The sequence below is a fragment of the Nonomuraea sp. IBHARD001 genome (assembly GCF_056106265.1).
On record NZ_JBWBBW010000002.1, the window covers coordinates 6,882,886 to 6,939,094 of the forward strand.

Consider the following 56,209-nt stretch of genomic DNA (forward strand, 5'->3'; position numbering starts at 1 on the left):
CGACATCAGCGCGGCCGAACCGCCGAGGAAGAGCGGCAGCAGCAGCATCGCCACCAGCCCCATGTCGTGATGGAAGGGCAGCCAGCTGCAGAACCGCGCGCCCTCGCGCAGGTCCAGCAGCTCGGTGCCGACCCTGAGGTTGTCCACCAGGTTGTGGTGGCCGACCATCACGCCCTTCGCGTCGCTGGTCGAGCCCGAGGTGTACTGCAGGAACGCCAGCGAGCCCGGCTCGGGGACGAAGGCGCGCGGCAGCGGCCCGCCGTACTGCGGGGCGAGGATCTCCAGGCCGGGCGAGCCGTCGGCGAGTCCTTCGGCGACCACCTCGACGAGTGAGGCGGAGGTGAGCACCAGGGCGGGCTCGGCGTCGGCGGCCACCGCGCGGACGCGTTCGCGGTGCTGCGGCGAGGCGTCGGGCACGGGCGCGGGCACGGCCACGACCCCGGCGGCCAGGCAACCGAGGAAGACCTCGACGAACTCCAGGCCCGAGGGGAAGCACAGCAGCACCCGCGCGCCCGGCTCGACGCGCCCGGCCAGCCAGCCACCGACCCGGCGCGCCGCCAGGTCGAGCTCGCGATAGGTGAGCGCACGCTCGCCCTCCCTGCCGCGGAACAGGACCGCGCAGGCGTCGGGGCGTTCGCCCGCATGACGGCTCAGAGTGGTCATGAAGGACGTGCTCATGAAGTCCATGGGGTGGTTCACCTGCTCCCTTCAGCCGCAGCCACCGGCGTGGTCTTCCGGTCGGTATCGGTACGGCGCCGGCACGGCCGCCGAGTCGGCGAAGGCCTCCAGCCGGTCCAGGCCCCAGAAGCGCTCACGCCGGTTGACGAAGAACGGCACGCCGAACACGCCGTCCCGATCGGCCGAGCGCAGCGCGTCGATGCCGCGCTCGCGCAGCTTCGGGTCGTCGGGCGCCGCGGCCAGCGCGGCCTCGTCGAGCCCGAGCGAACGGCCGAGCTCGGCCACCACACGCGGGTCGCAGATGTCTGCGCCCCGCTGCCAGCGCAGGTCGGAGGCGCCCCTGACGAACTCCTGGCCGACGCCGTTGTCGGCGGCGACCAGGTAGGCCAGATGCGGCACCTCCCAGCGGGGTTCGCGGTCCAGCGGCCAGCGCGGCTCCAGGCCACGCGCCCTGGCCAGCCGCCGCACGTCCTGAAGGATGTACAGGTGCTTGGCCTTGGACATGGCCGTGTAGCCGAAACGGCCTCCGGCCTCCTCCAGGGCGCGAAGGGTGGCCTCCTCCGGATCCCAGTACGGCACCCACTCCACCGCGTCCGCCAGGGCGGGATGCACATTCGCCAGGTCGTGCAGGGCCAGCCAGGAGTAGGGGCTGCGCAGGTTGAAGTAGAACCTCACAGCGCCATCCCTCCGTCGATGCGCAGGACCTGGCCGGTGATGTAGGCGGCGCGCTCGGAGGCGAGGAAGGCGACCAGCTCGGCGACCTCGTGCGCGGCGCCGAAGCGGCCGAGCGAGATGCGCTTGCGCATCTGGTCGCCGATCTTGCCGGTCAGGCCCGCGGTCATGTCGGTCTCGATGAAGCCGGGCGCGACCACGTTCGCGGTGATGCCGTAGCGCCCGACCTCCTTGGCCAGCGCCTGCGTGTAGCCGATGATCCCGGCCTTGGAGGCGGAGTAGTTGGTCTGCCCGGCGTTGCCCGCCACACCCGCGACCGACGACAGCGTGACGACACGACCGGCGCCGCGTTTGATCATGGCGAAGACGACCGCGCGCACGACGTTGTGGGTGCCGCCCAGATTGACGTCGAGCACCTGGTCCCAGTCGTCGTCCGACAGCAGGGCCAGCGGCCTGTCCCGGGTGATCCCGGCGGAGGTGACCACCGTGTGCACCGGGCCGAGCTCGCTCTCCACGTCGGCCGCGAAGGCACGCACCTGGGCGCGGTCGGTGACGTCCACCTTCCTGATCATGGAGCGCACGCCGTGCTCGGCGATCTCCTTGGCCGCGGCCTCGGCGGCCTCGGTGTTGGACTGGTAGCACAGGGCCACGTCGAGGCCGTCGCGGGCCAGGGCGCGGGCGACCTCGCGCCCGATGCCCCGGGAGCCGCCGGTGACCAGGGCGACCGTCATGTCAGCACTCCGATCGGGCGTGTGGTGGCGACGAGTGTGCCCATCTCCTGGACGAGTTCCGAGCCGACCAGCGACTCGCCCTCCATGACGGCGTTCTCGCCGACCTGGCGGACCAGCCTGACCCGGTGCTCGATGACCTGGCCGGGCAGCACGGGACGGTGGAAGCGCACGTTGCGCATGCCGCCGCCCAGCACCACGTCGCCGGTCAGCACGTCGGGGTTGGGCCTGTCCCACAACGCCAGCAGGACCGCGGCCTGCGCCCACGACTCCAGCAGCAGCGAGCGGGGGTAGTGGTAGGCCTCGGGGCCCTCCTGCTCGCCGATGCGCGCGTAGCAGGGCTCGCTGCCCGTCACCGCCTTCAGTGCGACCAGGCTCTCGCCCGGACTGACCGTGAGGACCCCGTCGAGCAGGAGGATCGGGTGGCGGTGCGGGATGATCTTCTTGATGCTCTCGATACCGATCATGTCGACTTCCGGTAGCTCATCTGGACCCGGGCGGCCTCGCCGCGTTCGGTGCTCACCACGGCGGAGTAGGCGTCCCCTTCGGCGACCCGTACGGTCAGGGTGTCGCCGGGAAGCACCGGCCGCAGGAAGCGGGCGCTGACGATCCCGGTCAGGACCAGGTCCGAGGCGTGCGCCGCCCGGATCGCCTGGTCGGCCAGGTCCAGCACGCCCACGCCGGGGAAGACGGGGAAGCCCGGGTAGTGCCCGCCGAGCACCGGCTCCGCCGGGTCGACGTGCACACGGCCGTCGCTGAAGGTGTTCAGCGCGAGGAGGGCGCTCACTGGCCGGCCTTGCCTTCGAGCAGGCCGCACAGCAGCTGGTAGGTGCTGTTGAGCGAGGTGATCCCGGTGAGATCGGTGTCGTCGATCTTGATCTGGTAGCGCTTCTCCAGGGTCACCGCGATCTCCAGCGCCATCAGCGAGTCGACGTCCAGGTCCTTGACGAAGTGCGCGTCGTCGGTGACCTCGGCGACGTCGACGTCCAGCGTCGTCGCGACCACCATCCGCAGATCGTCCTTGTCCAGCAGGGAGACGGTCATCTCGTGTTCCTTTCGCTCGTGCGCAACGTGTCGACGATGTCGAGCCGGTAGGTGCCGGCCCGGAAGCCGGGGTCGGCCAGCAGGGTCCGGTGGAAGTCGGCATTGGTCACGACGCCCTCGCAGCGGAACTCCCGCAACGCCCGTTCCATCCGCCGCAGGGCGACGTCCCGGGTGGGTCCGGTCGCGATGATCTTCGCGAGCAGCGAGTCGTAGAACGGCGGCACCTGGTAGCCCTCGTACAGGTGGGAGTCCACGCGGATCCCCGGGCCTCCCGGCAGCCGCAGCCCGTGCACCCGCCCGGTGCAGCCCGCCCAGTCGCGTGTCGCGTCCTCGGCGTTGATCCTGACCTCGACGGCATGCCGGTCCGGGTCGGGGGCGGACTGTCCGAAGGGGAGCTGCTCGCCCCCGGCGATCCTGATCATCCACTCGACCAGGTCGATCCCGGTGCGTTCCTCGGTGACCGGGTGCTCCACCTGAAGGCGGGTGTTCATCTCCAGGAAGTACGGCTCGCCGTCGTCGGACACCAGGAACTCCATGGTCCCGGCGCTGACGTACCCCACCGACGTCGCGCCCCGCACCGCGGCCTCGCGCAGCCCGGCCCTGAGCTCGTCGGGCAGCGAGGGCGCGGGCGACTCCTCGGCCAGCTTCTGGTGCCTGCGCTGCACGGTGCAGTCGCGCTCGCCCAGGTCGACGACGTTGCCGAAGGAGTCGGCCAGGATCTGCACCTCGATGTGCCTGCCGCGCGGCACGTACCTCTCCAGGTACATGCGGTCGTCGCGGAACAGCGTGCGCGCGGCCGCCCTGGTCTCCTCCCAGGTCCTGGCCAGCTCGCCGGGGTCGTGGACGACCGCCATGCCACGGCCGCCGCCTCCCGCGACGGCCTTGAGGATCAGCGGGTAGCCGATGCGCCCGGCCGTCTCGCGCGCCTCGTGCACACTGTCGACGGGCCCGTCGGAGCCGGGCAGCACGGGCACGCCGCAGGCGCGCATCGCGGCCCTGGCGTCCAGCTTGTTGCCCATGAGCGCGATGAGCTTGGGCGTGGGCCCGACGAACGTCACCCCGACCTCGGCACACGCCGTGGCGAACAGCGGCTCCTCCGACAGGAACCCGTACCCGGGATGCACCGCGTCCGCCTCGCCCAACGCACAGGCGTACAGCAGGGACGGGATGTCGTTGTAGCTGCGCCGCGCGGGCGAGGGCCCGATGTGCACCGCCCGGTCGGCCAGCTGTACGGCCAGGCTGTCGCGATCGGCCGACGAGTAGGCGGCGACGCTCTCGATGCCGAGCTCGTGGCAGGTGCGGATGATACGGACCGCGATCTCGCCGCGGTTGGCTACCAGCAGACGCTTCATCTCAGCCCACCGCCCCCAGCTCCATGAGCGGCTGCTCGAACTCCACGACGTCGCCGTCCGCGACATTGATCCTCAGGACCAGCCCGGCCCGCTCGGCCAGGACCGGGTTCATCGTCTTCATCGCCTCGACGATCGCCACCTGCTCACCCGCCTCGACGTGCTGCCCGACCGCGACGAACGGCGGCTGGTCGGGGGCGGGCCGCTGGTAGAAGACGCCCATCAGCGGCGCGGTCACGGCCGCGACCGGCGCGGGAGCCACCTCGGGTACGGCTGCCGCCACCGTGACGGCGGCGGGCCCGGCGGCGACGGGCAGGGGGGCGCGCTCGACCTCGATCGTGAGGCCGTCGCCGCTCACCACCAGGCGTCGCACGTCGCTGCCGCGTACCAGGTCGAGGATCAGGCTCGTGGCCTCGACGGTTCTGCTGAGATCAGTCATCCTCGTCTCCCTCCGTGCTCCACATGCCGTAGGAGCGCAGCCGGTCGTGGCGCCTGGCCACCAGGTCCTCCAGCGGCACCTGGAGCAGCTCGCGCAGATGCCCGGCCAGGGTGTGGCCCAGGTCCTGCTCGGGGACCACCTCGTCGACCAGGTTCATCGCGTGCAGGTCGGCGCCCCGCAGCTTCAGCGCCGCGGCCATCTCGGGTGCGCGCGCCGCGGTGCCGTACAGGATCGACGCCGCGCCCTCGGGGCTGATCACGGAGAAGACGGCGTGCTCCTGGATGAGCAGGCGGTCGCCTACGGCCAGGGCCAGCGCGCCTCCGCTGCCGCCCTCGCCGGTGATCACCGACAGCACGGGCGTGCGCACCCCGGCGGCCAGCAGGAGGCACTCGGCGATGGCGCCGCTCTGGTTGCCTTCCTCGGCCGCGAGTCCCGGATAGGCGCCGGGCGTGTCGATCAGCGTGACCACGGGCAGCCGGTGGCGCTCGGCGAGCCGGAACAGGCGCATGGCCTTGCGGTAGCCGCTGGGGTGCGGCATGCCGAAGTTGCGGGCCACGTTCTGCGCCGTGTCGGCGCCCTTGTGATGGGCGATGACCATGACGGGCATGCCCGCGAGCCTGGCCGGGCCGCCGAGCACGGCCGGGTCGTCACCGCTCTGGCGGTCGCCGTGCAGTTCGACGAAGCCGGTGAACATCTCCGCCACCCGGCGTTCGGCGTTCGGCCTGCCCTGCGCCCTGGCCAGCTTGACCGCCTCCCAGGCGTCCGGGCCGGAGGCGGCGTCGCCCGGCGACGGCTCGGGCAGGTCCTCGGTCATGGGGCCGCCCGCCAGCAGGCCGAGCAGTCTGTCCAGCAGGCCGCGCAGCTCCTGACGGCGTTCGACGCGATCGACGTGGCCGTGCTTGAGCAGGAACTCGGCCGTCTGGAAGTCCGGGGGCAGCTCCTGCCTGATCGTCTGCCGGATCACGCGTGGTCCGGCGAATCCCGCCCTGGCCCCCTCCTCGGCGATGATCACATCGCCCAGGCTGGCGAACGAGGCGGCCACACCGCCGTACACCGGGTCGGCCAGCACGCTGACGAACGGCACACCGGCCTGTCTGAGCGCGCGCACCGCGTCCGCGGTCTTGGCCATCTGCAGCAGCGACAGCACGCCCTCCTGCATCCGCGCGCCGCCCGACGCGCAGACCACCACCAGCGGCGCCCGCTCCCGCAGGGCGTCCTCGGCGATCCTGGTCACCTTCTCGCCGACGACCGAGCCCATGCTGCCGCCGAAGAAGGCGAACTCCATCACGGCCAGCAGCACCGGGCGCCCGCCCAGCGTGGCCCGCCCGGTGACGACGGCGTCGTTCAGCCCGGTCTTGCGCCTGGCCCGGGCCAGGCGCTCGCGGTAGGTGAGGCGGTCGGCGAAATCCAGCGGGTCGAGCGGGCTCAGGCTCCTGTGGCGTTCGACGAAGCTGCCCGGGTCGGCCAGCATGGCGATGCGCTCGACGGCGCGCAGCGGGAAGTGCCTGCCGCAGTTCGGGCACGTGTGCTCGTGCCTGGCCAGCGCCTCCCGATGCAGCAGGGCCGCACATCCCGGGCAGCGGCTCCAGGTGTCGGCGGGCAGCGCGTCGATCCGCTCCAGCACGCTCATGGCCGGCGCTCCAGCCGCAGGGCCGTACATCCGACGACGCCGTCGCGGTCGAGCGAGGTCACCAGGGCCACCGTGCCCGGTGAACCGCCCGTCAGGGCCGCCGCGATCTGGAAGGCCGCGCCCGCCGCCGCCGTGTCGCCGAGCGCGTCGCGGCAGGTGCGCCTGACCGCGTGCCCGCCCAGGACGTCGGTGAGCGCCGCGTCCTCGGCGCCGGTCCCCGACGACACGACCAGGCCGACGTCCTCGCCGCGCAGCCCGAGATGGACCAGCAGCCCCCGCGCGCACGCCGCCAAGGTGGCACGGGCCTCGATCGCACGCTCGCAGGCCATGAAGCGCGAGCCGAGCACGGTGGCCAGCGGCCGCCTGTCTGCGTCGAGCGCGGCGGCCCTCGGCTCCACCAGGAAGATCGCACAGCCTTCGCCCGGCGGGACCTCGCGCTCGCCCGCGTGCCAGGTGAGCCAGCCGCGCTGCTCGGAGTACTCCTCGACCGCGCCGCACAGGATGGTCTCGCACCGGCCCCGGCGCAGCAGCCTGGTGGCGTAGTTGAGGGCGAGCAGCCCGGTCGCGGCTCCCCCGGCCACGGTGGCGTTGGGGCCCTTCAGGCCGTACCAGATCGCACTCTGGCCCGCCGCCCTGTTCATCACCGTGTTGGGGAAGCGCGCGGGGTCGACGTGGTACGGCTTGTCGCCTGTCAGGGACTCCTTGGTGAAGTCCATGATGCTCTGGATGCTGCCCGAGCCGGTGCCCAGGACCAGGCCGACCTGGTGGGCCGGCTCCCTCACGTGCTCCTTGAGCAGCATGCCGACGCTCGCCACGGCGATCGCGGTGGCCCGATCCATCGCCCGGGTGCCCTTGGGGCCGAGCGCCGCGCGGATGTCGAAGTCCGGGATCAGGCAGGCCTTGTCGTAGGGCCCGTGCGGGGTGGCCGACAGCGCCGGGGCGCCCGCCCGGAGCCCGGCGGCGAACGCCTCGACGCCGAATCCGAACGGCGACAGCACCGAGCATCCAGAGATGACCAGTTCATCCATCACGTTCCGTCCCTCTGTGAGGTGCCCATGAGTCGCCCGCGGTCAGCAGTTCGCCGCCGTCGACTCCGATCGTGTTGCCGGTGATCCACGAGGAGGTGGTCGAGGACAGCAGGACCACGGCCTCCGCGACGTCGCGCGGTGTGGTGAGCCGGTGGTGCGGGTTGCCGTGCGTGTTGTCGCCGCTGAAGTCGCGGTGCTCGGGAATGCGCAGCAGGGCCGGGGTGAGCGTGACGCCCGCGCGCAGCGCGTTCACCGCGACCCCGCCTGGGGCCAGCTCGCAGGCCAGCTGGCGTACGTGCGACTCCAGCGCCACCTTCGCCGCCGAGACGGCGCCGTAGCTGGGCAGGTGCCGTACGGCTCCGGCGCTGGTCATCGCGAAGACCTTGGCGCCCGGCCGCAGCAGGTTCGCCTGGCACAGGTCCTGCACCCAGTACAGGAGGCTGTGTGCCATGACGTCCACGGTCATCTCCAGCTGGCGCTGGGTGAGCCTGCGGCCGTCCTCCCGCTCGGGCAGGTAGCGCACCAGCGAGCCGAAGGCCAGCGAGTGCAGCAGGATCCGCACGCCCTCGCCGCCGGTCAGCTCGTCGATCGCGCCGACGACCTCGTCCCGGCCGGCCTTGCGTGCGGCGTTGACGTTGTGGAAGCTGGCCTGCACCCCGCAGGCGGTGATCTCCTCGACGAGTTCGGCGACCGAATCGGCCGATGACGCGGTGTCGAAGTGCACGCCCACGACGTTCATGCCCTGCTCGGCCATGGCCAGGGCGCACGCGCGGCCGATGCCGCTCGACGCGCCGAGCACCAGGCCCCAGGTCTTGTCCAGTGAGATCAGCATGGTGAAACCCCCGGAAGGAAGGCGCCGTAGCCGTAGTGGCCTCCGGCCGTCGCGGTGATCACGAGTGCGCTCTCCCGCGTGGTCCGCAGGAGGCGGGAGAGCAGGGTCATGGCGGCCAGGCACCCTCCGGCGCCCGGCGGCGAGGCCACCAGCGGGACGCCGCCGCCCGCGGTGACGGCGGCCTGGGTGACCGCCTCGGACACGGGCGAGTCGTCGACGAGGGTGTAGATCACGCTGGGTGCGGTCCGCCGGACGACCTCTTCGGCCTCGGCGAGCAGATACCGCCGTCCCGCCTCCGACGAGACCAGCGCGGGCGGCGCGTATGCCGTGCGCGCCAGCACACCCGGGCGATCCCCCGCGCCCGGCTCCATGACCATCGCCACCGCGCCCGTCTCCTCCATGGCCGCCACGACCAGCACGTCGGCACGGCCGCTCGCCAGGGCCCTGCCGCCGAGCTCGATCGCCTCCAGGCCGGCGACGCCCGGCGAGGTGCAGGTCAGGCTGAACGCCTTGAGCTGGTGCTCGCTCGTCATGCGGGCGCTCAGCGCGTTGATGGCGAAGTAGGGCGCCGTGGCCGGGCTGAGGTCCTCGGGCCTGGTGACGGCCATGGCCTGGGTGAAGTACCCGCGAACGGCGGTGTTGGACCCGACCGCCGTGCCCCTGCGTTCGGCGGGCACGTGCTCCAGGCTTCCGCCTCCGGCCACCGCGCGCCTGGCGGCGGCCAGCAGGTACTGCGAGGCCGGAAGAAGGTACTTGTAGCCCCTGCCGCCCAGGTCCCGCGCGACGTCGAGCGGCGCGCCGATCTCGCCGACCCCGGTGACCGCGATCATGCCGCCTCCAGCACGAAGGAGGTGTTGGTGCCCCCGAAGGCGTAGGCGTTGACCAGCACCCGCGGGGCGTGCAGCGGGACGGGCGCGCCGACGGGCAGGTAGACCTCGCACTGCGGGTCCTGCTCGCCGATCGGCACGTTGGCCGGCACGGTGCCCGAGCGCAGGATGAGGCAGGCCATGACGGCGCCGAGCGCGGCCGAGGCTCCCCCGGTGTGCCCGAGCAGGGCCTTGGCACTGTAGAGCGGCACCCGCGAGGCGCCTGGACCGAGGACGGAGCGCAGGGCCCGGCTCTCGGCCAGGTCGTTGAGCACGGTGCCGGTGCCGTGCGGTATCACGCAGCCGGGTTCGCCGCCGCCCAGCGCCTCGCGCATGCTGCGGGCGATCTGCTCGCCGTTCGGTTCGGGTGCGGTGAGGTGGTGGGCGTCGCAGCTCCAGCCGCTTCCGGTCAGCCTGGCGTAGCCGTTCACGCCACGGGAGCGGGCGTGCTCGGCGCTCTCCAGCACCACGATCCCGGCCCCTTCGGCGAGTACGGTGCCCTGGCGGTCGCGGTCGAACGGGCGGCACCCGCCCGGGTCCACCGCGCCGAGCCGGTCGAAGCAGGCCCAGCCGACCCGCGAGTACGCGTCGGCGCCACCGGCGATCACCACATCGGCCCGGCCGTCCGTGATGAGGTCTGCGGCCAGGCCCAGGGCGAATCCACCGGCCGCGCAGGCGTTGCTGACACTGATGTTCGGGCCGAACACGCCCAGCAGCTCCCCCACGGCCGACGCCACCTGGAAGGCGGGCGTCCCGTCCCGGTCGGCCTCGCCCAGGCACGAGCCGACGACCACACCGACGCGCAGGCCACGCACCTGCTCGATCCCGGCGTCCCTGAGCGCCTCGCCCACGGCGGAGACGGTCAGCGCCACCGCGCCGCGCGCCACGCCCGGCACCCGGTGGATCAGCGGGTGCCGCATGATGGCCGGGGTGTCGCGCAGCCGCTGGGGCTCGGGCGGCGTCGCGGCGGCCATGGCGGCGAGCAGGGCGGCGGCGCCGTACCCCTGGCAGGTCACCGCGCCGACCCCGGTGACCAGGACGTCGGCGCCTGTCATGACGGGCGGCCGGAGAGGGCGTCGTACAGCCGGTCGTCGAGGTCGACCAGGCTCCACTCCGACCGGTTGGTCAGCTGGGCGTAGCCGTGGGTGATGCGCCCGGTCGCGGTGTGGACGAGCAGGCCGTCGCGCAGGACGTAACAGTCCATCCTGCTGGTGTACGTCAGGCGTTTGAAGACCTCTTCGACGGTGAGGACGGTGTAGAGCTCCTCCTCCATGCCGACCTCGTCCAGCATGGTGATGCGCGAGTGCGGCACGGCCGGGATGAACCGCTGCTCGTCCAGCAGGCGCTTGACCGACACACCTCGGTCGGCCAGGAAGAGGTCGACCACCTCCTCCATCAGGCGCAGGTACCCCGACATCTGCAGCCGCTCGGTGAAGTGGCAGTAGAAGTACGGGATGCGGTGCTTCCAGACGAAGGCGTTGCGCCCGGCGGTGAGGTGCTCCTGCACCGTGACGCCTTCGGGCAGCCGCTCGCCCGCGCCGCCGTCGCCCAGGCGCTTGACGACATGGGGCCGCAGCGCGGCGGGCACGTCCTCGACGTCCTCGTCCCAGGCGTCGAGCCGCAGCGCCACCTTGACCTTCGCGCCGATCGCCTTGCGCGTGTCACCCTCGGCCGTGATCTTGACGGTGAACGACATGCCGTCGGCCTTCACCTCGGCGACGGCCACGTCGTCCACGCGCAGGGCGCGCAGGATCCTGGTGTCGATGTCCACCACGTCCACGCACAGGCCGTGGTCGTGGTAGAGGTCGGTGACCCGCAGCCCCTCGCCGCGCAGGTGCTCCAGGACGGCCTCTTCCACGAGGTAGTTCAGGTGTTTGAAGCCGATCCAGGTGCCGACGTTGGCGCCTTCGTAGCGTTGCCTGAGCCGTGCGGTGTTCACGTGATCTCCCGGGGGTGTGCGGTGACGAAGTCGCCGACCAGGTCGGCGAAGGCATGGGCTTGCTCGATCATCGGCAGGTGTCCGGACGGCAGGACCGCGAAGCGCGCACCCGGCAGGGCGTCGGCCAGCGCCCGCCCGTCCCTCGGCGGCGCCGCCGGGTCGTCCCGCCCGCTGATCACCAGGCAGGTGGCCGTGACCGCCGAGGTGTCCACCAGGGGCGAGCGCAGGTAGGCGTCGAAGAACCGCATCCAGCCGTAGGGGCCGAGCCGTTCCCTCAGCTTGGAGGCCATGTCGTGCCGGGTGTCCGGGTGCAGCCTGTCGCCCGAGCTCACCCGCAGGCCGTGGTCGAGGATCGCATGGAACCCGGCCAGATAGCTCTCGATGCTCGCCCAGTCGAACTCGGCCGGGTCCGAACGGTAGAACGGCGAGACCAGGACGGCCCGACCGACCTTCGTCCCTCTGGCCAGCGACTCCAGCAGCAGATTGGCCGCGAAGGAGTGGGCGATGGCGACATCCGCCCCGTCGACGGCGTCGTCCACCCACCGCCCCGCGTCCGGCAGGCGACTCCACTCGCCCGTCCCGGTCGCCGACCACGGCAGATCGGCCTGCCACAGCTCCAGCCGAGATCCGGCCAGGGCGGCGAAGGCGTCCCAGGTCGAAGGACCCGCGCCGAGCCCGTGCAGCAGCGCCACACGGATCGTCGCCTCCTCCGTCGCCGGTCGCCGCGGCGCTCTCATGGCCTGGCTCCGGCTGCGGCGGCGCCGCTCGTGCTGGACGTGGCCGGGGGCCTGGTGAGGACCGCCGCGGTGCCGCTCGTGCTCGACACGGCCGAAGGCCCGGCAGGCCCGGTCAGGACGGCCGCGGCGGCCGCGTCGGTGCCTCGGGTGCTGACCAGGACGGTTCCGCCGTCCCTTTGCGCCAGCCATGACGCGCCCGCCACGCACTGCACGACGCCCAGCGCGCCGGAGGCCGGGCCGAGCAGGGCGGTCAGGTCGTGCTCGCGCGTGCCCGCCGCCAGGTCGTCCGCGTCCCTCAGCGTCGAGTCCGGTACGCACCACAGGTCGGCCCGGCCGTGCAGGACCTCGCCGACGGCCTGGGCGTGGGTCCCGCGTCTGGCCTGGCCCGCCAACCTGGCCATCGGCTCGGCGCCTCGGTCGTCGGCCGTCTCGCGCGACTCCAGCACCAGGGCGGCGGCGCCGTCGAAGGTCGGTCCGACGAGCTCGGCGACGACCGGGTTGGCCGGTTCCACCCCGATCACCAGCATGTGGCGTACGCGCCCGGCCCCGACCATGACGCCCGCCCAGGACAGCGCGTCCAGGCCGGAGGTCGCGCCGTTGCACAAGGTCAGGTTGACCCCGCGCAGGCCGAACGAGATCGCCACCCACGACGCCGTGACATTGCTGGCCGTACCGGGGAGTGCCATGGGGCTGGTGGCCGTGTAACCGTGTGCCGCGATGGCCGACACCGTGTCGCATACCGTGTCGAGGTTGCCGTAGTTGGAGCTGACGACCACGCCGATGCTCTCGCCCGGAACGGTGAGGCCGGGGTCGAGCAGCAGCCCGGCGTCGCTCAGCGCGGCACGCGCCGCGCACAGGGCCAGCTTGGTGGCCCTGTCCTTGTAGCGGAGCCCGCGCCCGGTGAGCTCGGCCGTGGGGTCGGCCCCGCCTTCGGGTACGGCGTGCCGCAGCAGATCGGCCGGACGGGTCATGCCTCTGATGGCCGTGCCCACACCTGTGATCACGGCGTCCGTGGCCGACACGGGCTCTGTGGCCGGCACGGCGGCTGTGGTCAGCATGGCCCCTCCACGACGGCGACGGCGTTCAGCCCGCCGAACCCGAAGGCGTTGATCTGCGCCAGCCGCATGCCGGCCTCGACGGCCTGGTCGCGTACCAGCCGGACGCCCGCCATCTCGTCCATGACCTCCCGGATGCCGACGACCGGCGGCACCACGCCCGCGCGCATCGCCTCCACCGCCACCAGCAGGCTGTGCAGCCCGGAGGCGCCCGCGGTGTGCCCGGTCATCGACTTGATCGCGGTCATCAGCGGCGACGCCTCGACCTGGCCGAACACCTCCGCGACGCTTCTGGCCTCGGCCTCGTCGTTGAGCAGCGTGCCGGTGCCGTGCAGCATCACCAGGTCGATCTCGGCGGGCGTCAGACCGGCACGCGCGTGCGCCTGCCGCATGGCGATCACGATGCTCTTGGCGTCGGGCGCGGAGGGGTGGTGGGCGTCGCAGTTGACCGCGACCGAGCGCACCCGGCCGTGTGCCGCGGTCGCCGAGCGCCGCAGTACGATCGCCGCCGCGCCCTCGCCCTGCAGCATGCCCCTGCGTGCCTTGTCGAAGGGCCGCAGCGCGTCCGGGGCCTCCGGGTAGCAGCGGTCGAGCAGGCCGTAGGTGCTTTCCGAGATGTTGTCGACCCCGGCCACGACCACCGTGTCGGTCGTCCCCGCCTCGATCAGGTCGCTGCCCAGCGCGAGCGCGTAGAGCGAGGCCGCGCAGGCGTTGGCGACCGTGTAGGTCCGCGTCGCGCCGAACCTCCGCAGCAGGGCGGGCCCGAAGTGCAGCTCCTCCAGGTCGAACGCGACACCGTCACGCCAGCGCAGCTCGACCGAGCGCAGCTCGCGCAGCGTCGTGCCGATCAGGATGGGCACGTCCCGCAGGTCGTCGAGCCCGGCGTCGGCCGCCGCGACCTCGACGACGTGCTCCAGCCATCCGGTCGATCGCCGCAGGACGTCCCCGCCCGGCTCGGGCCTGTCGTCGATCTCGAAGGCGAACCGCGTGCGGTACTTGGTGAGGTCGAACCCCTTCGGGCTGCCGATCGCACTGCGGCCCGCGCACAGCGCCTGGAAGATCTCCTCGACGGAGGACCCGGCGGCGGCCACGGCTCCGGCGCCGCAGATGGCGAGGCCGGACATCAGTTCGCCTCGTACTTGCCGAGGATGAGGACCGCGTTGTTGCCGCCGAAGGCCAGGGCGTTGTTCTGGACCACACGCAGGTCGGCGATCCGCTCGTGGTTCGGCACGCAGTCGACGGCGCAGTCCGGATCGGTGCGGACGTGGTTGATCGTCGGCGGGATGAACCCCTCGGTGATCGCCAGGGCGCAGGCCGCCGCGGCGAGCGCGCTGGCCGCGCCCATCGAGTGCCCGAGCATCGACTTCAGCGAGACCGTTGGCGGCGGGCCTTCGCCGAACACCTGGTGGATGGCCTGCGCCTCGGTGACGTCGTTGGCCTTGGTGCCGGTGCCGTGCGCGGAGATGAAGTCCACGTCCTCCGGCTTGATGCCCGCGTCCTCGTGGGCCAGCCGGATGCAGGAGGCGATGCTGTCACGCTCGGGGGCGACCGGGTGGTGCGCGTCGCAGTTGAGCCCGAAGCCCAGCACCTCCGCGTAGATCCTCGCGCCACGGGCACGGGCGCTGTCCAGGCTCTCCATGAACAGGATCCCGGCGCCCTCACCGGTGAGGATGCCCTTCCTGTCCTGGTCGAACGGCTGGCAGACGCTGGGCGCGATCGTGCCAAGCCGGTAGAAGCCGGCGAAGGTCTTACGGCACAGCGCGTCGGCGCCGCCGCACAGCGCCACCTCCACGTCGCCGCTGCGCACGGCGTCGAACCCGTAGCCGATGGCGTAGTTGCCCGCCGCGCACGCGGTCGGCAGGGTGACCGCCTCGACGTCGGTCAGTTCCAGCTCCCGCGCGATGCTGGACGACAGCCGTCCCGCGCCGATCCTGGCGGCGAGGCCGGGATCGAGCCGGTCCAGCCCGCGCTCCACCTCCTGGCCGGTCAGGTCGTCGAAGTCGCGGCCCTCGCCGTTGGTGGTCCCGACCGACACCAGCGAACGTCGTGAGCGCAGTTCCCCGAACGGAATACCGGCATCGCGCACGGCCATTCTCGCAGCCGCCGCGGACAACTGACTGGCCCGTCCGAGCTCCGCCGGGTCGAGCCGTTCGATATAGGCTCCCGGATCGAATCCCACGACTTCGCAGGCATTGCCGTATTCAAATCCCGTCGTGTCGAACGCGGTAATCGGTTTGACACCGTTGCGTCCTGTCCTGATACCGGAGAGAAATTCCTGGATCCCGGTCCCGATACTGGAGACCACTCCGATTCCGGTGATGACCACCCTGCGCATCACAACGCCTCCGCGGTAGTCTGCCTAGGCCTCTGCGACGACGGTGTACACACCGTTCAGGCTGGTCATCCTGGACAGCTCGGCCTGGTCGATGGTCACCTTGCAGGTACGCTCGATCGCCGCGAGGATCTCGATGGCGCCGAGCGAGTCGGCTCCGTGGTCCTCGTGGAAGAGGCTGTCGTCGGTGACCTCGTCGGGGTCGATCTCGAGAATCTCGCAGACAATGTGCTTGATCTGGCCGCGCAGCTCGGAATCAAGGGCGACTGGCGCATTGAGCTCGGTCATTCTTCCTCCATGAAGCATCGATGAAGAAAGAATTGTCCGGCTCGCTATATTCCCCCTATACCGCCCGAGCGGTTTCACACACCTCGGGCCGGGGTCTGCGGCCGCAGACGACGAAAGGCACCTGACCGTCTCCGGTCAGATGCCTTTCATGGCTGTCGAGCCGTCGTGGGCGCTACTGGGCTCGAACCAGTGACCCCTGCTTTGTAAGAGCAGTGCTCTACCGCTGAGCTAAGCGCCCGACGGAGATACCTTACGACACCTGTGGGCTCTGCCGCACATCCAGCGACCACGAGGCGCCGATGTCGGGCCGTCCGGCCGCTCGCCAGCCCAGCAGGGCCGCGCCCAGCATGCCGGCCGAGACGCCGAGCGTGGCGGGCAGCAGGGGTGGGGCCTCGCGGAAGGCCAGGCGCTTGCCGAGACGGGTACGGACCGGGTCGAACAGGGCGTGGCCCGCCTCGGCCAGACCGCCACCGAGGACGATCATGGAGGGGTCGAGCAGCAGTGTGTAGGTCGTCAGGGCGAGCGACAGGGCCTCGACGGCCTCGTCCCACACCTCGACGGCGATCGGGTCGTCGGAGGTGACGACCTGCTCGGCGGTGGCGCCCGCGACGCCCGAGCGTGTGCTGTAGCGGCGTCCGATCGAGGCGGCCGAGGCGTAGGTCTCCAGGCAGCCGAGCTGGCCGCACGCGCACTGCTCGCCGTCGGGGAAGACCGGGATGTGGCCGATCTCGCCGCCCCAGCCCTCGGCGCCGCCGTACGGCTCGCCGTGCAGGATCATCGCGCCCGCGATGCCGGTGCCGATCGGCAGGAACAGGAAGTCGGGCACGCCGCGCCCGGCGCCGAGCACGCTTTCGGCCAGGCCGCCGGTGCGTACGTCGTGGCCGAGCATGACGGGGACGTCGAGCGAGGTGAACGCGGCTGCGGGCACGTCACGCCAGCCGATGTTCGCCGAGTAGATCGCGGCCTCGGGCGAGACCAGCCCGGGTACGGCCAGGCCGACCCCGGCGGGAGAGCCGCCGCCCGTCTCGGCGAGGTGGGTGATGAAGGCGCGGATGGTCTCGACGACGGCCTCGGGGCCGTCCTCGCGCGAGGTGGCCCGGCGCTCGGTGTGCAGGACCTCGCCGGTGTCGCCGACCAGGCCGCCCTTCATGGACGTGCCGCCCACGTCGAGGGCTACGACGAACGAACTCATACGGCCATCCCGAGTGGTCGAGCAGCGGGCAGTCAGCTAGGCGAGAATATCGCAGGCCTAAGGCTGAAATAGCCGACAGATGAGCAAAGCTGTGCATCTGGCGGCTATTTCGGGCATGCCGCTGACCAAAGGGTGAGACACCCGCGGTTCAGCGGGAGGTCAGACGGCCGAGCACCCGGCTCAGCGCCGCCTCGACCTCGTCGGCGAGCCCGGGAGGCGCACCCGAGGTGACCAGCCGTCCGCCGGCCTGTCCTTCGGCCTGCGCCTCGGTCTGACCGTCGTCGCCCGCGAGGCGGACCGCGCCGCAGCCGCGGCACTCCACCTCGCCGAGCCTGCGGATGAGCGAGGTCGAGCCGCACGTGCCGCACGCGTCGAGCTCGAGATCGTGTGCGCGCTGGCAGTCCGGGCAGATCAGCACCTGGGCATCGAAGCGGACCCCACGCTTCCACGGGCTCGCGCCTCTGACCGGGTCGGTCTGCCGGGCCCCGCAGCGATAGCAGGGCATGGCCCCTCCGTCGTCATGAAAAGTGATTCAGATGCCGTCGAGCGCCGTGACGTAGTCGGAGATGTCACGCGCCGAGGACATCGGGCTGACCACCGACCAGCGGATCACGCCGTCGCCGTCGATGATGAAGGTCCCCCGGGCCGCGAAGCCCTTCACCTCATCGAAGACACCGTACGCCCGCGCGACCTGTCCGTGTGGCCAGAAGTCGGAGAGCAGAGGGAAAGAAAAGCCCTCCTGATCCGCCCATGCCCGGTGGGAGAAGATGGAATCCACCGACACGGTCAAAACCTGGACATCAGGCCCCGCCTGTGCGACGAAGTCGTCACGCAACGCATGCAGCTCGCCCTGGCACACACCGGTGAAGGCGAGCGGATAGAAGACGAGCACGACACGCCTGCCCCGGAAGCCGGAGAGCCTGACGACGGCGCCGTGCTGATCCTTCAGCGCGAAGTCAGGGGCGATGGTGCCGACCTCGACGGCCTTGGTCACGGGGTCCTCCGGCGATGACGATGAGGCGATGACGATGACAGGCGTCATCATCCTGCCGTACGACCGCGTCAGCCGTACGGCAGGCCCCGATCGTCTACTTCCTGCCCTTGGGACCGACCAGTCTCGTTCCTGACCAGTCCGGCGCTGCGGAGATGCTGCTGGTCTGGGACAGGCCCGCCGTGGTGGCGTCTTCGCCGATGTCGCTCGGCTCCACGTGGCCCTCTCGGCCGGCCTTGGGAGTCAGCAGCCAGATCTGGCCGCCGTCGGCGAGTGCTCGCATCGCGTCGCTGAGTGCGTCGAACAGATCCCCGTCTCCGTCGCGCCACCACATCAGCACGACGTCGACGACGTCGTAGCTGGACTCGTCGAGCAACTCGTTACCGGTGAGACTTTCGATGGAGTCGCGAAGCTCGTCGTCGCTGTCCTCGTCCCAACCGATCTCCTGCACCACCTGACCCGGCTTGAGACCAAGTCGTTCGGCCAGGCCGCGCTCGCCCTGCGCCTGACCCGCGGTCGCGCTCACGTGTATCCCTCCTGCTTCGGATTATTGCTTCGGGACAGTCCACACGCTGTGACCCTTAGTCGTCAACGGTCGCCACGAGGACAGCCGCCGATCCCAAGGAATCAACCGGACAAAAACGACAGGCGAACCCGCCGCTCCCGGTTGTCGACGTTGAGGTCGACGATCGCTATGGACTGCCAGGTGCCCAGCGCGAGACGGCCACCGAGAACGGGGACGCTCGCGTAGGGCGGTATCAGTGCCGGCATCACATGGGAACGGCCGTGGCCGCGTGAGCCGTGCGCGTGCCGCCATCTGTCGTCGGCCGGCAGCAGGTCGCCGAGGGCGGCCAGGAGATCGTCGTCGCTGCCCGAGCCGAGCTCCATCAGCGCCACCCCCGCGGTGGCGTGCGGGACGAAGACGTGCAGCAGCCCGTCGCCGCCCGCCTGTCCGACGAAGCTCTCGCACTCGGCGGTGATGTCGTGCACCCGCTCACGGGAGCCGGTCGCCACCTCGATGACCTGAGATCTCACACCGAAATCCTACGACCCCCGCTGACCTGGGACGACGACCGCGTCCCTCGCGCGCGCGGCGGGCCCGCGCGAGGAAGGGCGGCGTCCTTCCCGTCACCCTTGTCCCACCTGCCGCTCCGCGCCGCGCCTGCGGCTTGTGCCGTCATGCCTACAGCTTCGTACGGCCGTCCTCGCGGGGAAAGCCCGGAGCTGGAATCCCCTTCGGAATTTTGTCCGGTTTGGAGGGACTTTTGACGGGCAGGCAGGGAGTCCGCGCTGGACGACCCGCCCGCGTGGCGCTCGCCGTACCGGGATGGAAAAGTTCGTATCTTTTCCGTACTTGTTAAATGGCCACCCCGATGTAACCTTTGGTGGCGATTCGTCCTACCATCGGTGGTCTAGGCCACCCGTATAGCCCTGCCAGCAGGGATGTCCTGGTTACCGGTCAGTAGAGATGCACTTTCCGGCGCAAGCGACCAGGATGGAAGGCGACCCAGACTCATCGCGACACCAGACCAGACAGACATCAGTCACCCTCGGAAGGCGAGACCCAGTGGCTTCCGGACGCCAGCGTTTCTCGATCATCAGTGACGGCCTACCCAGCCAGCTCCCTGATGTCGATCCCAGCGAGACCAACGAGTGGCTCGAGTCGCTCGACAACGTCGTGAAGACGGAGGGGCGCACCCGCGCCCGCTACTTGATGCTGCGCCTGCTGGAGCGGGCCCGTGAGCACCAGGTCGGCGTGCCCGGCCTGCGCAGCACCGACTACATCAACACGATCGCGCCGGAGCGCGAGCCCTGGTTCCCCGGCGACGAGCACGTCGAGCGGCGCATCCGCGCCTACACCCGCTGGAACGCCGCGGTCATGGTGACCAGGGCCAACGCGCGCACCAACGTCGGCGGCCACATCGCGACCTACGCCTCGGCCGCCTCGCTCTACGAGGTCGGCTTCAACCACTTCTTCCGCGGCAAGGACCACGGCGAGTCGGGCGACCAGGTCTTCTTCCAGGGCCACGCCGCACCCGGCATCTACGCCAGGGCCTTCCTCGAAGGGCGGCTGAACGAGGCTCAGCTCGACGCCTTCCGCCAGGAGCTCTCGCACGGCTTCCACGGGCTGCCCTCCTATCCGCACCCGCGGCTCATGCCGGACTTCTGGGAGTTCCCGACCGTGTCCATGGGCCTCGGCCCGATCGGCGCGATCTACCAGGCGCGGTTCAACCGCTACCTGCTCAACCGCAAGCTGAAGGACACCTCGCGCAGCCACGTGTGGGCCTTCCTCGGCGACGGCGAGATGGACGAGCCCGAGTCGCTCGGCGCCATCGGCCTGGCCTCGCGCGAGGAGCTCGACAACCTCACGTTCGTCATCAACTGCAACCTGCAGCGCCTCGACGGCCCCGTGCGCGGCAACGGCAAGATCATCCAGGAGCTGGAGTCGTACTTCCGCGGCGCCGGATGGAATGTCATCAAGGTCGTGTGGGGCCGCGACTGGGACCCGCTGCTGGCGGCCGACGTCGACGGCGTCCTGGTCAACCGGATGAACACCACTCCGGACGGCCAGTTCCAGACCTACTCCGTCGAGTCGGGCGACTACATCCGCGAGCACTTCTTCGGCGGCGACCCGCGCCTGCGCAAGATGGTCGAGCACCTCACCGACGACGACATCCGCAAGCTGTCGCGCGGCGGCCACGACTACCGCAAGGTCTACGCCGCGTTCAAGGCGGCGCGCGAGCACGTCGGCCAGCCGACGGTCATCCTCGCCCAGACCATCAAGGGCTGGACGCTCGGCAAGGACTTCGAGGCGCGCAACGCCACGCACCAGATGAAGAAGATGTCCAAGGCCGAGCTCAAGGAGTTCCGCGACCGGCTCTACCTGCCGATCCCCGACTCCGCGCTCGAAGGCGACCTCCCGCCGTACTTCCACCCCGGTGAGAACGACGAGGAGATCGCCTACATGAAGGAGCGCCGCGCGGCGCTGGGCGGCGTGCTGCCCAAGCGCGTGGTGCGGGCCAAGGCGCTGAAACTGCCCGGCGACGAGGCCTACAAGCTCCTGGCCAAGGGCTCGGGCAAGCAGACGGTCGCCACCACGATGGCCTTCGTCAGGCTGCTCAAGGACCTGATGCGCGACAAGGAGATCGGTCACAGGTTCGTGCCGATCATCCCGGACGAGGCGCGCACGTTCGGCCTCGACGCGATGTTCCCGACCGCCAAGATCTACTCGCCGCACGGCCAGACCTACGAGGCCGTCGACAGGGACCTGCTGCTGTCGTACAAGGAGTCGACCGAGGGTCAGATCCTGCACGAGGGCATCACCGAGTCGGGTTCGATGGCCTCGACGATCGCGGTCGGCTCGTCCTACGCCACGCACGGCGAGCACATGATCCCGATCTACATCTTCTACTCGATGTTCGGCTGGCAGCGCACGGCCGACCAGATGTGGCAGATGGCCGACCAGATGAGCAGGGGCTTCCTGCTGGGCGCCACCGCGGGCCGCACCACGCTCAACGGCGAGGGCCTGCAGCACGAGGACGGCCACACGCCGCTCATCGCCTCGACCAACCCGGGCGCGGTCTCCTACGACCCGGCCTGGGGTTTCGAGATCGCCCACATCATCAAGGACGGCCTGCGGAGGATGTACGGCGACAAGCCGGAGAACATCTTCTACTACCTCACCGTCTACAACGAGCCCTACCTGCAGCCCGCCGAGCCCGCGGGGCTGGACGTCGCGGGCCTGCTCAAGGGCCTGTACAAGTTCGCCGACTCCCCCCGCCAGGACGGCCCCAAGGCCAACATCCTGGTCTCGGGCGTGGCCGGTCCCTGGGCGGTGGAGGCCCAGCGCCTGCTCGCCGAGGACTGGGGCGTCTCGGCCGACGTGTGGTCGGCGACCTCGTGGTCGGAGCTGCGCCGTGAGGCCCTGGCCTGCGACGAGCACAACCTGCTCAACCCCGACGCCGAGCGGCGCGTGCCCTACGTGACGCAGGCGTTGTCGGGCGCGAGCGGCCCCTTCGTGGGCGTCAGCGACTACATGAAGGCCGTACAGGACCAGATCGCCCAGTGGGTGCCCGGCGACTGGAGCTCGCTCGGCACCGACGGGTTCGGCCTGTCCGACACCCGCTCGGCGCTGCGCAGGCACTTCCACGTCGACGCCGCGTCGATCACGCTGGCCGTGCTCACACAGCTCGTCGGGCGCGGCGAGCTCAAGCCCGAGGTGCTGCGCGAGGCCATCGCCAGGTACCACCTGAAGAACGGCGTCACCGAGGCGGGCGGCGCCGAGAGCAACGACACCCAGTCCATGGGCGTCTGACGCTCACCGACGCACACGCGCCCCCGGAAGAAGAGAAATTTCTTCCGGGGGCGCCGTCATGTTCCGGCTGGAACTCCGTGTGATCTGGTGAGGCGGCGCGTTCAGGAGGGGTGCGCGCCGCCTCCCTTTCCCCTCAGGCGTATCGTGGAGATCATCCCCCACCTGCCTGAGGGGGATCTCCATGCGCCTCGTCCCGTACTCCGCGGCCACGGCCGCCGTGCTCGCCCTGGCGCTCGCCGCCTGCGGGAGCCAAGGCGAGAGCCCGAGCACCGGCGCCGGCACCGCAGCGCTCGTCTGGGGGCCGTGCACGGACATCCTGCGGCCCGACGGGCAGGCGCCCGCCTCGCCCGACGCCACGCAGCGCTGCGCCAGGCTCGCCGTACCCCTCGACTACGCCGACGCGGGCGGCGAGCAGATCGAGATCGCGCTGATCAAGGTGCCCGCGACCGGGCCGGGGGCGCGGATCGGGTCGCTGGTGTTCAACTTCGGCGGGCCCGGGGCCTCGGGCGTGGAGACGTTGTCGCAGGCGGCCAAGGCGTTCGGCACGCTGGGCGCACGCTACGACCTGGTGAGCTTCGACCCGCGCGGCGTCGACCGCAGCTCGGGCGTGGTGTGCGGCGACGGCGCCGCCATGGACGCCTTCACCGCGCTCGACACCCTGCCCGACACCGCCGCGCACCAGGCCGACCTGGACCGGGCGACCAAGGCGTTCACCACGGCCTGCGAGCGCGACTCGGGCCGGATGCTGCCGTATGTCGGCACGGTCAACGCCGCACAGGACATGGACCGCATCCGCGCCGCGGTCGGCGACGCCAAGCTCAACTACTTCGGCATCTCGTACGGCACGCAGCTCGGCGCGGTCTACGCCACCAGGTTCCCTGCGGGCGTCGGGCGCATGGTGCTGGACGCTCCGCTCGACCCGAGCGCCTCGCTCGAACAGCGGACGCTGGTGCAGACGGCCGGGTTCCAGCAGGCGTACGAGAGCTTCCTGGCCGACTGCGTCAAGGCCGGGTGCGAGTTCGGCGCGACCAAGGAGAAGGCCGACCAGGCCGTCGAGCGGCTGCTCACCACGCTGACGGCCAAGCCGCTGCCCGTCGGCGAGCGGCGGCTCACCCAGGGGCTGGCCGCCACCGGCATCTCCAGCGCGCTGTACTCCAAGCTGACGTGGCCGCTGCTGGAGACCGGCGTGGCACAGGCCATCGCCGGGCAGGGCGAGGCGCTGCTGTTCCTCGCCGACACCTACAACGGGCGCAGGCCGGACGGCAGCTACTCCACCCAGATGAGCAGCTTTCCCGCCATCACGTGCGTGGACACGGCCGAACGGCCCGACCGGCAGGAGCTCGACCGGACGAAGGCGGCGGCGATGAAGATCTCGCCGCTGTTCGGCGGGGAGGGCTCGGGCGGCATGTGCGCGGTGTGGCCGGTGCCCGGCAGCGACGAGGCCCGCAAGATCAACGCGGCCGGGTCCGCGCCGATCGTCGTCGTCGGCGGGCGCGGCGACCCCGCCACGCCGTACCAGTGGGCGCCGAAGCTGACCCGGCAGCTCGGGAGCGGGGTGCTGGTGACCTACGAGGGCGAGGGGCACGGCGCCTACCTGTCGGGCAGCAGGTGCGTCATGTCGGCCGTCGACCGCTACCTGCTCGACGGGCAGGTGCCCGAGAACGGCACGACCTGTCCCGCGTCCTAGAGGAGTATCCAGGGCCTCAGCCGCCGAGGGCGCGTCTGGCCTCGGGCGCGTGCTGGAAGTTCGGATTGGCCTTCAGGGCCGCCGCGAAGCTGCGCCTGGCGGCCTTGTCCTCGCCGATCGCGCGTTGCGCGCAGCCCTTGCGATAGGCCAGGAGGGCGTCGCCGCCGCCCAGGCTGCCAGCCTTGGTGAGGTAGGTCAGGGCCTCGCGCTGCCTGCCCGCCTTGTGCAGGGCCCAGCCGAGCGCGCCCGCCACCTCGACGCTGTCGCGCCTGCGCCACTCGCGCTCCAGGTGGGTCACGGCGCGTGCGGGGTCGCCGTGGTCGGCCTCGAACAGGCCCGAGGCGTAGTCGTCGCCGTATCCGCTCAGCAGGCGCCTGGCCAGGTCGAACTGCGTCTTCGCCGCGGTGGTGTCGCCGAGCGCCTGGTGCAGTTCGCCGAGTTCGACGATGAGGCCGGGCTGCGGGGCGCGTTCGACGGCCGCGGTGTAGTCGGCCAGCGCCAGTTCCTCTCTGCCGAGCGCGGCCTCGACCCTGGCCTTGGCCGCGAGGGCGGGCGCGTAGCCCGGCGCGGCGTTCACGGCCTCGTCGTAGGCGTCGAGCGCCTGTTCGGCGTGCCCGCCGTACCAGGCGAGCTCGCCGCGTCTGTACCAGGTGAAGGCCACGTCGGAGGGCAGGACGGCGGCGTCCATGGCCAGGTCGAGCGACTCCTTGGCCCGGTCCGGCTGTCCGGTGAGCTGGAAGTGGTGCGCGGCGCGCAGGAAGGAGGCGACGCCGGGATTGAGGTCGAGCATGCGCTGCAGGGCCACCTTGGCGCCCGCGTAGTCGCCCAGGTTGACGCAGGCGTCGCTCAGCACGCCGTAGGCCGCCGCGTGGCCGGGTGAGAGCTTGATCGCCCGTTCCGCCCAGGTGCGGGCGGCGGCGAACTCGTGCCTTGCGGTGGCCAGGGCACCGCTGGCGACGAGCGCGGCGAGGTTGTCGTCCGGCTTGAGCCTGAGCGAGGTGGTCAGCGCCTTGTCCGCGTCGGCGTGCTGGGCCGGGTCGGCGGTGAGCCTGGCCTGCTCCACCAGCGCGGCGCCGAGCGCGGCCCAGGTCGCCGCGTCCTTCGGCGAGGTACGCAGCCGCTGCCGCGCGGCCTCCGCCGCAGCCGCCGGATCGCCGCTCGCGACCCTGGCCCTGGCCACGGCCGCACGCGAGGGATCGGCCGCGGCCTGCCCGGTGGCGGCGTCCTGGCCCTGTCCCGGCCCGAACAGCACCACGGCTCCCCCGGCCGCGAGCACCGCGGCTCCGATCGACAGCAGGGCACGACGCATGGGTGATCTCTCCTCACATGGGTGACGGTTGTGGTCGCTCTCATGGCGAACGGGGCGGGCGGTTGGCGCGCTCGCCGGGTGCCGGTCGTGGTTGCCCACGGGGAGGGCCGGGTCCCGCCTTCGCGGTGGGACCCGGCCTGGTCGTCAGCGGATGTCGGGATATGCCTCGTACGGGAACGTCGACCTGATCGGCTTGGCCGGGCCGATGATCGGGCTGAACCAGGTCGGCAGCAGTGAGCCGCGCGTCATCGGCTCGCCCATCGCCAGGCGCATGAACGACACCGTGACGTCGTCGGTGAGCCTGCGGCCGTTGGGCCAGCCCTGCGGGTCGCCGCCGATGACGCCGAACCTGTTGGGCTTGGCCGTGACCGGTACGGCCATGTTCAGCCTGGTCATCTCGGCCGGGACGATCTTGCTGGGATCGGCGTCACGGTTGAGCGAGTGCGCGTTGAGATCCATCTTGATCGGCCCGTTGGCCTTGGAGATGCCGGTCAGGAAGACCTGCTCGAAGTCCCTGCGCGGCGGCAGCGGCGGCAGGTGCAGCAGGCCGGGCGCCAGCAGGGCCGAGGCGTAGGGCAGCGTGATACCCGCACGCATGGCCTTGTTCGTCGCGTCGGTCGACGGGTGCGAGCGGTGGTAGAAGTCACGCAGCGGGATCGGGTTGACGCTGTCGCCGAACATCGACAGGCCCTGCCGCGACACCTGCGTGTACTTCGGCTTGCCGCTGCCGTCCAGGTTCAGCGTCCGGCGCGAGGTCGTCGCCCAGATGCCGGTCACCGGGTTGCGGTTGACGTCGCCGTTGATCGCCAGCTCCGACTTCGGCAGCTGGATGGCGATCGTGTGCACGTTGAACGGCAGGAAGAAGTCGAACGGCGGCGCGACCGGGTTGCCGATCCTGGTCAGGCTGATCGACCTGAAGTCGAAGAAGAACGGGTCCTTGACCGGCCCCGAGAACGTCTTGCCGCCGTTGGACAGCGGGACGATCGCCTTCTCGAACTTCTGCTTGTAGTCCAGGCCGAGCGGCCACGGCGAGACCGGCGCGTCGTCCAGCAGGACCTGCGTGGGCTTGCCCGGCCGGATCAGCTCCAGCTTGTAGCTCTGCGGGATGAACGTCCTGGCGCCCTTGCGGCCCGGCGTCTGCTCCACGTTCTGACCGTTGTACGGCAGGTCGCGCGGGTCCTGGCCGGCCCCTTCGGCGGGGTAGGCCGGGTAGCCCTTGCTCGGCGGCGCCTTCGGGTCGCCGCTGCCGTCGCCGTTGCGGTACCACCAGCGGTAGGTGATGTCCTCCTTGGCGTCGCCGTCCTTGTCGATGTGCAGGTCGTAGAAGCCCTGGGTGGCGAACCTGTACCAGGGCAGCGGCACGACCGGCAGCTCGAACGGGATGTAGTTCCAGATGATGGTGACCGTGTCCTGCCGGTCCGGACTGGTGAAGGCGTAGAGGTCGGTGACGTCCATCTGCGGATCGAGGATCTGCAGCGGCGAGTCCACGTGGTTGGACGCGACTCCGACGCCCGTGCCCGGGCCCGCAAGCAGGCCGATGGCCAGGATCGCGGCGCCCGCCCCCAGCACGGCCGTCGGCCGCGCTCGCAACTTACTCATATGTGTCTCCCCTATCGGGGGTATCAGTTGATTACATTGCGTGATTAGATCATGACGTACGACTACTTTCTGTCACCTACCCCCCGGTGAACACATCCCAGGGGGAATCGTTGTGAGTACTTCGTTCGACCGCCGTGACGTGCTCAGGCTGGGTGCGCTCACCGCCGGGGCCGTCGCGCTCGGCGGTACGACGCCCGCGTGGTCGGCATCGGCGGACGAGGCCGACTACGTGATCGTCGGCTCCGGGCCCGGCGGAGCTCCGCTGGCCGCGCGGCTGGCCGAGGCCGGCCATACGGTGATCGTGCTGGAGGCCGGGCCGCCCGCGGGCAACCGCACCTGGTACGACACGCCGGCGCTGAGCAACCTGGCCGCCGGGTCGGACACCGCCGTGCGCTGGGACTTCTATGTCAGGCACTACACCGACCAGGCGCAGAGCGCCTCCGCCACCCAGTGGGTCAAGGACCAGGGCGTGCTGTACCCGCGTGCCTCCACGCTCGGCGGCTGCACGGCGCACAACGCACTGATCACGATGTATCCGGACCCGTCGGACTGGCGCTACATCCAGGAGCTGACCGGGGACGCCTCCTGGTCGCCCGAGGCCATGTGGGGCCACTGGCAGCGCATGCTGAGCTGGCAGCCGGTCGAGTACCCCGCGCTGATCGGCGCCACCGAGATCGACCCGCAGCTCGGCGCGCTGATGCGGGCCGCACGCGCCGAGGCCGCCGTCCTGCCGGGCGGCGACGTCATCACCGACCCGCTCGGCACCAACGACCCGCGCAACGTCGGCGGTCGCCAGGGCTTCATCCGCACGCCGCAGATGAGCAGGGCAGGCAAGAGGTACGGCCCCAAGGACATGCTGCTGGCCGCCTCCAACAGGTACGCCTCCAGGCTGACGATCCTCACCGACATCCTCGCCACCCGCGTCGTGCTCGAACCCGGCCCCGGCGGCACCAAACGCGCCGTCGGCGTCGAGTGCCGCGTCGGACGCCACCTGTACGGCGCCTCGCCGCTGGCCGGGTCCAGCGGCTACCGGCAGCAGGCGCCCAGGGTGATCAGGGCGCGCAAGGAGGTCATCGTGGCCTGCGGCGCGTTCAACAGCCCGCAGCTGCTCATGCTGTCCGGCATCGGGCCGCGCGACCACCTGTCCAGGCTCGGCATTCCCGTCCAGGTCGACCTGCCCGGCGTCGGCGGCAACCTCCAGGACAGGTACGAGGCCGCCGTCGTCACCGACCACAGGCCGTTCACGCTCATCCAGGCGTGTACGTTCGGCAAGGGCTTCGACCCTTGTCTCGGCATCGGCGCCGGGCTGGACCTGACCGGGTTCGGCGGGTTCCATCCGTACTCGTTCAACGGCGTCGTCGGCGGCATCAAGCGCAGGTACGGCGCCGATCCGCGGGCCCAGCTCTACGTCTTCGGGGCGCCGGTCGACTTCCGCGGCTACAAGCCCGGCTTCGGCGAGGCCGGGTACGTGCACAACCGCTTCACCTGGCTCATCCTCAAGGGCTACGCCCAGTCCCGCATGGGCACCGTACGGCTGCGCTCCTCCGATCCGACGCATCCGCCGTTCATCAACTTCCGCAAGTTCGACGACGGCAAGGGCGGCGCCGACGACGTCGCCGCGATGGTCGACTCCGTCGAGATGATCCGCCGCATCAACACCAAGGCCGGGGTGGGCCGCGAGATCTGGCCCGGGCCGCAGCTGTCCAACCGCGACCAGCTGGGCCGCTGGGTCCGCCAGGAGGCCTGGGGCCACCACGCCTCGTGCAGCAACCCGATCGGCCGCGACACCGACCCCATGTCCGTCCTCGACAGCAAGTTCCGCGTCCGAGGCACCACCGGCCTCCGCGTCGTCGACGCCTCCGCGTTCCCGCGCATCCCAGGCCTGTTCATCTGGGCCCCCACGGCGATCATCTCGGAGAAGGCGGCGTACGACATCCTGACGGGGGGCAAGGCTTGACCTGAGGGGCTTGCCTTGGTTGAGGCATAGAGGTGGGGCTGCGCGTCAGCCGAGGCTTTCGTCGGCTGGGGGCCAAGGGGGAAACTTGACCCCCAGCCCCCAGCCTCAGGCCGAGGCCGAGGCCGAACCGCAAGGCTTTCCCAGCCCTGGGACGCCTCTAACCCCATGCCGCGCAAGCGGACAGAACCGGCCCGAGCTCCTGCTCCTGCTCCTGCTCCTGCTCCTGCTCCTGCTCCTGCTCCTGCTCCTGCTCCTGCTCCTGCTCCTGCTCCTGCTCCTGCTCCTGCTCCTGCTCCTGCTCCTGCTCCTGCTCCTGCGTAAGGCTGGGACCAGGGAGCGGCTGGCGCAACAGGTACGGACAAGGAACCGGCGTGGAGGTATGGGGCATGGGCGGCGTGCGGTGTGGCTGCACGTCGCCCATGGCGGGGAGGCCCCTGCGCCCGGGCGCGCCGCCGTTCGGCGGGGGGCGGCGAGCCCGGGATGGGGTGAGGCCGGGCGTGGACCGGCCTCGCGGACGCGTCGCCGCCTGCCCATCGCCGACCGATGGGGAAGGTCATCGGCACGACAGGGGCCACACGGAAAACCGGAGGGAAAGTGACCCGGCACCCGTTCAGGCGGCAAACGCGAGGTCTGAGTTCAGAAGCCTCCTACGACTCAGGGAAGGCAGACAGAGGAGCGAGAAAGGAGCGGGCTTGGGGGCAAGGTCACGTCGTCAGGTCGTGTCAATGCACAAAAGAGGAATGCGCAAGAGGGGTCGTGTCGATTCACAAGGGAGATAGATGCAGGGATCACAAGGGAAATGCAGGAATGTAAGATCCGCTAGAACACGGCTCGCCCGCTGCGCTGCCAGAACACGGCCCACGGGCTAAGCACGAGCACCCACGCGGGACACAAGCCCCCATGTCACTCCCCTACAAACGACGAACCCCGCATGAGGCCCACAAGCCAAGCCTCAACAGCAGCGTGAGCTGAACAACGCATCGCCTGCCAAGCCCCCAGCCCCCCAGACCTGCCAGGGGCCATGGCCGTACGCAATCGCCCCTCCCAAACGTGACCCACGACGCGCACCCCCCGACCAAGCCCCTCCCCCTCAGTCCTTCTGTCGGTAGATCCCGAACGTGTTCCCCGCAGGGTCGCTCAGATAGGCGAAGTCGGGGCCGGAGGGCAGGCCGACGACCTTGGACTGGAGTTTGCCGCCGAGTTCCTCCGTCCTGGCGATGCTCTCCTCGACGTCGGCGACGTGGACGACGAAGATCGCGTGGTTGGGCTTCTCGCCGACCGTGTTGCCGATGCCGCCGACGGGGATCTCGCTGCCCGGGTAGGTGATCAGGCGGTAGTCGTAGGCCGGGTTGGGGTCCTTGGTGTAGGTCCAGCCGAACAGGCCACCGTAGAACTGCTCCGCGGTGTCGGGGGCGTCGGTGGCGACCTCGAACCAGGAGATGGTGTTGAAGGCAGGCGTGGTCATGGTCTCTCTTCCGTCGGACGGCGGACTCTTTCGAACACATCCACGATGACTGACATTGACGACAACCCTATGTCGGTGTTTTCGACTCGCTTTCAGTCCAGATTCGTGCCATGCACGATCATCTCCGGCACATCGGCGACGAAGCCTTCGAGCGGCCGGTCGGGGCAGCGCTCGCCGGTCAGGGTGGCGCCGGCGATGCGGTCGAGCCTGAACACCCGCACGTCGTCGCGCAGGCGACACCAGCCGACGAGGTACCAGAAGCCGCCTCGCCCGCCGAGGAACACGCCGGGCTCCACGTCGCGGGTGCTGAGCGCGCCCTTCCTGTCGACGTAGTCGAGGCGGAGCACCTGGCGGCGCAGCAGCGCGTCCTCGATGGTCTTGGAGATTCCGGCCGAGCCGAGCGCCTGGATGGTCTCCCCGGAGTCGGCGGGCGTCATGAGCTGCACGCGGCGGGCGAGCTCCCTGGCCAGGTCGCCTTCGGGGCCGGGCATGGCGGCCACCACCTTGCGCAGCGCGCTGCGGGCCTGGGCGCCGAAGGGCTGGTCACCGGCCCTGCTCAGGGCCACCGCGATGGCCACGGCCTCGGCGGGGCTGAAGTTGAGCGGCGGCAGCGACATCTTCTTGTCGATCGCGTAGCCGCCTTTGCGGCCGGGTTCGGCGTAGATGGGCACGCCGGACTGCTGCAGGGCGGCGATGTCGCGCTCGATGGTGCGCACGCTCACCTCGAAACGCTCGGCGAGGTCGCGAGCGGACCGGCACCTGGGGGCGATGGCGCGCAGGTCCTCGACGAGCGCGTAGAGCCGATCGGTTCGGTTCACGCCTGCGACGCTACGCCGCCCCACCGACAATTACCGCCACTCCCCGGCCAGGCCCTCCATCCAAGGCCCGAAATAGACGCGCCTCGAAACCTCGAAGCGTAATTCGGCTCTGCCCGAAAAAGCCCGAGCACCATTCCAGACCCCGCAACCACTCGAAATCCCAGAAAACGACTACTCCCCCTTGGTCCACGCCAGCAACCGCTCCAGCGACCACGTGTTGACCACCCGATCCGCCTCGACCCCGCAAAGCGCCGCCCGCTCACACCCGTTCCCCAGCCACTCGAGCTGCCCGGGCGCATGCGCGTCGGAATCGATCGCGAACACGCACCCCGTCTCGTACGCCAGGCGGATCAACCGCTTGGGCGGATCCAGCCGATCCGGCCGTGAGTTGATCTCGACGGCGACGCCGAAACGCCTGCACGCCTCGAAGACCAGGTCGGCCTCGAACGTGGACTCCGGCCGCAGCCCGCCCCGCTTGGTGCCCGCCTTGACGATGCGGCCGGTGCAGTGGCCGAGCACGTCGACGTTCGGGTCGGCGACGGCGGTGACCATGCGCCTGGTCATGTCGTCCGAGTCCATACGGAGTTTGGAGTGCACGCTGGCCACCACGACGTCGAGCTCGGCCAGCAGTTCGGGCTCCTGGTCGAGGCGGCCGTCGGCCAGGATGTCGACCTCGATCCCGGTCAGGATGCGAAAGGGGGCGAGCTCGGCGTTGAGCGCGGCGACCACGTCGAGCTGCGCGCGCAGCCGTTCGGCGGTGAGGCCGCTCGCGATGGTCAGGCGTGGCGAGTGGTCGGTGAGCGCCCAGTACTCGTGGCCGAGCGCCTTGGCCGCCAGCGCCATCTCCTCGATCGGCGAGCCGCCGTCCGACCAGTCGGAGTGGCTGTGCAGGTCGCCCTTGAGCGCGGCGCGCAGTGCGCTCGCGTCGGCGTCCAGGTCGGCGCCCTCGGTGGCCTGCAGCCTGCGCAGGTACGTGGGCACCTGTCCGGCCAGCGCCTCCGACACCGCGAGCGCCGTCACCTTGCCGATCCCGGGCAGCGCCGACAGCCCGCCGGACGCGGCCAGCCGAAGGAGTTCGTCATGCGGGAGGCCCTCGACGACGGCTGCGGCATTGCGGAAGGCTCGTACCCGATAGGTGGGTTCGCCCGCTCGTTCCAGAAGACGAGCGATGTCCCGCAATGCTTGCACCGGCTCCATTCGGGTTACGTACCCAGGGAACGGCTACCCTCGCATACACGTTGTCACGAAAAAGCGTGAATAGATCAACAAAAGGTACGAAGCACCACGTATGGGCGGGAGATCGATGGCAGTCCCAGCCAAGCCGCCGGCCTGGAAGCCGGGCAAACCCGGCAAGAAGCCGGGCAGGTCCATGTCGACGAAGGCGATCACCCTGACCGCCATAGGCGCCGTCGCCGTTCTCGTGGTCGGCGCCGGCCTCATCGACCAGGACGACGAAGAGGTCACGGCCGACTGCGTCGACACCTCCACGCAGGTCGAGGACGGCTCCTTCACCGTCGTCGAGGACAACTACTGCGAGCAGGCGCACTACCGGGGCTCGCTCGGCGCCTTCGCCTGGTACTACGCGGGCACCAGGATCGCCGGACGCGTGCTCAAGGGCACCACCGCACGCCCGGCCGACGCCCACATCGTCTCGCGCACCGGCACGGTCATCCAGCGCGGCGGCTTCGGCGGCCGTGGCGGCAGCAGCGGCGGCTGACCCCCGATGCGACGTGAGCACGGCACCCCTCGCCAGGGGTGGGAACAGATCGTCGAAGGCCACGGCCTCGCCTTCCACCGCGCGGTGCAGACACCGGGCAGTACCCGCCCCTACTGGGACGAGTCCGTCCACTACGTGTTCGACATGGCCGAGATCCTCGCCCTCGAAGAGCAGGTCGAGGAGCTGCACCGGATGTGCCTCGCGGTCGTCGACCACGTCGTGACGCATGACCGCTTCCGCGACTTCGGCCTGCCCGAATGGGCCGCCGCCGAGGTGGCGCACTCCTGGGAGCGCAGGGACCCGCACGTGTACGGCCGCTTCGACCTGCGCTACGACGGCACGGGCCCGGCCAAGCTGCTGGAGTACAACGGCGACACGCCCACCTCGCTCGTCGAGGCCGCGGTCGTGCAGTGGTTCTGGCTGCAGGACGCGCACCCCGGCGACGACCAGTGGAACTCCCTGCACGAACGCCTCATCGACCGCTGGCGCGACCTCGTCCTGCCGACCGGCCCCACGCATTTCGCCTGGACCAACAGGGACGAGACGGGCGAGGAGGCGATGACGCTGGCCTACCTCCAGGAGACGGCGGGCCAGGCCGGGCTCACCACCGTCGCCGTGGCCATGGAGGACATCGGCTGGGACCCGCTCAACCGCCGCTTCGTCGACGTCGAACAGCGCGTGATCCGCTCGGCCTTCAAGCTCTACCCCTGGGAGTGGATGCTCGACGACCGTTTCGGCGCGCAGGCCGTACGGCATGCGGCCTCCACCACGTGGATCGAGCCGCTGTGGAAGACGCTGCTGTCGAACAAGGCGCTGCTGGCGCTGCTGTGGGAGCTGTACCCCGGGCATCCCAATCTGCTGCCCGCCTACCTGGAGGGGCCCGCCGACCTGGCCACCTTCGTCGTCAAGCCGCTGCTCGGGCGTGAGGGCGAGGGCATCAGAGTCGCAACCCACGCAGACTCGGCCGAAACGGGCGTGGTCTACCAGGCGTTCGATCCGCTACCGTCCTTCGACGGCCAGCATCCCGTGCTGGGCGCCTGGATGGTCGCCGACGAGGCGGCGGGACTGGGCATCCGCGAGACGGCAGGCCTGATCACCGACGACACCTCGTCGTTCGTACCGCACCGCATCGAGGAGAACTGACATGCCCCTTGCCGAGCACCTCGGGCGCGGCGCACTCGCCATCGGGGCCTACGCCACCCTCGGCGTGGTCCTGCTGATCGTCGGCTTCTATGTGATCGACCTGGCCATCCCGGGCCGGCTCAGTACGATGATCAAGACCGAGCGCAATCCGAACGCCACCCTGCTCACCTCCTCCGGCCTGGCCGCCGTCGGGCTGATCGTGGCCGCCTCGATCTGGTCGTCGGGAGGCGCCCTGCACGAGGGCCTGCTCACGACCGCGGTGTTCGGCCTGGTCGGCATCGCCGTACAGACGATCGCCATGCTGGCCTTCGACCTGGTCGCCGGGATCTCGGCGCGCGAGCTGGTCAAGGAGGGCGAACTGCGGCCCGGCACCTTGCTGCTGGCCGTCACGCACCTCATGATCGGCCTGATCACGGCGGTCGCCGTCATCTGATCCTGAGCACTGCCCGCGAGCTGGCACCCTAGAGGGCGTGAACGATCGAACGCGCGAGGACACCACCCGCCGGCTGGAACGGGCGATGGGCGCGCTCGGCACGCACGCCATGGCCCGCATGGACGAGCGCCTGCCGTGGTTCAGGGCGCTCAGCGCCGAGGACCGCTCATGGGTCGGGCTGGTGGCCCAGGCCGGGATAGCGGCGTTCATCGAGTGGTTCCAGCATGCCGACGAGGGCAGGCCGACGCCCAGCATCGAGTTCTTCGGCACGGCTCCGCGCGAGCTCAAGCGGCACATCTCGCTGCAGCAGACGGTCGACATCATCCGTGTCATCGTCGAGGTGGTCGAGGCCCAGGTCGACGAGCTCGCCGCACCCGACGGCGGCGACATGCTGCAGCAGGCCATGCTGCGCTACACACGTGACGTGGCCTTCGCCGCCGCCCAGGTCTACGCCCGCGAGGCCGAGGCGCGCGGCGCCTGGGACGCCAGGCTGGAGGCGCTGATCGTCGACGCGCTCGTACGCGGCGAGGTCGACGACGGGCTGCACTCCTGGGCCGCGGCGCTCGGCTGGACCTCCTCCCCCGTCGTCGTGCTGGCGGGCAACGCGCCCGACGACGACCCGCAGGCCGTCATCGACGGCATCAGGGAGAAGAGCCGCAGGTCCAACCTCGACATGCTGGCCGGCATCCAGGCCGACAGGCTGATCGTGATCGTCGGCGGCGCCGACAGCGTCGAGGTGGCGGCCAGGCGCGTGGTGCCGAGGTTCGGCGAGGGGCCCATCGTGGTCGGCCCCGAGGTCGCCGACCTGCACGCCGCAGCCAGCTCGGCCAGGGCGGCGATCGCCGGGCTGCGCGCGGCCGGGGGCTGGCCCGACGCGCCGAGGCCGGTGCACGCCGAGGACCTGCTGGCCGAGCGCGCGCTCGACGGCGACGACGACGCGCGCGGCCAGCTCGTCGAGAACGTCTACCTGCCGCTCGCCGGCACCCCGCTGCTCGACACGCTCTCGACGTACCTGGAGCAGGGCACCTCGCTCGAAGCCACGGCCAGACTGCTGTTCGTGCACCCGAACACGGTCCGCTACCGGCTGAAGAAAATCACCGAGCTGACCGGATACCAGCCGACCGAGGGCAGATCCGCCTTCACCCTCCAGGTCGGCCTGATCCTGGGCAGACTGGCCGAGACCGCTGCCACCTGGCGCGCTTAACGCACCCGACCTGCGCAACCGCTGTATGTTTCCTACAAGGTGCCCTGGACAAAGTTCGTACGGATCCTTATCCGCGTGTCGGACTTCTACAGGGCATGGTGGAGTGCGTGCTCGTACTCGTCGCGCCGGGCCAAGGCGCCCAGGCTCCAGGCTTCCTGACCCCATGGCTCGAACTCCCAGGTCTAGCCGACAGGCTCACCGCATGGTCCGATGTCGTCGGCCTCGATCTGATCGCCTACGGCACCACCGCGGACGCCGACGAGATCCGTGACACCGCCGTCGCACAGCCACTCCTCGTAGCCGCCTCACTGGCCGCGGCCGAGGTCCTGGGCGTCACGCCCGACCTGCTCGCCGGGCACAGCGTGGGCGAGCTCGCCGCCGCCGCACTGGCCGGAGTGATCACTCCCGAGCAGGCGCTCGGCCTGGTGCGCGAGCGCGGCCAGGCGATGGCCAAGGCCGCCTCCGTCACCGAGACCGGCATGACCGCGGTGCTCGGCGGCGACGAGGAGGAGGTGCTGGCCTCGCTGGCCGAGCACGGCCTGACCCCCGCCAACATCAACGGCGCCGGGCAGATCGTCGCGGGTGGCACGCTCGCGCAGCTGGCCGCGTTCAAGGAGGACCCGCCCGCCAAGGCGAGGCTGATCTCGCTCGCGGTCGCCGGAGCCTTCCACACCGTGCACATGGCCCCGGCGGCCGAGCAGTTGCGCGGAGCCGTCGAAGGGCTCACGCCCGCCGACCCCGCGATCAAGCTGCTGTCCAACGCCGACGGGCAGGTCGTCACCACCGGGGCCGAGGTCGTCGAGCGCCTGGTCAACCAGGTGAGCAACCCCGTGCGCTGGGACCGCTGCATGACCACGATGGCCGATCTCGGCGTCACCGCGATGATCGAGCTCGTCCCCGGCGGCACACTGACCGGCCTGGCCAAGCGCGCCCTTCGCGGTGTCAAGACCGTCGCCCTGAAGACCCCCGACCACCTCGACGCCGCCAGGGAGCTGCTGCAGTGATCACGATGACGCAGGGCTCACCCGGCGCGAAGATTCTGGCGTTCGGCCACTACCAGCCGGCCAACATCGTCACCAACGACGACCTGTCGCAGACGATCGAGACCAACGACGAGTGGATCCAGAGCCGCGTCGGCATCAAGGAGCGCAGGGTCGCGCCCGACACCGAGAGCGACATCGACCTGGCCGCCCAGGCCGGAGGCAAGGCGCTGGCCGCGAGCGGCCTCTCGCCCGCCGACATCGACCTGGTCATCGTCGCCACCTGCACGCTGGAGAGCCAGATCCCCAACGCGGCGGCCAGGGTCGCCACCCGTCTCGAGATCAAGTCGCCCGGCGCCTTCGACGTCAACACCGCGTGCTCCGGCTTCTCCTACGCGCTGGCCGTCGCCAACGACGCCGTGCGCGCTGGCAGCGCCAGGCACGTGCTGGTGATCGGCTCGGAGAAGCTCTCGCAGTGGATCGACTGGACCGACAGGGCGACCGCGGTGATCTTCGCCGACGGCGCCGGCGCGGCCGTGGTCGGCCCCTCCGACACTCCCGGCATCGGGCCGGTCGTGTGGGGCAGCGCGGGCGACAAGTCCGACGCCATCATCATCAAGGACCGCGACTCCTTCCTGCACCAGGAGGGCCAGACCGTGTTCCGCTGGGCGACGACCGCGCTTCACCCGGTCGCCAGGCTCGCCTGCGAGCGTGCCGGCGTGCACCCCTCGGAGCTGGCCGCCTTCGTGCCGCACCAGGCCAACCTGCGCATCATCGAGGCCATCGCCCGCAAGCTCGGCGCCGACAACGCCGTCATCGCCAGGGACATCGTGCTGGCGGGCAACACCTCGGCCGCCTCCATCCCGCTGGCCCTCTCGCGCATGATCGAGCGCGGCGAGGTCCGCTCCGGCGGGCTGGCCCTTCTGCTCGGCTTCGGGGCCGGCCTGACCTATGCCGGTCAAGTGGTCGAGATCCCCTAGCCTTCACTCCGCACGTCTTTCCGGCTTGTACGGCCAGGCCGTACAGAACCCAAATGAAATCTAAGGAGAACCACCGACATGGCAGTCACCGAGCAGGAGATCCTCGCGGGCCTCGGCGAGATCGTCAACGAGATCACCGGCATTCCGGCGTCCGAGGTCACCCCTGAGAAGAGCTTCGTCGACGACCTCGACATCGACTCCCTGTCCATGGTCGAGATCGCCGTGGCCGCGCAGGACAAGTTCGGCGTCGAGATCCCCGACGACCAGCTCAAGGACCTGAAGACGGTCAAGGACGTCCTCAGCTTCATCCAGGCCTAGCCTTCGCGTCACCGATAGACCCCGCTGATCAACAAGGAGTGCAGACAGTGAGTGCAAACCGGGTACGTGTCGTCGTCACCGGGCTCGGCGCGACGACGCCCCTCGGTGGAGACGTCGATTCGACCTGGTCGGCTCTCCTCGCCGGTCAGTCGGGGGTCAGGACGATCACCGAGGACTGGGTCGACAGCCTGCCCGTGAAGTTCGCGGGCGTCGCGGCCGTCGACCCGGCCGAGGTGCTGCCCAGGCCCGAAGCCCGTCGTCTCGACCGCAGCGAGCAGTTCGCGCTGGTCGCCTCCCGCCAGGCCTGGCAGGACGCGGGCGCGCCCGAGGTGGCGCCCGAGCGGCTCGGCGTCGTGGTCTCCAGCGGCATCGGCGGCATCACCACCACGCTCTCGGCCTACGACACCTTCAAGGAGAAGGGCTGGCAGCGCCTTTCGCCCTTCACCGTGCCGATGCTCATGCCCAACGGGCCCGCCGCCTGGATCGGTCTCGATCTGGGCGCCCAGGCCGGTGTGCACGCGACCGTCTCGGCCTGCGCGTCGGGCGCGGAGGCGATCGGCTACGCCATGGACATGATCAGGTCGGGCCGCGCCGACATCGTGGTCGCGGGCGGCACCGAGGCGGCGATCCACCCGCTGAACATCGCCGCGTTCTCCGCCGCGCGTGCCATGTCGACGCGCAACGACGACCCGCAGGGCGCCTCACGGCCGTGGGACAAGGCGCGTGACGGCTTCGTGCTGGGCGAGGGCGCGGGCATCGTCGTGCTGGAGTCCGAGGAGCACGCCAAGGCGCGCGGCGCGCGCATCTACGCGGTCGCGGCGGGCGTCGGCTACTCGGCCGACTCCCACCACATCACACAGCCCGAGCCCGAGGGCCGTGGCATCATCATGGCGATGACGATGGCGCTCACCGACGCCGCCGTCACCGGCCACGACATCAAGCACATCAACGCGCACGGCACCTCGACCCCGGCGGGCGACGTCATCGAGGTGCAGTCGGTCGCCAAGGCGATCGGCACGCACCCGCTGGTGACCTCGACCAAGTCGATGACCGGTCACCTGCTCGGCGGCGCCGGTGGCATCGAGTCGGTGTTCACGATCAAGGCGCTGCAGGAGCGGATCGTGCCCGCGACCATCAACCTGGACGACATCGACGACGGCATCGACGTCGAGATCGTGCACGGCGACACGCGCAAGCTGCCCGGCGGCGACATCGCGGCGATCAACAACTCGTTCGGGTTCGGCGGCCACAACGCCGCGGTCGTCTTCACCACGTACTAGTCCTTTTCGGACCATTACTCAGGTGCGGGCTAGTCCTCGGGCGCCCGGCATCGGCACGCCGCCCTCGGCCCTTCGCGGGCCGTCGGCAGGCGTGCATGCCGGTGGAGCTCCTCGGTGACCGTCTCGACGCCACGTACGCCGATCCTGCCGTCCGATTCTCCTGCCGTCCGATTCGTTCGTATGTGTGACGCCTTCGGGGCGCATTTGGTTGTCGCTGGGCATGTGCCCGTTATCTACCCACTGTTGACCTGGTGCAACACGATCGAGGGCCCCACACGGATTCGTGTGGGGCCCTCGGTCATGTCGTGAGGCGGGGGTCAGGTGGTGGTGTCGCGGCCGCTGAGGCGCTTCAGAGGCCGTCGTACGGCACGGCCCGCACCCGATGTCGGACGCGGGCCGCGGACGGCTACACGGCCGCGTGCAGCCAGCGCACGGGGGCGCCGTCACCCGCATAGCGGAACGGCTCGAGCTCCTCGTCCCAGGGACGGCCGAGCATCTTGTCCAGCTCGTCCTCGAGCACGGCACGGCCCTGACCTGCCATGAGCATGGCCGCACGCACCCTGTCCTCGGGAATGAGGATGTCGCCCGAAGCGCCGATCACCGCGGTGAAGGCGCCGAGCGTGGGCGTATAGGCGTGACGTGAGCCGTCGACACCGGGCGAACCATCCTCGGTGATCTCGAAACGCACACGCTGCCAGCCCATGATGGACGAGGTGACGGCGGCCGCGATGCCGGGACGCCCCTCCCATTCGGCCTGTGACCGCAGGGTGCCGGGCGCGGCCGGCTGCGGGGTCCACGTCAGGTCGACAGGCACGCCAAGGACGCCCGCGACTGCCCATTCGATATGAGGGCACAGCGCGGGCTGAGCCGAGTGGACGTAAAGCACGCCACGAGCAGACACCGGACCTCCCGTTTCGGTACGAGGTGCGCCTTCCCCAACGGCCTCGTCCTGGGATGATCACAAGTGACTAGGGAGAGACTACCGTCGGTCGCGGCGTGGCACCAGAGGGGGGTCATACCAAGATGTTGCGGGAGTGATACGTGACACGATCGCACCAGGGGAAAGAGAGATCCCCATGGACATCCAAGAGGTGGACGGCGCGCTGATCAGGCCGGGGCAGCTGCTGACCGACAGGAGCGCGCTGTCGGCGGCGAGCCGGTGGACCCAGGCCGTGGCCGAGGCGGACGGCGTGTGCAGGCTCAGACTCAGCCCCGGCGTCGACGCCGCCGACCTCGCCCGCACCCTGCGTGAGCAGGGCCACCGGGCGGCGCCCAACCACGTGCTCGTCGGCCAGCCCCTGTACTTCGGCGGCCCCGCCTCACGCCCCTTCCCCGCCGAACCGCCGGGCTCCCCCGCACGCGGCCGCTCCGGCGTACGGGTCGGCGTGTTCGACACCGGCCTCGCACCCCACACCTGGTGGTCCAAGACCTCCTGGTACGGCGGCGCGGACACGACGCCGGGCGAGGTGCTCGACGCCGACGGGGACGGCACGCTCGACGCCCAGGCCGGGCACGGCACGTTCGTCACGGGCCTGGTCGTGGGCAGGGCGCCGGGGGCTCGGGTGGAGATGACCAGGGTGCTCGACAGCCACGGCGTCGGCGACGAGGCCGGGCTGGTCCGGGCGCTGCACCGGCTGCGGGCCGATCCGCCGCACGTGCTGAACCTCTCCTTCGGCGGTCACAGTGTGGACGACCAGCCGTCGGCCATCGTCGCCGACGCCGTCGCCGCGCTGCCCGGCACGGTCGTGGTGGCGTGTGCCGGCAACACCGCCTCCGACCGGCCGTTCTGGCCCGCCGCACTGCACACGGTGATCGCCGTCGGCGCGCTGGACGCCGCGGGCGAGGGCAGGGCGCCGTTCTCCGCGTACGGCGCCTGGGTGGACGCCTGCGCCCAGGGCGAGTGGCTGACCAGCAGCTTCGTCGAGGGGCACGGCTACTCCGGCTATGCCACGTGGAGCGGCACCTCGTTCGCCACCGCGATCGTGACGGGTGCGGTGGCCGACGCGGCCCGCGAGCTGACGCCGCGCGAAGCCGCGCGCCAAGTGCTCGATCCCAGCAGGAGCAGGCAAATTCCCGATCTGGGAGTACTGATCGCCAAGGCTCGGTAAAGTTCACCCAGAGTTCCCTGTCGATCACGGGGAGGCAACATGGGTCACCAGCATGATCCGCAAGGGATGACGGATCTGCTTCTGGCCGCGGCCGCAGGCGACGCGGCAGCGTGGAACGGTCTCGTGGACCTTTTCGACGCCCGCCTGTGGGCTGTGGCCCGAGCTCATGGTCTCCAGCCGCCCGATGCCGCGGACGCAGTCCAAGGCACCTGGCTGCGCCTCCTCGAGAGCCTGGAGACCATCAGGGCACCAGACAGGGTAGGCGCGTGGCTGGTCACCACCGTCCGGCGCGAAGCGCTTCTCATCAGTCGGAGGGCGGGGGGCGTGCGGCTCACCCCTGAACCGCCCGAAGGCGGCGTGACAGTGGATCCGGCATCCGTGGTCTTACAGGCGGATGAATCGTCTCGGGTCTGGCAGGCTGTCGCGTTCATGCCCGAACCCTGTCGCACCCTTCTGCAGCATTGGGCAACCGCACCTGACTCAGGGCTGCACGAAGCGGCACAGCGACTGGGAATCCCCAGGGGGAGCGCCGGTTCCAGCAGGAATCGATGTCTCCAACAACTGCGCACCCTGATCTCTTCTAAGGAGAAGGTGCCTTGATCGAGGACGAATATCTCTTAGCCGCTCTTCGCCTCGCGACCGGACACGACGAAGTTCCCGCCCACGTCACCGCGTTCGCTCGCGAGGCCTACTCACTCCGGCAGCAGGGCACGGTCTACGCCGCGCCCGAGGACGGGGCGAGCACAACCGCATACGGCATCAGAGGGGCGGACGAGCCCTTCTTCGTCACATTCACGACTCCCGAGCTGGCCTTCGAACTGGAGGTGACCGTCGACGACGGACTCATCGACGTGACCGGGCGTGTCTCTCCCTTCCCGGGGGACGGCACCAGGCTTGAGATACGCACGCCGCACGTGACGCTGTTCCCCGATCTCGTGGGCACGGGTCAGTTCGCGGCGACCGGCATACCGCCCGGGTGGTTCCGGGTGACATGCCACCGGCCAGGCCGTGATGCGGTCTCGACCCGTTGGGTCCGGATCCGTCCTTGACCGTACGTCCACCCATGAGGGCGGCGAACATCACGCCTCCGCCCTCACCGGGAGACTCCCACGGCCCCGCGACGAGGCTTGTCGCGGTGGCCGAAGCGGCCGTGGTGATGGCAGGCGCCGACCCCCGTCGAGCGCACGCCGCCGCGACCGAGATCCTCAGGATGACCGGCGTCCTCACGACGGAGTGGGGCACTGCCGTTCAGCACAGCAGCACGCATGCCCGAAGCACAGCGTCAACCGTCGCTGGTCTCCCGCCAGGCACTGATACGACCTCGGCAGACGATTCCGAGCCCCGCCCCGCACTCCTCTCCGGGCCACCGCCCGGCACGGCGCCGGTAGCACTGGGCGCCGCCACGCCCGGTCCAGCCCTCGGCGGGCTGAGCGGACCGCTGCTCGAAGCGGCGGTGATCGCACTGCGGGCGCTCGCCCTGGCCGCGCGTGAGCTGGGCGACCTGCCCGCCGCCGAACGCCATCTCCGTACGGCTGTCGCCGCCGCGCGGCCCTTCCCGCACCGGCGGGCCCAGGCCCGGCTGTCGCTGGTCACCATCGCCACCGAGCGCGGCCGTCCGCTCCAGGCGTTGCGCATCGCCGCCATGGCCGAGCCTGCTCTGGAGTCGGCGGTCGAGCGGGCCAAGCTCGGCATCCAGCGTGCGGTCGCCCTGGCCCATCTCGACCGGCACGAGGAGGCCATCGCGTGGTGCGATCATGCCGTCGAGGTGCTGGCCTGCTCGTCGGCCGCCCGCGATGAGGGCGATCGGCTGCGTTTCCTGGCCGGGGCTTTGCTCAACCGGGGGATCTGCCGGATGTGGCTGGGGCGGGCCGATGCGGCGGTGGAGGACCTGCGGACCTGCGCCGAGCTCGCCCATGCCGCCGGATTCCCGTTCGTCGCGGTGCTCGCCCGCGCCAATCTGCCGCTCGCCCTGCTGCGTCAGGGGCTGGTGGGCGAGGCGTTGGCCGGGTTCAGGGCGGCGCAGGAGTGGCTCGCCGACTATCCCGAGCGGCTGGCCGTGCTGCGGGCCGAACTCGCGGCGGCGCTGCTCGGGCTGAACCTGGCGGGCGAGGCGCGAGCGTTGCTGGCCAAGGCCGTACCCGAGCTGGAGGCGGCGGGCGCCGGGGCGGCGCTGGCCGAGGCGCGGCTGCGGCTGGCGCAGGCGGAGCTGCTCGCCGGAGACGCGCACCGCGCGGCCGAGGCGGCGCGGCTGGCCGAGGTGGAGCTGGCCGGGCAGCGGCGCACGTCCTGGGTGCCGCTGGCGAGCGAGGTACGGCTGCGGGCGCGGCTCGCCCTGGCGCCGGGCGATGAGGGCTTCGTCACCGAGGCCCTGGAGTGCGCGTCGGCGCTGGAGCGGCACGGGCATCCGGCCCCCGCGTTCGCCTTGCGCCTCACCGTGGCCGAACACGCCCTGGAGCACGGCGACCCGGCCACGGCCGCGCAGCAACTGGACGCGCTGGCCGGGTGCGACCCCGATCGGGCCGGGCGCAGGGCCGCCGAGACGGTGTGCGACCTGTACCGGGTCGTATCGGGCCGGGCGGTGCGTGCGGACAAGGCGGCATCCGCTGGGCGGGGCGGGCTCGGAGATGGTGGGGTGCCGAAAGCCACATCCGCCAGGTGTGACGAGCCTGGAGACGGCGAGGTGCCGAAGGCGGCATCCGCCGGGCGGGGCGGGCTCGGAGACGGTGAGGTGCCGAAGGCGGCATCCGCCGGGCGGGGCGGGCTTGGAGCCGGTGGCTTGCTGAGTGGCGGGTCGCCTGCGCTCGCGCATCACGCCGAGGCGTTGCGCGCCCGGCTGGCCGGTGACGCCGAGGCGGCGATGTGTGCGGCCGAACGCGGCCTTGAGGCGGTCGCCCGGCGGGTCGCGACCCTCGACGACCCGGCCATGCGCGCCTATGCGGCCCGCACGGCGGCCCCCCTGGCCGCGATCGGCCTGCAGCTCGCCCTCACCACGCCCGTCGGCGCACCGCGTGCCGATCGCCCTTCGGCGGGCTCCGCCCGGACGACCCCCGCCGAAGCCGTCTTCCGATGGGCCGAGCGATGCCGAGCCGTGGCCGCCTCCGGCCTCACCACGGCCCCGGATCCGGCCCTCCTGCAGCAGGCGCTCGGCGACCACGGCCTGGTCGAGTACGTCAGGCACGGCGACACCCTCCTGGCCCTCACCCTCACCCCCGACGGCATGCGCCTGCACACGCTCGGCTCCTACGGCGCGGCGGCCGAGGCGACCAAACGGCTGAGGTACGGCCTGCGACGGCTGTACCGCCGCGACACCACGACGCCCGCACGCGACCTGGCCGCCCTGGTGGCGGCCGAGGCCGAGGCGCTGGGCCGGATGCTGGTCACCCCGCTGGAGACGGGCCCGCCGCAGTGGGTCGTCGTGCCGAGCGGCGCCCTGCACACGCTGCCCTGGCCCGCGCTCCCGGCGTTGCGCGAGCGGCCGGTATCGGTGGCGGCGAGCGCGGCCTCCTGGCTGGCGGCGAGGCGGGCCGGCCCGGCGCACGGCCCTGTGCTCGCGGCGGCCGGACCCGGCCTCGTGCACGCCGACGACGAGGTCGCCCAGGTCCTGCGCTTCCACGCCGGAGCCGGGCGGGTGCGGGGCCGGGTCGCCGATGTGCTGGAGGCGATCGGGCGCGCGGGCGTGCTGCACCTGGCGGCGCACGGGCTGTTCCATCCGCGCTCGCCGCTGCTGTCGAGCATCAGCCTGGACGACGGGCCGCTCATGGCCTACGACGTGCTGCGACCGGGCGGGGCTCCCGGGCTCGTGGTGCTGTCGGCCTGCGACGGCGGCATGGCGCACACACCGTCGGACGGCGCCCCGCTGGGCCTGCCGGGCACGTTCCTGGCCAGGGGAAGCGCGTGTGTGCTGGCCGACGTGGTGCCGGTCAGGGACGCCGACGCCGTGCGCCTGATGGAGCGCCTGCACGCACGGCTGGCCTCGGGCACGGCGCCCGCCACCGCGTTGGCCGAGGCGACGGCGGAGACGGGCGTGCTCGGGTTCGTGTGCTTCGGCGACGGCTCGCGGCCGATCGCCCGGACCTACGCGCCGGTGGCGACCGGCCTGGACGGATCGGTGATCCAGTGCGACCACGACCCCACGTACAGCGCGGCGGGGAAACCGGCCAGCGAGAGCGCGAGCACCTCGTGAGCGGCCGTCACGCCGGAGCCGCAGTACGCGCCGAGCTCGGCCCCCTCGTCGACGCCCAGCGCGATGAACCGCTCACGCAGGATCTCGGGCGGCAGGAAGGTGCCGACGGCGGTGACGTTCTGGTCGGTGGGCGCGCTGACCGCGCCGGGGATGTGTCCGGCGACCGGGTCGAGCGGCTCCACCTCGCCCCGGAAACGCTCGGCGGCCCTGGCGTCGAACAGCAGCCCGGTCGTCGTGAGCGCGGCGGCCTGGTCGGCGTCGAGCACCGGCATCGCGCCCGGCTTGGCGGTGAAGTCGCCGGGCTCGGCCTCGCCCACGCCGGTGTCGATCGGCAGTCCGGCCTCCGACCAGGCACGGTAGCCGCCGTCGAGCACGCGGACGTCGTCGTGGCCGAAGTAGCGCAGGCTCCACCAGGCGCGTGCGGCATAGGTGGAGTCGGCGTCGTCGTAGACCACGACCGTGCGCCCGTCGCGCACGCCGAGCGCCCGCATGGCGGCCTGGAAGTCGTCGGCCCCGGGCAGCGGGTGCCTGCCTCCGGCGCCGGGGGTCGCCGCCAGGTCGGCGTCGACGTCGCAGAACACCGCGCCCCGCACGTGTCCCTCACGGTAGGCCTCGGCGCCGCTCGGCGTGCCGCGCCTGAAGCGCACGTCGAGCACCGTCACCTCGTCCGGCAGCAACCCTGCCAGCTCGGCCGCCGTGAGGAGCGGCGTGGCGTCGCCGGTATGGGCACTGCTCATCTGATGACCTCCAGGAGGGGCACGTTCTGCTCGATCGCCGTGAGTGAGCCATGGTATCCGGTGAACATCGCCTCCATCCGATGCCGCTGCGGCGCCACCAGCGCACTGTCCCCGTACGGCACCGCGACGACGTCGCCGATGCGCCCGAGCCACTCGTCTAGCACGCGCGGGCCGAACCAGCCGGACTCGACGGCCTCCTGGCGCGAGACGACCCATGCCTTGCCCGCCAGCGTGTCGCGCCAGGCGGCCAGGACGGCGTCGGCCGCGCCGTGCTCGGTGTAGACGTGGCGGGCCCGCGCCTCGCCGCCCAGCATGCGCACGCCTTCGGCCAGGCCGGGCGCGCTCTCGACGTCGATCTTCTCGCGCACGTTGACCATGCCGTGGTCGGCGGTGACGTACAGGGCGGCGCCCGGCGGCAGGGCCTCGGCGATGCGTTCGGCCATGGAGTCGACGATCGCGAGCTGCTCCAGCCATTCGGGCGTGCCCCAGCCGGTGAGATGGCCCATCGCGTCGAGGTCGCCGTAGTACACGACCACGTGCGCCCTCGGCTCGGCCATCGCCCTGGCCACCCCGGCGACCCGCTCGTCGACGCTGTCGGCGCCGAGGTAGCGCACGCCCCGGTACACGGCCCTGGTCAGCCCCGTGCCCTCGAACATCGCGGGCGCGACATAGCTGCTGGTCACCCCGGCCTGCCCGGCGCGTTCGTACACCGTGGGCCTGGGCTGCCACTCCTCGGGCTCGACGACGAGCCCTTCGGGCCCGCTCCAGCGCAGGCAGTTGAACAACTGCCCCGTGCCGGGTACGGCGAGCATGAGGCCGAGCATGCCGTGCTCACCTGGCGCCGAGCCGGTGCCGAGCGAGCACAGGCTGGTCACGGTGGTGGCGGGAAAGCCCGCGTTGAGCACGCGGCCAGCCCGCGACGACAGGAAGGGAGCGGACTCGGGATGCGCGGCGAGCAGATCGGCGCCGAGGCCGTCGACCAGGAACAGGCACACCCGGTCGGCAGGCGGCAGCCCCAGGACATTGCTCTCGCCGACGCCCAGCGCGGCCAGGATCGAGCCGGGCAGATCGGACAGCGAAGCCGCGCCGTAGGCGGGCACCAGGGGTTCGAGGGGCAGAGGTTCGAGGGAAATGGCACACCTCCGGGTTTCGCGCAGCCCTTCGGGCAGGCCGCCGCCCCACCGTACGCCGGGATCGGCCCGGCGCCCTCAGCTCCCCCGGAAGACCGACGCCCTCAGCTCCCCCTGAAGACCTGAGCGCGATCGGGAGCAGGCGTCTAGGCCGTGGCGCGTGCGGTGGCCTCCGACAGGGACTTGGCGAAGGCCAGGACGTGGCCGACCGCCTCGGGGCCGTCGGCGGCCTCGCTCACGCGCAGGGACAGGTCGTCGGCCGTGATGGCGCCGGTGTAGCCGTGGTCGGCCTCGCAGTTCTCGTCTCCGCAGGTGGCGGGTTCGAGGTCGATGTGCGAGATCGCGCCCCAGCCGATCGTGAGCGTCACCTCGGTCGGCGCCACGCCCGGCACGTAGGAGGCGGGGTCGGGCACGACACGGGTGACGGCGACCGACTGCACGCGGGTCAGCCTGACGGCCTCGGTGGTCGTCGAGGCGTGTGCGGCCGAGACTCCTTCGACGGGCGGGTGCTCGTCGGTGTGGCAGACCAGCAACCTGGTGGCCGACAGCACCAGGACGGTGACGTGCCTGCGCACCTCCATCGCCGGATCGAAGGTGGCCTCGTGGTGCACCACGTAGGCGGTCACCGCCTCCTTGCCCAGCGCGGATTCGACCGCATCGGTGACGAGGTCGGGGTAGTAGCCGCTGCGCTCGATGGCTTCACGCAGGCCCGCGGCCGAGACTCGGGTTTCCCTCATGGGTCCATCCTGCCAGCCCGGTGGCCTGCGCTCATACTGTCGCGGCAGATCTGGACAAATCAACTCATAACCCGCTCAAATCGGATAATTACCCTTGAGCCGGTCGAGGCTGCGGGCAACAATTACCTCTTATCGCCGAATTCACCGGTTTGCTATCAGGCAGAGCAGGTTATCGCTAGGACGTAGACAAGCGATGTCCGTCCCGCTGGCCTGCGCTGAAATCACCAGACGTCATGAGTGGGTAGCGCATGGCCGAATTGCGGTCGGACATTCTCCTATAAATGCTATCTCGGGGGAAAAAATATGGAATACGGACTCCCTCGTCCGCAGCGGCGTGCCCAGGCGGCACGCCGTACAGGGCTGGCCGCCGCCACGGCGATGCTGGCGGGACTCACGTTCGTGGCCATGGTCACGCCCGCGCATGCAGAAACACTCGACCAGGAGACCTTCGCGGGCGACAACGTCTCGGCCACGAAGTGGGTCGCGACCAGCCTGCTCTCGGCGACGGACCGGCCGTGTCTGACCTCGGCCACCGCCTCCAAGCCCGGCTCGCTGCCGCACTGCCTTCAGGGCGCGGCCGACGCGCCCGGTGACGGCGTCTTCCGCCTCACCGACAACTCCAAGAAGAACGGCGGTGCGCTGCTCCTCAACCAGCCGCTGCAGTCCGACCGGGGCCTCACCTTCGAGTTCGACACCTACCAGTGGGACGCCGTGCAGTACGCCGACCCGAAGCTGGGTGCGCGTGGCGGTGACGGCATCTCCTTCTACCTGATGGACGGTGCGGCGGCGGCCAATGTGGGCGCTCCCGGCGGCGGCCTCGGCTACAAGGACCTCAAGGGCGCCTTCGTCGGCATCGGCTTCGACGAGTACGGCAACTTCTCCAACCCCAAGGTCGCGGGCAAGGGCGGCCCCTCGGGCTGCAACTCCGACGGCACGGGCAACTGCGTCAAGCCGAACTCCGTCGTCATCCGAGGCTCGGAGGCGACCGGCTACGCCTACATCCAGGGCAAGACGCTGCCCAACACCTCCTACCTCGCGCTCGACAAGGAGAAGAACCGCGCCGTCGCCAAGCGGCACGTCGTCGTCGACATCTCCACCAAGAGCATCATGAACGTCGGCATCAGGTTCCAGGACGGCGGCGAACTCGTCTCCGTCGTGGAGAACCTCGACCTCAACAAGCTGCCCGGCCAGCCGCCCATCCCGAAGAGCATCAAGGTCGGCTGGGCCGCCTCGACGGGCGCCGCGACGGCCAACCACGCGATCGGCGGCTTCATCGCCAACACGCTGAACGCCGACCTCAAGCTCGACCTCACCAACAACGGACCGTGGGACGGCGGCAAGACCGGCCAGTACACCGCCACCGTCTCCACCAGCCCGTCCTACGGCTACGCCGACGACCCGCTCAAGCTGACGGTCGACATCCCGGCGGGCGTCACGCCCACCGCGGCCAAGGGCGACGGCTGGACCTGCGCGATCGACGGCCAGAAGGTCACCTGTGACAGCGACGCCGACATCGCGCCCGGGGCAGCCGCTCCGGCCGTGACCATCGACGTGGCCATCGCCAAGGAGACCACCGGCACCGTCACCGCCAACGGCAACGTCGACTCGGTGACCGACGTCCCCGGCGGCGTCGAGGTCAACCCCGAGGACAACGCCACCACCAGCGACACCGAGGTCACCCCGGCGCCGATTCCCGGCCCTGACCTGAGCACGACCGTCGGCGGCGCCACCACGATCGCCGCCGGCACCACCGGCGACGTGACGCTGACCGTGGCCAACGGCCCGGCTCCGGCCAACGGCCCGACCAACGGCGTCGTCACCGCCACCTTCACCCCGCCCGCCGGCACCACCGTGACCGGCGCGACGGGCGAGGGCTGGACCTGCACGGGCACCACCGTCGTCACCTGCACCCGTCCGGGCACCGGCGCCGACGCGCTGCAGCCCGGCGCGAGCTACCCGGCGATCACCGTCGGCCTCAGCGTTCCCGCCGGCGCCCCGCAGGGCCCGGTCCAGGGCGGCGTCGGAGCCGAGACCCCGGGTGACACCAACCCGGCCAACAACAACGGCACGGTCGACCTGACCATCGCGCCTCCGGTCTTCGTCGAGCCGTCCGGCAAGCTGGACGTCAAGGTGTCGTCGAGCCCGAACCCGTACGTCCCGGGTGACCCGTACACCTACACGGTCACGGTGACCAACACCGGCGCCAACCCGGTCAGCGGCGCCGCCGTGACCGCCGACTGGCCCACGCCGTGGGACAAGATCAAGTGGACCTGCAAGGGCGACGGCTGCCCCGCCGCCAGCGGTGTCGGCGACGTCAACGCCGTCGTCGACCTGGCGCCGGGCGCTTCGGTGACCTACACGGTCGCCTGCCAGATGCCCAAGGGTGTGGAGGCCGGCTACACGGCCACCGCGAGCGTCACGGCCGCCGACAGCAACTGCGCGAGCGGCTGCACGGCGACCGACACCAACCCGCTGCCCGCGCGCCTGCGCTGAGCGGCACCCAGCACCACCGCTTGACCGCATGACCGCATGACGGAGGCGGGCGTCCGCGAAGGTCGCCCGCCTCTTCGCGTGTCCGGGAGTCAGGCCAGGCGTCTCGGGCCGCCGTCGCGCCGAGGCCCCTCCGGGCTTCTCAGCAGGGCGCGCGCGCCGAGCACGATGACACCGGACTCCCCCACCAGCACCTGGTCGAGGTCGAGCCTGACCAGTTCGGGCAGGTCGTTGGCCAGCCGCCCCACCCGGACGAGCAGGTCCTCCAGCGCCGCCACCGCCACCGGCGGATAGCCGTACTCCCCGAACAGCAGCGGCGCCGCCCGTACCGAACGCACCAGCCCCGCCGCGTCCTCCGCCGTGAGCGGCGCCAGCCGATACCCCTGGTCGCGCAGCAGCCTGGCCGCCACCTCGCCCAGCCCGAACGACACCACCGGCCCGAACGCCGGATCCTCCGTCACACTCACCACCGTGGGTACGGCGGGCTGCGGCGCCATGCGCTGGACGGCGAGCACGGTGTCGGCGCCGAGTTGCGCCGCGAGATCGGCATAGGCGGCACGCAGCCCGCCGGGCGCGGCCAGACCGAGACGCACGGTGCCCGCGCGTTGCGCCGCGTCGGGGTCCGCCGCCTTGAGGACGACGGGCCAGCCGAGACGTTCGGCCGCGGCCACGGCCTCGTCGGGGGTGTGCACGACCTCGGCCGGCCAGACGTCCAGGCCGTAGCGTGCCATCAGCTCGCCCGCGTCGATCTCCACGACCGCGTCGTGCTCGTCGCCGAGCGCCTGTTCGACGAGGGCACGCGCGCCTTCGGCGTCCAGCCCTTCGAGCTCGGGCGGACGTCCGGCGGGGCGCTCGCGCCACATGGCGTAGCGCACGACGTGGGCCAGGGCGCGCACCGCCTCCTCGGGGGCGGCGTAGGAGGGCACGGAGCCGCGTTCGGGCAGGGCGCTCTCGCAGGGCGGGCCGCCCGAGGCGTCGACGCGCAGGGCGGGCAGCATGCCGAGATGGCCCTGGAAGGTGGCCAGGACCGGTTTGTCGAAGGCTCCGGCCGCCGCGACCAGCGCCGAGGCGACGTCGTCGGAGGCGCCCGGGATCGGCGGCATGTACACGACGACGGCGGCGTCCACGTCGTCGGCGCCCAGCACGTCGCTCAGCGCGGCGCCGAACTCGGCCGCGCCCGCCCTGGCGCCCAGGTTCACCGGGGGCCTCGGCTCGAGCCCCGCGCTCACGCACGCGTCGACGGCCAGCAGGCCCAGCGCGTCGGAGTTGCTGACCAGGCCCACTCTCGGGCCGCGCGGCAACGGCTGGTGCGCCAGCAGCTGGCCCACGTCGAACAACTGGATGAGGTCGTCCACCCTGATCACGCCCGCCTGCTCGAACAGCGAGCTCAGCGCACTGTCCGGCAGCCCGAGCACCGGCGCGGCATGCCCTCTCGGCACGCCCTGGGTGGTGCCGCCCGACTTGACCACGACGATCGGCTTGACCCGTGAGATGCGCCTGGCCAGCCGGGTGAACTTGCGCGGATTACCGAGCGACTCCAGGTACAGCAGGATGACCTCGCTCGCCGGGTCCTCCTCCCAGTACTGCAGCAGGTCGTTGCCGGACACGTCGGCCCTGTTGCCTGCCGAGACGAACGAGGAGATGCCCATACCGCGCTGCGCCACCCGCTGCAGCAAGGCCGTGCCGAGCGCGCCCGACTGGCTGAAGAAACCCACCCTGCCCCGGCCCGGCACGGTCGCGGCCAGCGTGGCGTTGAGCCGTACTGCGGGATCGGTGTTGGCGATGCCCAGGCAGTTGGGCCCAACCACGCGCAGTCCGTATGCCCTGGCGATGCGCACCAGTTCGTCCTGCCGTTCCCGGCCTTCGGCCCCGGTCTCGCCGAACCCCGACGACACCACGATCAGCCCCCGCACGCCCTTCTCCGCACACTCCTTGACCACGTCGATCACCCCCTCGGCGGGTACGGCGAGCACGGCGAGGTCGACCTCGCCGTCGATCGCGGTCACGCTCGGGTAGGCCCGCACGCCCGCCACGGCGCGCACCTCGCGGTGCACCGGGTAGACGGGGCCGGTGAAGTCGGCGGCCAGCAGGTTGCGCAGCACGGTCTGGCCGACGCCGCCCGGCTCGCGGGAGGCGCCGATCACCGCGACCGAGCCCGGGGTGAGCAGCCTGGCGATCGAGCGGGCCTCGGCCCGGTGCTCACGCGAGCGGGTCACCTCCTGGGCGGTGTCGGTGGGCGTCAGGTCGAGGATCATCCGCACCACGCCGTCGGCGAAGGCGCTCTGCGCGGTGTAGCCGACCTGGCGCAGCACGGCCATCATCTTCTGGTTGGCCGGGAGCACGTCGGCGACGAACCGCTCGATGCCGCGCTCGCGTGCCGTCTCGGCCAGGTGCTCCAGCAGGACCGATGCCACGCCTCTGCCCTGATGGGCGTCCTCGACGAGGAAGGCGACCTCGGCCTCGCCGGGACCGGTGCGGTCGTAGCGGATCACGGCCACCATCTCGGTGCCGATCGTCGCGATCAGCGCCACCCTGTCGGTGTAGTCGACATGGGTGAACCACGCCACGTCGCGGTCCGACAGCCGCGGCCTGGGGCCAAAAAAGCGGAAATAGATCGATTCCTCGGACAGCCGCGAATAGAATGCCCGCAGCCGGTCGGCATCGGCCGGTCTGATCGGGCGCACGTGAGCGGTCCCGCCGTCGGCGAGGACGACGTCCGCCTCCCAATGGGCGGGATATTGAGCTTGCGCGGTCGCCTCCACAGTCCCGAGCGTAGACCTCTATCCCAGATGCCAAGACCTGGCACCCCGCTTGGACAACGCTTGTGCATCGACTGTGGTCGGCTGTCCGGTCTATGCCCCACGAGCAGACCCGAAGCTGTTAGTTTTCTCGGCGTCAGGCTCGTGTGGAGAGCGTCTGAGGCGAAGGCAGCAAGGTGGTGGACATCATGACGCGGGTCGTCGTGGTGGGCGATCTGATGACCGACGCGGTCGCACGCGCCCGTTACGCCCTGGCCAGGGCTAGCGACACCCCGGCCATCGTGACCATGCATGGCGGCGGTTCCGGGGCCAACATCGCCTCGTGGCTGGCCGTCGAGGGAGCCGAGGTGGCCTTCATCGGCCGTCGCGGCGCCGACATCACGGGCCGAAACCGCGACATGGAGCTGATGGGCTACGGCGTCGACGCCAGGCTCGTCATGGACCCCGAACGTCCGACCGGCACCTGCGTCGTGCTCGTGACCCACAAGGGCGAGCGGACCATGCTGTCCGACCCCGGGGCCAATGCCGCGCTCTCGCCCGAGGACCTGCCGCGCGACCTGTTCGCCCAGGGCAGTCATCTGCACCTGTCCGGCTACACGCTGATCAACGACGGCTCGCGCGAGGCCGGGCTCACCGCCCTGGACATGGCGCGCCGCTCCGGGATGTCGATCTCGATCGACTGCTCCTCCTCCGCGCCCCTTGAGCGCACCGGCGCCGAGCCGTTCCTGGAGTGGACGCACGGCGCCAAGCTGCTGTTCGCCAACGCCGACCAGGCCAAGGTGCTCACCGGGCGCGAGGACCCCGCGGCTGCCGCCAAGGTGCTCACCGCGTGGTTCCCGCAGGTCGTCATCAAGCTCAACACCGACGGCGCGCTGTGGTACACCAACAGCAGGGCCGAGCCGGTCCGCGTCCCTGCCGAGGCCGTCGACCGCGTCGTGGACGGCACCGGCGCGGGCGATGCCTTCACCGCCGGTTTCCTGCCGGCCTGGCTGTCCGGCAAGCCCCCCGCCGAGGCCCTCGCCTCGGGCTGCAGCCTCGCCGCCAAGGCCATCTCCCACCTGGGAGCCCGGCCCCGCCTCTGAGGCACACGCCGTCCCACCTCAGGCCCCGCGCACTCCGGTACGCGGGGCTTTGTGCTGGGATCCGCGTGCTGGGGTCCGCGGGTTTCCGGGTGGGTTCAGCTGGTCGTGGCCAGGGCCAGGGGCAGGACCGCCGGAGCACCGGCGTGCCGGATGAGGGCCGCGCCGAGTGTCATCGTCCAGCCCGTGTCCACCCGGTCGTCGATCAGCAGCACCGGCCCCCCGCACTCGGCGACAGCCGTACCCAGGTCCTTGGGCATGGCCAGCGTCGCGCGGATCGCCGAGACGCGCTGGGCGCTGTTGAACTGGCGGCCGGGTGAACCGGCGCGGTAGCCGAGCTCGCCGAGGTAGTCCAGACGCCCCACCTTGGCCAGCCGTTCGGCGAACGAGCGCACCAGCAGCGGCCGGGAGGCGGACGGCACGCTGACCACGGCGATGGGACGCGCCTGCCACTGCCAGGCGGCCAGCACCTGGACGACGGCCTTGAACATGTCGTCGGCGATGGGCGCGTCCGGCGCGTTGAAGAGGTCGCGCAGGCGGTTGCCCCAGCCGATGTCGGTCAGGCGGCCGAGCGCCTTGCCTGGCTCGGCGCCGAGCTCGGGGCGGATACGGCCCGACAGGTCGCTCAGGCCGGTCGGCCACTGCCTGCGGGCCTCCACCTCCACGCCGGGCCTGCCGAGGCTCTCCCTGGCTCTCTCGACGGCTCCCGAGGCGATCTCCGGCGAGCGGTGCACGCCCGTGCAGTTGTCGCAGCGGCCACAAGGGGTGGCCGTGTCGTCGTCGAGGCGTCTGCGGAGGTACTCCTCGCGGCACTCCTGCGTCGTGAGGTAGTCGATCATGGCCTGCTGCTCGGCCTTGCGCTCGGCGGCGATGCGGGCATAGCGCTCGCCGTCGTAGTCCCACGGCTCGCCCGTCGCCTCCCAGCCGCCCTTGACTCTGCGCACGGCCCCGTCGACGTCGAGCACCTTGAGCATCATCTCCAGGCGGCTGCGCCCGAGGTCGACCCGCGTCTCCAGCGCCTGGGTGGACAGCACGCCGCCCTCCTCCAGCGCGCGCAGCGTGGTGCGCACGACCTGCTCGGGCGGGAAGGCGAGCGAGGAGAAATACTCCCAGATGTCGCGGTCCTCGGCACCGGGCAGCAGGATGACCTCGGCGCGCTCCACCCCGCGCCCGGCCCGGCCGACCTGCTGGTAGTAGGCGACGGGCGACTGCGGCGCCCCGACGTGGACGACGAACCCGAGGTCCGGCTTGTCGAAGCCCATGCCGAGCGCGCTGGTGGCGATCAGGGCCTTGACCTTGTTGCCCAGCAGGGCCTCCTCGGCCTCCAGACGCTCGGCCTGCTCGGTCTGGCCGGTGTAGGCGAGCACCTCGTGCCCCTGCTCGCGCAGGTAGGCGGCGATCTCGTGCGCGGCGGCGACGGTGAGCGTGTAGACGATGCCGGAGCCGGGCAACTCGTGCAGCGTCTGGGCCAGCCAGGCCAGGCGCTGCTCGGCCGTGGGCAGCCGTACGACGCTCAGGTGCAGGCTGTCGCGTTCGAGGGGGCCGCGCAGGACCAGCGTGTCCTCGGCGTCCTCGATGAGGTAGCCGGAGGCCGTGAGCTGCTCGGCCACGTCGTGGGTGACCCTGGCGTTGGCCGTCGCGGTCGTCGCCAGCACCGGCACACCGGGCGGCAACTCCTCGAACAACCCCTTGAGCCTGCGGTAGTCGGGCCTGAAGTCGTGGCCCCAGTCGGAGATGCAGTGCGCCTCGTCGACGACCACGAGCCCGGCGCTCTCGGCCAGCTCGGGCAGCACGTTGTCGCGGAACTCGGGGTTGTTGAGCCGCTCGGGACTGACCAGCAGCACGTCGACGAGCCCGTCGGCGACCCGCGTGTAGATCTCCTCCCACGCCTCGGGGTTGGCCGAGTTGACGGTGACCGCCCTGATGCCCGCGCGCTCGGCCGCCGCGATCTGGTTGCGCATGAGCGCCAGCAGCGGCGAGA

53 protein-coding genes and 1 tRNA gene (2 of these 54 running past the window's edge) are annotated in these 56,209 nt (G+C 71.1%); 17 read left to right on the forward strand and 37 right to left on the reverse strand.

Annotation, left to right across the window (positions count from 1 at the left end; all coding sequences use genetic code 11):
- From ACTWNK_RS32915 to ACTWNK_RS33035, 25 genes are all read right to left on the reverse strand, one after another.
- Positions 1–678, reverse strand: partial view of a fatty acyl-AMP ligase gene (locus tag ACTWNK_RS32915; RefSeq protein ID WP_474308808.1) — the 5' portion only. The gene continues 1,029 nt to the left of window position 1, outside the view; the window shows 678 of its 1,707 coding nt (coding positions 1–678); it begins with the start codon at positions 676–678; its stop codon lies beyond the left edge, outside the window.
- 30 nt (positions 679–708) lie between these two features.
- On the reverse strand, positions 709–1,353 hold the full coding sequence (locus ACTWNK_RS32920) for a DsbA family protein (protein ID WP_474308809.1): 645 nt from the start codon (positions 1,351–1,353) through the stop codon (positions 709–711).
- Positions 1,350–2,081, reverse strand: coding sequence for a 3-oxoacyl-[acyl-carrier-protein] reductase (gene fabG / locus ACTWNK_RS32925; RefSeq protein WP_474308810.1), 732 nt, complete (start codon positions 2,079–2,081; stop codon positions 1,350–1,352). The genes ACTWNK_RS32920 and fabG overlap by 4 nt, the downstream gene beginning before the upstream one ends.
- Positions 2,078–2,545, reverse strand: coding sequence for a 3-hydroxyacyl-ACP dehydratase FabZ family protein (locus tag ACTWNK_RS32930; RefSeq protein WP_474308811.1), 468 nt, complete (start codon positions 2,543–2,545; stop codon positions 2,078–2,080). Before ACTWNK_RS32930 ends, fabG begins: the two co-directional genes overlap by 4 nt.
- Positions 2,542–2,865: a 3-hydroxyacyl-ACP dehydratase FabZ family protein gene (locus ACTWNK_RS32935; RefSeq protein WP_474308812.1), complete on the reverse strand. Its 324-nt coding sequence runs from the start codon at positions 2,863–2,865 to the stop codon at positions 2,542–2,544. Before ACTWNK_RS32935 ends, ACTWNK_RS32930 begins: the two co-directional genes overlap by 4 nt.
- Complete coding sequence (locus ACTWNK_RS32940; protein ID WP_474308813.1) at positions 2,862–3,122, reverse strand: acyl carrier protein; 261 nt, start codon at positions 3,120–3,122, stop codon at positions 2,862–2,864. Before ACTWNK_RS32940 ends, ACTWNK_RS32935 begins: the two co-directional genes overlap by 4 nt.
- On the reverse strand, positions 3,119–4,474 hold the full coding sequence (locus ACTWNK_RS32945; protein ID WP_474308814.1) for an acetyl-CoA carboxylase biotin carboxylase subunit: 1,356 nt from the start codon (positions 4,472–4,474) through the stop codon (positions 3,119–3,121). Before ACTWNK_RS32945 ends, ACTWNK_RS32940 begins: the two co-directional genes overlap by 4 nt.
- A gap of 1 nt (position 4,475) precedes the next feature.
- Complete coding sequence (locus ACTWNK_RS32950; RefSeq protein WP_474308815.1) at positions 4,476–4,910, reverse strand: acetyl-CoA carboxylase biotin carboxyl carrier protein; 435 nt, start codon at positions 4,908–4,910, stop codon at positions 4,476–4,478.
- Positions 4,903–6,540: an acetyl-CoA carboxylase, carboxyltransferase subunit beta gene (accD, locus tag ACTWNK_RS32955; protein WP_474308816.1), complete on the reverse strand. Its 1,638-nt coding sequence runs from the start codon at positions 6,538–6,540 to the stop codon at positions 4,903–4,905. The genes ACTWNK_RS32950 and accD overlap by 8 nt, the downstream gene beginning before the upstream one ends.
- The gene (locus ACTWNK_RS32960; RefSeq protein WP_474311048.1) at positions 6,537–7,568 is read right to left on the reverse strand and encodes a beta-ketoacyl synthase N-terminal-like domain-containing protein; all 1,032 of its coding nucleotides are present in this window, start codon (positions 7,566–7,568) and stop codon (positions 6,537–6,539) included. Before ACTWNK_RS32960 ends, accD begins: the two co-directional genes overlap by 4 nt.
- The gene (locus ACTWNK_RS32965) at positions 7,561–8,400 is read right to left on the reverse strand and encodes an SDR family oxidoreductase (RefSeq protein WP_474308817.1); all 840 of its coding nucleotides are present in this window, start codon (positions 8,398–8,400) and stop codon (positions 7,561–7,563) included. The genes ACTWNK_RS32960 and ACTWNK_RS32965 overlap by 8 nt, the downstream gene beginning before the upstream one ends.
- Positions 8,394–9,230 carry a beta-ketoacyl synthase N-terminal-like domain-containing protein gene (locus ACTWNK_RS32970; protein ID WP_474308818.1) on the reverse strand — a complete coding sequence of 279 codons (837 nt, stop codon included), beginning with the start codon at positions 9,228–9,230 and terminating at the stop codon, positions 8,394–8,396. Before ACTWNK_RS32970 ends, ACTWNK_RS32965 begins: the two co-directional genes overlap by 7 nt.
- Positions 9,227–10,321 (reverse strand): beta-ketoacyl-[acyl-carrier-protein] synthase family protein, encoded by a 1,095-nt coding sequence (locus tag ACTWNK_RS32975; RefSeq protein WP_474308819.1) that lies wholly within the window; start codon positions 10,319–10,321, stop codon positions 9,227–9,229. Before ACTWNK_RS32975 ends, ACTWNK_RS32970 begins: the two co-directional genes overlap by 4 nt.
- Positions 10,318–11,205 (reverse strand): hypothetical protein, encoded by an 888-nt coding sequence (locus tag ACTWNK_RS32980; protein ID WP_474308820.1) that lies wholly within the window; start codon positions 11,203–11,205, stop codon positions 10,318–10,320. Before ACTWNK_RS32980 ends, ACTWNK_RS32975 begins: the two co-directional genes overlap by 4 nt.
- Positions 11,202–11,942: an alpha/beta fold hydrolase gene (locus tag ACTWNK_RS32985; protein ID WP_474308821.1), complete on the reverse strand. Its 741-nt coding sequence runs from the start codon at positions 11,940–11,942 to the stop codon at positions 11,202–11,204. Before ACTWNK_RS32985 ends, ACTWNK_RS32980 begins: the two co-directional genes overlap by 4 nt.
- Complete coding sequence (locus tag ACTWNK_RS32990; RefSeq protein WP_474308822.1) at positions 11,939–13,000, reverse strand: beta-ketoacyl synthase N-terminal-like domain-containing protein; 1,062 nt, start codon at positions 12,998–13,000, stop codon at positions 11,939–11,941. The genes ACTWNK_RS32985 and ACTWNK_RS32990 overlap by 4 nt, the downstream gene beginning before the upstream one ends.
- On the reverse strand, positions 12,994–14,121 hold the full coding sequence (locus tag ACTWNK_RS32995) for a beta-ketoacyl synthase N-terminal-like domain-containing protein (RefSeq protein ID WP_474308823.1): 1,128 nt from the start codon (positions 14,119–14,121) through the stop codon (positions 12,994–12,996). The genes ACTWNK_RS32990 and ACTWNK_RS32995 overlap by 7 nt, the downstream gene beginning before the upstream one ends.
- A complete protein-coding gene (locus ACTWNK_RS33000; RefSeq protein ID WP_474308824.1) occupies positions 14,121–15,332 on the reverse strand; it encodes a beta-ketoacyl-[acyl-carrier-protein] synthase family protein in 1,212 nt (403 codons plus the stop codon). Before ACTWNK_RS33000 ends, ACTWNK_RS32995 begins: the two co-directional genes overlap by 1 nt.
- Before the next feature lie 24 nt (positions 15,333–15,356).
- Positions 15,357–15,617 carry an acyl carrier protein gene (locus ACTWNK_RS33005; protein ID WP_474308825.1) on the reverse strand — a complete coding sequence of 87 codons (261 nt, stop codon included), beginning with the start codon at positions 15,615–15,617 and terminating at the stop codon, positions 15,357–15,359.
- Between the two features lie 166 nt (positions 15,618–15,783).
- A tRNA-Val gene (locus tag ACTWNK_RS33010) sits at positions 15,784–15,855 on the reverse strand.
- A gap of 12 nt (positions 15,856–15,867) precedes the next feature.
- Positions 15,868–16,809, reverse strand: a complete 942-nt coding sequence (locus tag ACTWNK_RS33015; protein WP_474308826.1) for an ROK family protein — start codon at positions 16,807–16,809, stop codon at positions 15,868–15,870.
- 148 nt (positions 16,810–16,957) lie between these two features.
- Positions 16,958–17,314 (reverse strand): hypothetical protein, encoded by a 357-nt coding sequence (locus ACTWNK_RS33020; RefSeq protein ID WP_474308827.1) that lies wholly within the window; start codon positions 17,312–17,314, stop codon positions 16,958–16,960.
- A gap of 27 nt (positions 17,315–17,341) precedes the next feature.
- Positions 17,342–17,803, reverse strand: coding sequence for a peroxiredoxin (locus ACTWNK_RS33025; RefSeq protein WP_474308828.1), 462 nt, complete (start codon positions 17,801–17,803; stop codon positions 17,342–17,344).
- Positions 17,804–17,897: 94 nt separating this feature from the next.
- On the reverse strand, positions 17,898–18,326 hold the full coding sequence (locus ACTWNK_RS33030) for a DUF3052 domain-containing protein (protein WP_474308829.1): 429 nt from the start codon (positions 18,324–18,326) through the stop codon (positions 17,898–17,900).
- Positions 18,327–18,427: 101 nt separating this feature from the next.
- Positions 18,428–18,835 carry a secondary thiamine-phosphate synthase enzyme YjbQ gene (locus ACTWNK_RS33035; protein ID WP_474308830.1) on the reverse strand — a complete coding sequence of 136 codons (408 nt, stop codon included), beginning with the start codon at positions 18,833–18,835 and terminating at the stop codon, positions 18,428–18,430.
- 532 nt (positions 18,836–19,367) lie between these two features.
- Here ACTWNK_RS33035 and aceE point away from each other — a divergent pair.
- Together aceE and ACTWNK_RS33045 are read left to right on the forward strand one after the other, a co-directional pair.
- Positions 19,368–22,115: a pyruvate dehydrogenase (acetyl-transferring), homodimeric type gene (aceE, locus tag ACTWNK_RS33040; RefSeq protein WP_474308831.1), complete on the forward strand. Its 2,748-nt coding sequence runs from the start codon at positions 19,368–19,370 to the stop codon at positions 22,113–22,115.
- Positions 22,116–22,296: 181 nt separating this feature from the next.
- Positions 22,297–23,802, forward strand: coding sequence for an alpha/beta hydrolase (locus ACTWNK_RS33045; RefSeq protein WP_474308832.1), 1,506 nt, complete (start codon positions 22,297–22,299; stop codon positions 23,800–23,802).
- A gap of 16 nt (positions 23,803–23,818) precedes the next feature.
- On the opposite strand, the gene ACTWNK_RS33050 is transcribed toward ACTWNK_RS33045, so the two are convergent.
- Together ACTWNK_RS33050 and ACTWNK_RS33055 are read right to left on the reverse strand one after the other, a co-directional pair.
- Complete coding sequence (locus ACTWNK_RS33050) at positions 23,819–25,111, reverse strand: tetratricopeptide repeat protein (protein WP_474308833.1); 1,293 nt, start codon at positions 25,109–25,111, stop codon at positions 23,819–23,821.
- A gap of 144 nt (positions 25,112–25,255) precedes the next feature.
- Positions 25,256–26,710 (reverse strand): DUF4331 domain-containing protein, encoded by a 1,455-nt coding sequence (locus ACTWNK_RS33055; RefSeq protein ID WP_474308834.1) that lies wholly within the window; start codon positions 26,708–26,710, stop codon positions 25,256–25,258.
- A gap of 112 nt (positions 26,711–26,822) precedes the next feature.
- On the opposite strand from ACTWNK_RS33055, the gene ACTWNK_RS33060 reads away from it, so the two are divergent.
- Entirely contained in the window at positions 26,823–28,667 is a 1,845-nt protein-coding gene (locus ACTWNK_RS33060) for a GMC family oxidoreductase (RefSeq protein ID WP_474308835.1), read from the forward strand.
- A 157-nt stretch (positions 28,668–28,824) separates the two neighbouring features.
- On the opposite strand, the gene ACTWNK_RS33065 is transcribed toward ACTWNK_RS33060, so the two are convergent.
- From ACTWNK_RS33065 to ACTWNK_RS33080, 4 genes are all read right to left on the reverse strand, one after another.
- Positions 28,825–29,016: a hypothetical protein gene (locus ACTWNK_RS33065; RefSeq protein WP_474308836.1), complete on the reverse strand. Its 192-nt coding sequence runs from the start codon at positions 29,014–29,016 to the stop codon at positions 28,825–28,827.
- Between the two features lie 741 nt (positions 29,017–29,757).
- Positions 29,758–30,132, reverse strand: a complete 375-nt coding sequence (locus ACTWNK_RS33070; RefSeq protein ID WP_474308837.1) for a VOC family protein — start codon at positions 30,130–30,132, stop codon at positions 29,758–29,760.
- 92 nt (positions 30,133–30,224) lie between these two features.
- Complete coding sequence (locus ACTWNK_RS33075) at positions 30,225–30,950, reverse strand: helix-turn-helix transcriptional regulator (protein WP_474308838.1); 726 nt, start codon at positions 30,948–30,950, stop codon at positions 30,225–30,227.
- 171 nt (positions 30,951–31,121) lie between these two features.
- Positions 31,122–32,147: a PHP domain-containing protein gene (locus ACTWNK_RS33080; RefSeq protein ID WP_474308839.1), complete on the reverse strand. Its 1,026-nt coding sequence runs from the start codon at positions 32,145–32,147 to the stop codon at positions 31,122–31,124.
- 106 nt (positions 32,148–32,253) lie between these two features.
- Here ACTWNK_RS33080 and ACTWNK_RS33085 point away from each other — a divergent pair, with 106 nt between their 5' ends.
- The 8 genes from ACTWNK_RS33085 (at position 32,254) to fabF (ending at position 39,005) form a co-directional block, all read left to right on the forward strand.
- Positions 32,254–32,667 carry a hypothetical protein gene (locus ACTWNK_RS33085; RefSeq protein WP_474308840.1) on the forward strand — a complete coding sequence of 138 codons (414 nt, stop codon included), beginning with the start codon at positions 32,254–32,256 and terminating at the stop codon, positions 32,665–32,667.
- Between the two features lie 6 nt (positions 32,668–32,673).
- On the forward strand, positions 32,674–33,810 hold the full coding sequence (locus tag ACTWNK_RS33090; RefSeq protein ID WP_474308841.1) for a glutathionylspermidine synthase family protein: 1,137 nt from the start codon (positions 32,674–32,676) through the stop codon (positions 33,808–33,810).
- A 1-nt stretch (position 33,811) separates the two neighbouring features.
- Positions 33,812–34,243, forward strand: coding sequence for a DUF350 domain-containing protein (locus ACTWNK_RS33095; RefSeq protein ID WP_474308842.1), 432 nt, complete (start codon positions 33,812–33,814; stop codon positions 34,241–34,243).
- Between the two features lie 85 nt (positions 34,244–34,328).
- Positions 34,329–35,447 carry a PucR family transcriptional regulator gene (locus ACTWNK_RS33100; protein WP_474311050.1) on the forward strand — a complete coding sequence of 373 codons (1,119 nt, stop codon included), beginning with the start codon at positions 34,329–34,331 and terminating at the stop codon, positions 35,445–35,447.
- Between the two features lie 107 nt (positions 35,448–35,554).
- Positions 35,555–36,451: an ACP S-malonyltransferase gene (locus ACTWNK_RS33105; protein ID WP_474308843.1), complete on the forward strand. Its 897-nt coding sequence runs from the start codon at positions 35,555–35,557 to the stop codon at positions 36,449–36,451.
- A 5-nt stretch (positions 36,452–36,456) separates the two neighbouring features.
- Positions 36,457–37,407, forward strand: coding sequence for a beta-ketoacyl-ACP synthase III (locus ACTWNK_RS33110; protein WP_474311052.1), 951 nt, complete (start codon positions 36,457–36,459; stop codon positions 37,405–37,407).
- 78 nt (positions 37,408–37,485) lie between these two features.
- Positions 37,486–37,725: an acyl carrier protein gene (locus ACTWNK_RS33115; RefSeq protein ID WP_474308844.1), complete on the forward strand. Its 240-nt coding sequence runs from the start codon at positions 37,486–37,488 to the stop codon at positions 37,723–37,725.
- 47 nt (positions 37,726–37,772) lie between these two features.
- A complete protein-coding gene (gene fabF, locus ACTWNK_RS33120) occupies positions 37,773–39,005 on the forward strand; it encodes a beta-ketoacyl-ACP synthase II (protein WP_474308845.1) in 1,233 nt (410 codons plus the stop codon).
- 406 nt (positions 39,006–39,411) lie between these two features.
- Here the strand turns inward: fabF and ACTWNK_RS33125 are convergent, their stop codons facing one another.
- Complete coding sequence (locus tag ACTWNK_RS33125) at positions 39,412–39,906, reverse strand: DUF3145 domain-containing protein (RefSeq protein ID WP_474308846.1); 495 nt, start codon at positions 39,904–39,906, stop codon at positions 39,412–39,414.
- Between the two features lie 175 nt (positions 39,907–40,081).
- On the opposite strand from ACTWNK_RS33125, the gene ACTWNK_RS33130 reads away from it, so the two are divergent.
- The 4 genes from ACTWNK_RS33130 (at position 40,082) to ACTWNK_RS33145 (ending at position 45,296) form a co-directional block, all read left to right on the forward strand.
- Entirely contained in the window at positions 40,082–41,113 is a 1,032-nt protein-coding gene (locus ACTWNK_RS33130; RefSeq protein WP_474308847.1) for a S8 family peptidase, read from the forward strand.
- Positions 41,114–41,179: 66 nt separating this feature from the next.
- The gene (locus ACTWNK_RS33135) at positions 41,180–41,713 is read left to right on the forward strand and encodes an RNA polymerase sigma factor (protein WP_474311053.1); all 534 of its coding nucleotides are present in this window, start codon (positions 41,180–41,182) and stop codon (positions 41,711–41,713) included.
- The gene (locus ACTWNK_RS33140; protein ID WP_474308848.1) at positions 41,710–42,162 is read left to right on the forward strand and encodes a hypothetical protein; all 453 of its coding nucleotides are present in this window, start codon (positions 41,710–41,712) and stop codon (positions 42,160–42,162) included. Before ACTWNK_RS33135 ends, ACTWNK_RS33140 begins: the two co-directional genes overlap by 4 nt.
- 404 nt (positions 42,163–42,566) lie before the next feature.
- Entirely contained in the window at positions 42,567–45,296 is a 2,730-nt protein-coding gene (locus ACTWNK_RS33145) for a CHAT domain-containing protein (protein ID WP_474308849.1), read from the forward strand.
- Here ACTWNK_RS33145 and ACTWNK_RS33150 read toward each other — a convergent pair.
- From ACTWNK_RS33150 to ACTWNK_RS33160, 3 genes are all read right to left on the reverse strand, one after another.
- On the reverse strand, positions 45,188–46,033 hold the full coding sequence (locus tag ACTWNK_RS33150; RefSeq protein ID WP_474308850.1) for a sulfurtransferase: 846 nt from the start codon (positions 46,031–46,033) through the stop codon (positions 45,188–45,190). The genes ACTWNK_RS33145 and ACTWNK_RS33150 overlap by 109 nt on opposite strands.
- A complete protein-coding gene (locus ACTWNK_RS33155) occupies positions 46,030–47,133 on the reverse strand; it encodes an alkaline phosphatase family protein (protein ID WP_474308851.1) in 1,104 nt (367 codons plus the stop codon). The genes ACTWNK_RS33150 and ACTWNK_RS33155 overlap by 4 nt, the downstream gene beginning before the upstream one ends.
- A gap of 176 nt (positions 47,134–47,309) precedes the next feature.
- On the reverse strand, positions 47,310–47,900 hold the full coding sequence (locus ACTWNK_RS33160) for a DUF5998 family protein (protein WP_474308852.1): 591 nt from the start codon (positions 47,898–47,900) through the stop codon (positions 47,310–47,312).
- Positions 47,901–48,203: 303 nt separating this feature from the next.
- On the opposite strand from ACTWNK_RS33160, the gene ACTWNK_RS33165 reads away from it, so the two are divergent.
- A complete protein-coding gene (locus tag ACTWNK_RS33165) occupies positions 48,204–50,393 on the forward strand; it encodes a hypothetical protein (RefSeq protein WP_474308853.1) in 2,190 nt (729 codons plus the stop codon).
- An 89-nt stretch (positions 50,394–50,482) separates the two neighbouring features.
- Here the strand turns inward: ACTWNK_RS33165 and ACTWNK_RS33170 are convergent, their stop codons facing one another.
- Positions 50,483–53,152: a bifunctional acetate--CoA ligase family protein/GNAT family N-acetyltransferase gene (locus tag ACTWNK_RS33170; RefSeq protein ID WP_474308854.1), complete on the reverse strand. Its 2,670-nt coding sequence runs from the start codon at positions 53,150–53,152 to the stop codon at positions 50,483–50,485.
- 185 nt (positions 53,153–53,337) lie between these two features.
- On the opposite strand from ACTWNK_RS33170, the gene ACTWNK_RS33175 reads away from it, so the two are divergent.
- Positions 53,338–54,231, forward strand: coding sequence for a carbohydrate kinase family protein (locus ACTWNK_RS33175; protein ID WP_474308855.1), 894 nt, complete (start codon positions 53,338–53,340; stop codon positions 54,229–54,231).
- Between the two features lie 95 nt (positions 54,232–54,326).
- Here the strand turns inward: ACTWNK_RS33175 and ACTWNK_RS33180 are convergent, their stop codons facing one another.
- Positions 54,327–56,209 carry the 3' portion of a RecQ family ATP-dependent DNA helicase gene (locus ACTWNK_RS33180; protein ID WP_474308856.1) on the reverse strand. 235 nt of this gene lie beyond the right edge of the window, so 1,883 of the gene's 2,118 nt are visible here — the last part of the coding sequence; its start codon lies beyond the right edge, outside the window — the gene reads right to left on this strand; it ends in the stop codon at positions 54,327–54,329.

What these genes read in the sequence shown, in the direction of transcription:
- ACTWNK_RS33135 (WP_474311053.1), top strand. Translation starts at nt 41,180, where the DNA reads ATGACGGATCTGCTTCTGGCCGCGGCCGCAGGCGACGCGGCAGCGTGG.
- ACTWNK_RS33000 (WP_474308824.1), bottom strand. Translation starts at nt 15,332, where the DNA reads ATGCGCAGGGTGGTCATCACCGGAATCGGAGTGGTCTCCAGTATCGGG.
- ACTWNK_RS33050 (WP_474308833.1), bottom strand. Translation starts at nt 25,111, where the DNA reads ATGCGTCGTGCCCTGCTGTCGATCGGAGCCGCGGTGCTCGCGGCCGGG.
- ACTWNK_RS33100 (WP_474311050.1), top strand. Translation starts at nt 34,329, where the DNA reads ATGGGCGCGCTCGGCACGCACGCCATGGCCCGCATGGACGAGCGCCTG.
- ACTWNK_RS33005 (WP_474308825.1), bottom strand. Translation starts at nt 15,617, where the DNA reads ATGACCGAGCTCAATGCGCCAGTCGCCCTTGATTCCGAGCTGCGCGGC.
- ACTWNK_RS33090 (WP_474308841.1), top strand. Translation starts at nt 32,674, where the DNA reads ATGCGACGTGAGCACGGCACCCCTCGCCAGGGGTGGGAACAGATCGTC.
- ACTWNK_RS32960 (WP_474311048.1), bottom strand. Translation starts at nt 7,568, where the DNA reads ATGGATGAACTGGTCATCTCTGGATGCTCGGTGCTGTCGCCGTTCGGA.
- ACTWNK_RS33115 (WP_474308844.1), top strand. Translation starts at nt 37,486, where the DNA reads ATGGCAGTCACCGAGCAGGAGATCCTCGCGGGCCTCGGCGAGATCGTC.
- ACTWNK_RS33150 (WP_474308850.1), bottom strand. Translation starts at nt 46,033, where the DNA reads ATGAGCAGTGCCCATACCGGCGACGCCACGCCGCTCCTCACGGCGGCC.
- ACTWNK_RS32930 (WP_474308811.1), bottom strand. Translation starts at nt 2,545, where the DNA reads ATGATCGGTATCGAGAGCATCAAGAAGATCATCCCGCACCGCCACCCG.
- ACTWNK_RS32970 (WP_474308818.1), bottom strand. Translation starts at nt 9,230, where the DNA reads ATGATCGCGGTCACCGGGGTCGGCGAGATCGGCGCGCCGCTCGACGTC.
- ACTWNK_RS32985 (WP_474308821.1), bottom strand. Translation starts at nt 11,942, where the DNA reads ATGAGAGCGCCGCGGCGACCGGCGACGGAGGAGGCGACGATCCGTGTG.
- ACTWNK_RS32940 (WP_474308813.1), bottom strand. Translation starts at nt 3,122, where the DNA reads ATGACCGTCTCCCTGCTGGACAAGGACGATCTGCGGATGGTGGTCGCG.
- ACTWNK_RS32975 (WP_474308819.1), bottom strand. Translation starts at nt 10,321, where the DNA reads ATGACAGGCGCCGACGTCCTGGTCACCGGGGTCGGCGCGGTGACCTGC.
- ACTWNK_RS33020 (WP_474308827.1), bottom strand. Translation starts at nt 17,314, where the DNA reads ATGCCCTGCTATCGCTGCGGGGCCCGGCAGACCGACCCGGTCAGAGGC.
- ACTWNK_RS32990 (WP_474308822.1), bottom strand. Translation starts at nt 13,000, where the DNA reads ATGCTGACCACAGCCGCCGTGCCGGCCACAGAGCCCGTGTCGGCCACG.
- ACTWNK_RS33085 (WP_474308840.1), top strand. Translation starts at nt 32,254, where the DNA reads ATGGCAGTCCCAGCCAAGCCGCCGGCCTGGAAGCCGGGCAAACCCGGC.
- ACTWNK_RS32995 (WP_474308823.1), bottom strand. Translation starts at nt 14,121, where the DNA reads ATGTCCGGCCTCGCCATCTGCGGCGCCGGAGCCGTGGCCGCCGCCGGG.
- ACTWNK_RS33130 (WP_474308847.1), top strand. Translation starts at nt 40,082, where the DNA reads ATGGACATCCAAGAGGTGGACGGCGCGCTGATCAGGCCGGGGCAGCTG.
- ACTWNK_RS33015 (WP_474308826.1), bottom strand. Translation starts at nt 16,809, where the DNA reads ATGAGTTCGTTCGTCGTAGCCCTCGACGTGGGCGGCACGTCCATGAAG.
- accD (WP_474308816.1), bottom strand. Translation starts at nt 6,540, where the DNA reads ATGAGCGTGCTGGAGCGGATCGACGCGCTGCCCGCCGACACCTGGAGC.
- ACTWNK_RS33080 (WP_474308839.1), bottom strand. Translation starts at nt 32,147, where the DNA reads ATGGAGCCGGTGCAAGCATTGCGGGACATCGCTCGTCTTCTGGAACGA.
- fabG (WP_474308810.1), bottom strand. Translation starts at nt 2,081, where the DNA reads ATGACGGTCGCCCTGGTCACCGGCGGCTCCCGGGGCATCGGGCGCGAG.
- ACTWNK_RS33175 (WP_474308855.1), top strand. Translation starts at nt 53,338, where the DNA reads ATGACGCGGGTCGTCGTGGTGGGCGATCTGATGACCGACGCGGTCGCA.
- ACTWNK_RS33070 (WP_474308837.1), bottom strand. Translation starts at nt 30,132, where the DNA reads ATGACCACGCCTGCCTTCAACACCATCTCCTGGTTCGAGGTCGCCACC.
- ACTWNK_RS33165 (WP_474308853.1), top strand. Translation starts at nt 48,204, where the DNA reads ATGGAATACGGACTCCCTCGTCCGCAGCGGCGTGCCCAGGCGGCACGC.
- ACTWNK_RS32950 (WP_474308815.1), bottom strand. Translation starts at nt 4,910, where the DNA reads ATGACTGATCTCAGCAGAACCGTCGAGGCCACGAGCCTGATCCTCGAC.
- ACTWNK_RS33055 (WP_474308834.1), bottom strand. Translation starts at nt 26,710, where the DNA reads ATGAGTAAGTTGCGAGCGCGGCCGACGGCCGTGCTGGGGGCGGGCGCC.
- ACTWNK_RS33095 (WP_474308842.1), top strand. Translation starts at nt 33,812, where the DNA reads ATGCCCCTTGCCGAGCACCTCGGGCGCGGCGCACTCGCCATCGGGGCC.
- ACTWNK_RS32945 (WP_474308814.1), bottom strand. Translation starts at nt 4,474, where the DNA reads ATGAAGCGTCTGCTGGTAGCCAACCGCGGCGAGATCGCGGTCCGTATC.
- ACTWNK_RS32965 (WP_474308817.1), bottom strand. Translation starts at nt 8,400, where the DNA reads ATGCTGATCTCACTGGACAAGACCTGGGGCCTGGTGCTCGGCGCGTCG.
- ACTWNK_RS33045 (WP_474308832.1), top strand. Translation starts at nt 22,297, where the DNA reads ATGCGCCTCGTCCCGTACTCCGCGGCCACGGCCGCCGTGCTCGCCCTG.
- ACTWNK_RS33110 (WP_474311052.1), top strand. Translation starts at nt 36,457, where the DNA reads ATGACGCAGGGCTCACCCGGCGCGAAGATTCTGGCGTTCGGCCACTAC.
- ACTWNK_RS33160 (WP_474308852.1), bottom strand. Translation starts at nt 47,900, where the DNA reads ATGAGGGAAACCCGAGTCTCGGCCGCGGGCCTGCGTGAAGCCATCGAG.